The 57,148-nt window shown below is 71.5% G+C and carries 50 protein-coding genes (1 of these 50 cut by a window edge); 19 read left to right on the forward strand and 31 right to left on the reverse strand.

Going from position 1 to position 57,148, the window contains the following annotated elements; genetic code table 11:
* Window positions 1-379 precede the first annotated feature (379 nt).
* Window positions 380-745: a DUF3499 domain-containing protein gene (locus ACH442_RS12065; protein WP_396337967.1), complete on the reverse strand. Its 366-nt coding sequence runs from the start codon at window positions 743-745 to the stop codon at window positions 380-382.
* 298 nt (window positions 746-1,043) lie between these two features.
* Here ACH442_RS12065 and ACH442_RS12070 point away from each other — a divergent pair, with 298 nt between their 5' ends.
* Complete coding sequence (locus ACH442_RS12070) at window positions 1,044-1,409, forward strand: metallopeptidase family protein (RefSeq protein WP_183223054.1); 366 nt, start codon at window positions 1,044-1,046, stop codon at window positions 1,407-1,409.
* 114 nt (window positions 1,410-1,523) lie between these two features.
* Here the strand turns inward: ACH442_RS12070 and ACH442_RS12075 are convergent, their stop codons facing one another.
* The 3 genes from ACH442_RS12075 to ACH442_RS12085 all read right to left on the reverse strand — a co-directional run bounded on the left by ACH442_RS12075 (window position 1,524) and on the right by ACH442_RS12085 (window position 6,175).
* Window positions 1,524-1,781, reverse strand: coding sequence for a WhiB family transcriptional regulator (locus ACH442_RS12075; RefSeq protein ID WP_014688021.1), 258 nt, complete (start codon window positions 1,779-1,781; stop codon window positions 1,524-1,526).
* An 876-nt stretch (window positions 1,782-2,657) separates the two neighbouring features.
* On the reverse strand, window positions 2,658-5,159 hold the full coding sequence (locus ACH442_RS12080; protein WP_396337968.1) for a bifunctional FO biosynthesis protein CofGH: 2,502 nt from the start codon (window positions 5,157-5,159) through the stop codon (window positions 2,658-2,660).
* A gap of 95 nt (window positions 5,160-5,254) precedes the next feature.
* The gene (locus ACH442_RS12085; protein ID WP_396337969.1) at window positions 5,255-6,175 is read right to left on the reverse strand and encodes a hypothetical protein; all 921 of its coding nucleotides are present in this window, start codon (window positions 6,173-6,175) and stop codon (window positions 5,255-5,257) included.
* Window positions 6,176-6,270: 95 nt separating this feature from the next.
* On the opposite strand from ACH442_RS12085, the gene cofD reads away from it, so the two are divergent.
* From cofD to ACH442_RS12105, 4 genes are all read left to right on the forward strand, one after another.
* The gene (gene cofD, locus ACH442_RS12090) at window positions 6,271-7,221 is read left to right on the forward strand and encodes a 2-phospho-L-lactate transferase (RefSeq protein WP_396337970.1); all 951 of its coding nucleotides are present in this window, start codon (window positions 6,271-6,273) and stop codon (window positions 7,219-7,221) included.
* Window positions 7,218-8,180 carry a coenzyme F420-0:L-glutamate ligase gene (locus ACH442_RS12095; RefSeq protein ID WP_396337971.1) on the forward strand — a complete coding sequence of 321 codons (963 nt, stop codon included), beginning with the start codon at window positions 7,218-7,220 and terminating at the stop codon, window positions 8,178-8,180. The genes cofD and ACH442_RS12095 overlap by 4 nt, the downstream gene beginning before the upstream one ends.
* Window positions 8,177-8,731, forward strand: a complete 555-nt coding sequence (locus ACH442_RS12100) for an NUDIX hydrolase (protein ID WP_396337972.1) — start codon at window positions 8,177-8,179, stop codon at window positions 8,729-8,731. The genes ACH442_RS12095 and ACH442_RS12100 overlap by 4 nt, the downstream gene beginning before the upstream one ends.
* Before the next feature lie 98 nt (window positions 8,732-8,829).
* Complete coding sequence (locus ACH442_RS12105; protein ID WP_396337973.1) at window positions 8,830-9,486, forward strand: DUF4232 domain-containing protein; 657 nt, start codon at window positions 8,830-8,832, stop codon at window positions 9,484-9,486.
* Window positions 9,487-9,528: 42 nt separating this feature from the next.
* Here the strand turns inward: ACH442_RS12105 and ACH442_RS12110 are convergent, their stop codons facing one another.
* Both ACH442_RS12110 and ACH442_RS12115 read right to left on the reverse strand, forming a co-directional pair.
* Entirely contained in the window at window positions 9,529-10,647 is a 1,119-nt protein-coding gene (locus ACH442_RS12110; protein WP_396337974.1) for a mannose-1-phosphate guanylyltransferase, read from the reverse strand.
* A gap of 20 nt (window positions 10,648-10,667) precedes the next feature.
* Window positions 10,668-11,813 (reverse strand): glycosyltransferase family 4 protein, encoded by a 1,146-nt coding sequence (locus ACH442_RS12115; protein WP_396337975.1) that lies wholly within the window; start codon window positions 11,811-11,813, stop codon window positions 10,668-10,670.
* Between the two features lie 203 nt (window positions 11,814-12,016).
* Here ACH442_RS12115 and ACH442_RS12120 point away from each other — a divergent pair, with 203 nt between their 5' ends.
* Window positions 12,017-12,754, forward strand: a complete 738-nt coding sequence (locus ACH442_RS12120) for a TIGR03089 family protein (protein WP_396337976.1) — start codon at window positions 12,017-12,019, stop codon at window positions 12,752-12,754.
* On the opposite strand, the gene ACH442_RS12125 is transcribed toward ACH442_RS12120, so the two are convergent.
* Complete coding sequence (locus ACH442_RS12125; protein WP_396337977.1) at window positions 12,732-14,669, reverse strand: acetoacetate--CoA ligase; 1,938 nt, start codon at window positions 14,667-14,669, stop codon at window positions 12,732-12,734. The two genes, ACH442_RS12120 and ACH442_RS12125, sit on opposite strands and share 23 nt — an antisense overlap.
* A gap of 16 nt (window positions 14,670-14,685) precedes the next feature.
* Window positions 14,686-15,186, reverse strand: a complete 501-nt coding sequence (locus tag ACH442_RS12130) for an acyl-CoA thioesterase (RefSeq protein WP_396337978.1) — start codon at window positions 15,184-15,186, stop codon at window positions 14,686-14,688.
* Window positions 15,187-15,257: 71 nt separating this feature from the next.
* Between ACH442_RS12130 and ACH442_RS12135 the strand changes: the two genes are divergently transcribed.
* Window positions 15,258-16,145, forward strand: a complete 888-nt coding sequence (locus ACH442_RS12135; RefSeq protein WP_396337979.1) for a hypothetical protein — start codon at window positions 15,258-15,260, stop codon at window positions 16,143-16,145.
* A gap of 1 nt (window position 16,146) precedes the next feature.
* Here ACH442_RS12135 and ACH442_RS12140 read toward each other — a convergent pair whose 3' ends face one another.
* Window positions 16,147-17,580 (reverse strand): PLP-dependent aminotransferase family protein, encoded by a 1,434-nt coding sequence (locus ACH442_RS12140; RefSeq protein WP_396337980.1) that lies wholly within the window; start codon window positions 17,578-17,580, stop codon window positions 16,147-16,149.
* A gap of 64 nt (window positions 17,581-17,644) precedes the next feature.
* Between ACH442_RS12140 and ACH442_RS12145 the strand changes: the two genes are divergently transcribed.
* Entirely contained in the window at window positions 17,645-18,799 is a 1,155-nt protein-coding gene (locus ACH442_RS12145; RefSeq protein ID WP_396337981.1) for a trans-sulfuration enzyme family protein, read from the forward strand.
* A gap of 153 nt (window positions 18,800-18,952) precedes the next feature.
* On the forward strand, window positions 18,953-19,588 hold the full coding sequence (locus ACH442_RS12150) for a SnoaL-like polyketide cyclase (RefSeq protein WP_396337982.1): 636 nt from the start codon (window positions 18,953-18,955) through the stop codon (window positions 19,586-19,588).
* A gap of 413 nt (window positions 19,589-20,001) precedes the next feature.
* Here the strand turns inward: ACH442_RS12150 and ACH442_RS12155 are convergent, their stop codons facing one another.
* From ACH442_RS12155 to ACH442_RS12165, 3 genes are all read right to left on the reverse strand, one after another.
* Window positions 20,002-22,158, reverse strand: coding sequence for a carbohydrate-binding protein (locus tag ACH442_RS12155; protein WP_396337983.1), 2,157 nt, complete (start codon window positions 22,156-22,158; stop codon window positions 20,002-20,004).
* Window positions 22,158-24,011 carry a ricin-type beta-trefoil lectin domain protein gene (locus ACH442_RS12160; RefSeq protein ID WP_396337984.1) on the reverse strand — a complete coding sequence of 618 codons (1,854 nt, stop codon included), beginning with the start codon at window positions 24,009-24,011 and terminating at the stop codon, window positions 22,158-22,160. Before ACH442_RS12160 ends, ACH442_RS12155 begins: the two co-directional genes overlap by 1 nt.
* Window positions 24,012-24,131: 120 nt before the next feature.
* Window positions 24,132-25,154 (reverse strand): LacI family DNA-binding transcriptional regulator, encoded by a 1,023-nt coding sequence (locus ACH442_RS12165; RefSeq protein WP_396337985.1) that lies wholly within the window; start codon window positions 25,152-25,154, stop codon window positions 24,132-24,134.
* A 160-nt stretch (window positions 25,155-25,314) separates the two neighbouring features.
* Here ACH442_RS12165 and ACH442_RS12170 point away from each other — a divergent pair, with 160 nt between their 5' ends.
* Window positions 25,315-26,328, forward strand: a complete 1,014-nt coding sequence (locus ACH442_RS12170) for an alpha/beta fold hydrolase (RefSeq protein WP_396337986.1) — start codon at window positions 25,315-25,317, stop codon at window positions 26,326-26,328.
* 86 nt (window positions 26,329-26,414) lie between these two features.
* On the opposite strand, the gene ACH442_RS12175 is transcribed toward ACH442_RS12170, so the two are convergent.
* Entirely contained in the window at window positions 26,415-27,236 is an 822-nt protein-coding gene (locus tag ACH442_RS12175; protein ID WP_396337987.1) for a TrmH family RNA methyltransferase, read from the reverse strand.
* A 181-nt stretch (window positions 27,237-27,417) separates the two neighbouring features.
* Here ACH442_RS12175 and ACH442_RS12180 point away from each other — a divergent pair, with 181 nt between their 5' ends.
* From ACH442_RS12180 to ACH442_RS12195, 4 genes are all read left to right on the forward strand, one after another.
* Window positions 27,418-28,983, forward strand: coding sequence for a 2-isopropylmalate synthase (locus ACH442_RS12180; RefSeq protein WP_396337988.1), 1,566 nt, complete (start codon window positions 27,418-27,420; stop codon window positions 28,981-28,983).
* Window positions 28,984-29,038: 55 nt separating this feature from the next.
* Window positions 29,039-30,196, forward strand: a complete 1,158-nt coding sequence (locus ACH442_RS12185; RefSeq protein ID WP_396337989.1) for an FxsB family cyclophane-forming radical SAM/SPASM peptide maturase — start codon at window positions 29,039-29,041, stop codon at window positions 30,194-30,196.
* Window positions 30,197-30,293: 97 nt separating this feature from the next.
* Window positions 30,294-30,893, forward strand: a complete 600-nt coding sequence (locus tag ACH442_RS12190; RefSeq protein WP_396337990.1) for a DUF4157 domain-containing protein — start codon at window positions 30,294-30,296, stop codon at window positions 30,891-30,893.
* 307 nt (window positions 30,894-31,200) lie between these two features.
* Entirely contained in the window at window positions 31,201-31,932 is a 732-nt protein-coding gene (locus ACH442_RS12195; RefSeq protein ID WP_396337991.1) for a BTAD domain-containing putative transcriptional regulator, read from the forward strand.
* On the opposite strand, the gene ACH442_RS12200 is transcribed toward ACH442_RS12195, so the two are convergent.
* The 13 genes from ACH442_RS12200 to ACH442_RS12260 form a co-directional block, all read right to left on the reverse strand.
* Window positions 31,919-32,788, reverse strand: coding sequence for an NADase-type glycan-binding domain-containing protein (locus ACH442_RS12200; protein WP_396337992.1), 870 nt, complete (start codon window positions 32,786-32,788; stop codon window positions 31,919-31,921). The two genes, ACH442_RS12195 and ACH442_RS12200, sit on opposite strands and share 14 nt — an antisense overlap.
* Before the next feature lie 605 nt (window positions 32,789-33,393).
* Window positions 33,394-33,975 carry a phage tail protein gene (locus tag ACH442_RS12205; protein ID WP_396337993.1) on the reverse strand — a complete coding sequence of 194 codons (582 nt, stop codon included), beginning with the start codon at window positions 33,973-33,975 and terminating at the stop codon, window positions 33,394-33,396.
* A gap of 73 nt (window positions 33,976-34,048) precedes the next feature.
* The gene (locus ACH442_RS12210; protein ID WP_396337994.1) at window positions 34,049-35,998 is read right to left on the reverse strand and encodes a putative baseplate assembly protein; all 1,950 of its coding nucleotides are present in this window, start codon (window positions 35,996-35,998) and stop codon (window positions 34,049-34,051) included.
* Window positions 35,998-36,420: a GPW/gp25 family protein gene (locus tag ACH442_RS12215; protein ID WP_396337995.1), complete on the reverse strand. Its 423-nt coding sequence runs from the start codon at window positions 36,418-36,420 to the stop codon at window positions 35,998-36,000. Before ACH442_RS12215 ends, ACH442_RS12210 begins: the two co-directional genes overlap by 1 nt.
* Window positions 36,421-36,466: 46 nt before the next feature.
* On the reverse strand, window positions 36,467-36,811 hold the full coding sequence (locus ACH442_RS12220; protein ID WP_396337996.1) for a PaaR repeat-containing protein: 345 nt from the start codon (window positions 36,809-36,811) through the stop codon (window positions 36,467-36,469).
* 15 nt (window positions 36,812-36,826) lie between these two features.
* A complete protein-coding gene (locus ACH442_RS12225) occupies window positions 36,827-38,575 on the reverse strand; it encodes a VgrG-related protein (protein WP_396337997.1) in 1,749 nt (582 codons plus the stop codon).
* Between the two features lie 3 nt (window positions 38,576-38,578).
* Window positions 38,579-39,274, reverse strand: coding sequence for a LysM peptidoglycan-binding domain-containing protein (locus ACH442_RS12230; RefSeq protein ID WP_396337998.1), 696 nt, complete (start codon window positions 39,272-39,274; stop codon window positions 38,579-38,581).
* Entirely contained in the window at window positions 39,274-39,699 is a 426-nt protein-coding gene (locus tag ACH442_RS12235) for a phage tail protein (protein ID WP_396337999.1), read from the reverse strand. The genes ACH442_RS12230 and ACH442_RS12235 overlap by 1 nt, the downstream gene beginning before the upstream one ends.
* Window positions 39,700-39,883: 184 nt before the next feature.
* Window positions 39,884-40,495 carry a hypothetical protein gene (locus ACH442_RS12240; RefSeq protein ID WP_396338000.1) on the reverse strand — a complete coding sequence of 204 codons (612 nt, stop codon included), beginning with the start codon at window positions 40,493-40,495 and terminating at the stop codon, window positions 39,884-39,886.
* A gap of 2,581 nt (window positions 40,496-43,076) precedes the next feature.
* A complete protein-coding gene (locus ACH442_RS12245; protein WP_396338001.1) occupies window positions 43,077-43,235 on the reverse strand; it encodes a DUF6760 family protein in 159 nt (52 codons plus the stop codon).
* Entirely contained in the window at window positions 43,232-43,669 is a 438-nt protein-coding gene (locus tag ACH442_RS12250; protein WP_396338002.1) for a hypothetical protein, read from the reverse strand. The genes ACH442_RS12245 and ACH442_RS12250 overlap by 4 nt, the downstream gene beginning before the upstream one ends.
* The gene (locus tag ACH442_RS12255) at window positions 43,666-44,106 is read right to left on the reverse strand and encodes a phage tail protein (protein WP_203682602.1); all 441 of its coding nucleotides are present in this window, start codon (window positions 44,104-44,106) and stop codon (window positions 43,666-43,668) included. Before ACH442_RS12255 ends, ACH442_RS12250 begins: the two co-directional genes overlap by 4 nt.
* An 18-nt stretch (window positions 44,107-44,124) precedes the next feature.
* A complete protein-coding gene (locus ACH442_RS12260; RefSeq protein ID WP_396338003.1) occupies window positions 44,125-45,666 on the reverse strand; it encodes a phage tail sheath family protein in 1,542 nt (513 codons plus the stop codon).
* A 149-nt stretch (window positions 45,667-45,815) separates the two neighbouring features.
* Here ACH442_RS12260 and ACH442_RS12265 point away from each other — a divergent pair, with 149 nt between their 5' ends.
* Entirely contained in the window at window positions 45,816-47,141 is a 1,326-nt protein-coding gene (locus ACH442_RS12265; RefSeq protein ID WP_396338004.1) for a hypothetical protein, read from the forward strand.
* A 3-nt stretch (window positions 47,142-47,144) separates the two neighbouring features.
* Here the strand turns inward: ACH442_RS12265 and ACH442_RS12270 are convergent, their stop codons facing one another.
* From ACH442_RS12270 to ACH442_RS12285, 4 genes are all read right to left on the reverse strand, one after another.
* Window positions 47,145-49,145: an ATP-binding protein gene (locus tag ACH442_RS12270; RefSeq protein ID WP_396338005.1), complete on the reverse strand. Its 2,001-nt coding sequence runs from the start codon at window positions 49,143-49,145 to the stop codon at window positions 47,145-47,147.
* Entirely contained in the window at window positions 49,142-49,858 is a 717-nt protein-coding gene (locus ACH442_RS12275; protein WP_396338006.1) for a DUF4255 domain-containing protein, read from the reverse strand. The genes ACH442_RS12270 and ACH442_RS12275 overlap by 4 nt, the downstream gene beginning before the upstream one ends.
* On the reverse strand, window positions 49,855-52,836 hold the full coding sequence (locus ACH442_RS12280; protein ID WP_396338007.1) for a hypothetical protein: 2,982 nt from the start codon (window positions 52,834-52,836) through the stop codon (window positions 49,855-49,857). Before ACH442_RS12280 ends, ACH442_RS12275 begins: the two co-directional genes overlap by 4 nt.
* Before the next feature lie 74 nt (window positions 52,837-52,910).
* Entirely contained in the window at window positions 52,911-53,531 is a 621-nt protein-coding gene (locus tag ACH442_RS12285) for a response regulator transcription factor (protein WP_396338008.1), read from the reverse strand.
* A 173-nt stretch (window positions 53,532-53,704) separates the two neighbouring features.
* On the opposite strand from ACH442_RS12285, the gene ACH442_RS12290 reads away from it, so the two are divergent.
* Window positions 53,705-54,997, forward strand: a complete 1,293-nt coding sequence (locus ACH442_RS12290) for a hypothetical protein (RefSeq protein ID WP_396338009.1) — start codon at window positions 53,705-53,707, stop codon at window positions 54,995-54,997.
* On the opposite strand, the gene ACH442_RS12295 is transcribed toward ACH442_RS12290, so the two are convergent.
* Complete coding sequence (locus ACH442_RS12295; RefSeq protein ID WP_396338010.1) at window positions 54,969-55,445, reverse strand: hypothetical protein; 477 nt, start codon at window positions 55,443-55,445, stop codon at window positions 54,969-54,971. The two genes, ACH442_RS12290 and ACH442_RS12295, sit on opposite strands and share 29 nt — an antisense overlap.
* A gap of 102 nt (window positions 55,446-55,547) precedes the next feature.
* Between ACH442_RS12295 and ACH442_RS12300 the strand changes: the two genes are divergently transcribed.
* The 3 genes from ACH442_RS12300 to ACH442_RS12310 form a co-directional block, all read left to right on the forward strand.
* Entirely contained in the window at window positions 55,548-55,838 is a 291-nt protein-coding gene (locus ACH442_RS12300; RefSeq protein ID WP_396338011.1) for a hypothetical protein, read from the forward strand.
* A gap of 5 nt (window positions 55,839-55,843) precedes the next feature.
* Window positions 55,844-56,440, forward strand: a complete 597-nt coding sequence (locus ACH442_RS12305) for a hypothetical protein (protein ID WP_396338012.1) — start codon at window positions 55,844-55,846, stop codon at window positions 56,438-56,440.
* A 434-nt stretch (window positions 56,441-56,874) separates the two neighbouring features.
* Window positions 56,875-57,148: the beginning of a hypothetical protein gene (locus ACH442_RS12310; RefSeq protein WP_396338013.1), read on the forward strand. 653 nt of this gene lie beyond the right edge of the window; 274 of the gene's 927 nt are visible here — the first part of the coding sequence; the start codon lies at window positions 56,875-56,877; its stop codon lies off the right edge, out of view.

The following is a 57,148-nucleotide window of genomic DNA, read 5'->3' on the forward strand; positions in this document are numbered from 1 at the left end:
CGTCCCGCCGCGTCAGCCGTGCTGCCGCCTGCGGCCCGCCGCCGGTCGCGCTTTTGACCGACCCCCCAGGGGTGTTTCGGGGTGCTTGAAACCTCCGGGGAACCAGCCGAGGCCGTGACGCGCGTAGTTGGGGTGAGAGGCGCCCCGGCCGGCGCTGTGCGGCGCGCTGGACATTGGGGGTGTGCGGTGCACTGACTCCGGCGCGGTGCGGTGCTTTTACTCCGGCACCGTGCAGTGCTCCCGCTCTGGGGCCGTGCAGTGCTCCCGCTCTGAGGCCGTGCAGTGCTCCCGCGTGACGCCGTGCGACGCTCCCGCGTGACGCCGTGCGACGCTCCCGCGTGACGCCGTGCGATGCTCTCGCGTCGGCGCGCGGGGCGGGCTAGTGGGAGGGCGGGATGACGCGGAGGTGGCCGCGGCGACCGGTCTGGTGGCCGGGCTGCTGGTTCTGGGTGTCCGGGCGCGGGGGCGGCGCCGGACGGGCCGCCTCGCGGACAGCCTCGGCCAGGGCGACGAGATCGTCGGTGGTGGGGGGCGGCGGCGCGAAGTCGCCGTCGTGGCGGACCAGCTCCCAGCCTCGCGGGGCGGTGAGGCTGCGGGCGTGCGGCTCGCAGAGGTCGTACGTATGGGGTTCGGCGAACGCCGCCAGCGGACCGACGACAGCGGTCGAATCGCTGTAGACGTAGGTCAGGGTGGCGACCGCCTGTCGGGGACAGCCGTTCCGGGAGCAGCGCCGTGGTGACCTCACGGCGGCACGTTATCTCTCCGCCGGGCCTTCTGGGGAGCGTTACCCCGCGACACGCCGACCCGTGATGCATCACGATTCGGCCATGGTCGGCCGACACGCCGTCTCGATGGGACGAATTAACCCCCGGGACACACGGTGAGGAACGGGCTGACCACGGATGTCGCCCGGGTGGGGATACGCTCAGCAGGTGACCACCAGTCCCGAACGCCGCCGCACCGATCCGAAGGCGGCGCGTCCCTCCGGCCCGGGTCATCCGGCGCGGCGTGATCGGCACGGCCGTGGCCTGCGTGGCCGGTTGGTGCCGGCGACCGTGCCCCTGGCCCGCACCAAGGCGGAGATCTTCGACGACCTGGTGCTGGACACCGTCGAGAGCTTGGAGCGCCGCTATGCGAAAGAGCTGGCCGGCGTCGAGTTCGCGGTCGAGGACGTGCCACCCGAGCTGAACGTCTACGACTCGGACGTGCTGGAGGACGGCGAGGTGCCCCTGGCCCGCCTGCTGCCCGGCCGCCCGGGGCGGCACGAGCTGCCACCGCGGATCGTGCTCTACCGGCGCCCGCTGGAGTTCCGGGCGATGGACCGGGAGGACCTCGCCGACCTCGTCCACGACGTGATCATCGAGCAGGTTGCCAACCTGCTCGGCGTCGACCCGGACGAGCTGGCCTGACGCCTGCGGCGCGATCTTCCGCGCCGCGGTGCTTGACACTCGGATGCGGCTGGTGCGTGCCCGGCTGCCGTGCCCCCTCGCTCGGTTCGCCGTGCCGCTCCACTCCGGGTCGGGTCAGGCGACCCGACGCTTCAACTTGCGACGTTCACGTTCGGACAGTCCACCCCAGATCCCGAAGCGCTCGTCGTGGCCGAGTGCATACTCCAGACATTCGGCTTTGACCTCGCAGCGGCCGCAGATGCGCTTGGCCTCGCGCGTCGATCCGCCCTTCTCCGGGAAGAAGGCTTCCGGATCGGTCTGTGAACACAGCGCCCGCTCCTGCCACTCGGGCGCGTCCCCGAGCAGGTCTACCCCTTCAACCTGCGCTTCCATCGGCGTGCCTCCAAATTTCTGCGCCGGCAGCGATGCCGGCACTGACCCCCCACGCACGCGGCGTGTTTCTGCGGGTTCGACGCAAAAGTCGCACATCGTCCCCACAACCCCACCAAAATTACACGCGTGTAAGACGTGCGTCGTCAAGCCGAACCTGATAAATGGGCCCGGTTCTCCTCGGCGCCAGGGCGCGTCGAAGTCCCGTTCCAGCCCTATCTCCCGGGGCCACCGGGAGGTAACGCGAGCCTCCGCCTACACGTCCAATTTAACCCGTTTTGTTACCTGACCAGAAGGGGGGTCACGCGACCGGTCCGAACCCTCCCCCGATTTCCGCTCCGAACAGGGCGGACTCCGGCCCGCAGGAAGGCCTGTACCCACGGGTAACGATGCTGGCCGAGCATGCCCGGCCACGAGGGACGGTCCGCCCGCGACCGGCGCGTTGAGACGGTCCAAACGGTTCGTTCGCGGCGGCGTATCCCCAGCCGCCCCCGAATCGAAACCTTCAACTTCCGTGTCAATCCCCACCCTCTCCGGGTCACCCGGCACGCCGAGCCTCACGCGGAACACCCCGACGACGCGCCGCGCCCGGCGGCCCGCTGCGACCCGGCAGCACCCTGCAACCCGGCAGCACCCTGCGGCCCGGCAGCGCCCTGCGACCCGGCAGCACCCCTGCGACCCGGCAGCACCCCTGCGACCGACCCTGCGACCCGGCAGCGCACTGCGGCCCAGCGGCACCCCGCGGCCCAGCGGAGCGCTGCGCCCCGGGCCGGGCAGGCCACACGGGCGCGGGTCACGCCCGCCGGCGTGAAACCGGTCGGCGGAGACAGCGAAACGCGGCCCGCCCCGGAACAGGGACGAACCGCGTCTCGCGGATGGTCAGCGGCGGCCGTAGACCGTCGTGCGCTCGACAGCCGGGCGGCCCGCGGCGCCCGCCAGTTCCTTCAGCTCGGCCACCGTCCGCGCCGAGCCGTGCTCCGACCCCGCCATCCGCGAGATCGTCTCCTCCATCAGCGTCCCGCCGAGGTCGTTGCAGCCGCCGTTGAGCATCACCCGGGTGCCCTCGTCGCCCAGCTTCACCCACGAGCACTGGATGTTGTCGATCCGGCCGTGCAGCAGGATCCGCGCCATGGCGTGAACGACGCGGTTCTCCCGCCAGGTCGGGCCGGGGCGGGCGATCCCGGCCAGGTAGATCGGCGCGTTGGTGTGGATGAACGGCAACGCCACGAACTCGGTGAAGCCACCGGTCACGTCCTGAATCCCGGCCAGCACCCGGAAGTGGCCGAGCCACTGGCGCGGGTGGTCGACGTGCCCGTACATCATCGTGGAGCTGGAGCGGATCCCGACCTGGTGGGCCGTGGTGACGACCTCGACCCAGGTGGCGGTGGGCAGCTTGCCCTTGGTCAGCACCCAGCGCACGTCGTCGTCGAGGATCTCGGCCGCGGTGCCCGGGATCGTGCCCAGCCCCGCCCCGTGCAGCTCGGTCAGCCACTCCTTGAGCGACACGCCGGCCTTGGACGCGGCGGTGACGATCTCCATCGGTGAGTACGCGTGGACGTGCATCCCCGGCACACGCTGTTTCACCGCCCGGACCAGATCCGCGTACGCCGTGACGGGCATCTTCGGGTCGATGCCGCCCTGCATGCACACCTCGGACGCCCCGTCCCGCCACGCCTCCTCGGCCCGGTCGGCGACCTGCTCGACGGAGAGCCGGTACGCGTCAGCGTCCTTCTCCCGCTGGGCGAACGCGCAGAACCGGCAGCCCACGTAGCAGACGTTCGAGAAGTTGATGTTGCGGTTCACGACGTACGTGATGTCGTCGCCGTTGACCGATTTCCGCAGGTCGTCGGCGATCCGGGCGAGCTCGTCGAGCGCGCCGCCGTCGGCGTTGAACAACGCCATCGCCTTGTCCTCGTGCTCCGGCAGCAGCAGCGCGGCCGGGTTCGTCGAGGCGAGCTTGAGACCGGCGAGCACGTCCGCCGGCAGGGTCTCCGAACTGGCGGTCTTGACGTGGGCGGCGACCTCGTCCCAGTCCCCGTAGACGAAGTCGAAGTCGGAGCGGCGGTCGCCGGTGCGCCCCTCGGTGTCGACCGCGGTGTGCAGGTCGGTGCGGCCGGTGCCGAACGTCTCCTCCGGCTCCTGCCACGGGAGGCCGATCGGGAACGCGTCCTCCCGCGCCATGCCGTCGGCGCCGGAGAGGGCGGCCACGTGAGCCGCGAGGCGCGGGTCGAGCCAGCCCTCGTCGCTGCGGCGCACGTATTCCGGGTAGATCGTCAGGCGCTCGCGCAGGGTGAAGCCGCTCTCCGCCGACTTGGCGGCGAGCAGGTCGATCTGCGGCCAGGGCCGCTCCGGGTTGACGTGGTCGGGTGTCACCGGGGAGACCCCGCCCCAGTCGTCGATGCCGGCCCGCAGCAGCAGCGAGAACTCGGCGTCGATCAGATTCGGCGGGGCCTGGATGCGGGCCCGCGGGCCCATGATGATCCGGCCGACGGCGACCGTGGCGGCCAGCTCGCGCAGCTCGGCGTCGGGCATCCCGCGCATCGCCGTGTCTGGCTTGGCGCGGAAGTTCTGAATGATGATCTCTTGGATGTGGCCGAACTCGCGGGCCACGCGGCGCATCGCGAAGAGCGCGTCGGCGCGCTCGGCCGGAGTCTCACCGATGCCGATCAGGATGCCGGTGGTGAACGGCACGCCGACCCGGCCGGCGTCCTCCAGCACGCGGAGACGGACGGCGGGCTCCTTGTCGGGCGAGCCGTAGTGCGGGCCGCCCGGCTCGGACCAGAGCCGGGTGGCGGTGGTCTCGAGCATCATGCCCATGCTCGGCGCGACCGGCTTGAGCCGCTGCAGCTCGGGCCAGCTCATCACGCCCGGGTTGAGGTGCGGCAGCAGGCCGGTCTCCTCCAGCACCGCGATGGCGCAGGCCCGCACGTAGTCGAGGGTGGAGTCGTATCCCCGCTCGTCCAGCCACTGCCGGGCCGCCGGCCAGCGCTCCTCCGGACGGTCGCCGAGCGTGAACAGGGCCTCCTTGCAGCCCTGGGCGGCGCCCTGCCGGGCGATCTCCAGCACCTCGTCGCGCTCCAGGAACGCGGCGGGCAGGCGATGCGGCACGGTGGCGAACGTGCAGTAATGACATCGATCCTGGCAGAGGCGGGTGAGCGGGATGAAGACCTTTTTCGAGTACGTCACCACGCCCGGCCGCCCGGCCTCGCGCAGCCCTGCGTCACGGATGCCGCCGGCAATGTCCAGCAGCTCGCTGAACTGGTCGCCGGTCGCCGCGAGCAGCGCGGTCGCCTCGTCGACGTCAATCGCTTTACCGTCGGCGGCGCGGCGCAACGCGCGCCGGATGCTCGCCTCGGTCGGTGCCTGGTTGACCTCTGCCACGAAAACAACCTAGACCGGAATCGTTTCGACTGCCGCCGCCGTCCACAGGCCCGCCCAGTGTCGTAAAACACCAAGGCGACCCTGTGGACAGGGAATCAGTGCCGGGGCGGGTCGGAGTCGGCCGGGCCGAAGCCGGGACGCTCGTCCGGGAGCTTGCTGGTCCGGTCGATCGGGGCCGGCTCGTCCCGCGGCACCACCTGGGTCGGCTCGGCGAACGGCGCGGGCTGCACCGGGAACGCGGCGGGCGCGGCCGGCGCCGGCGGGGCGGACGCCGGCGGGGCGGACGCCGGCGGCGGCGTGGTCAGCGGCGGCGTCGGGATCAGCGGCTGATTCCAGCTCGGCTGCGCCGGTGGCTGGACCGGTGCGGCCGGGTGAGCCGCGGCCGGAGGCTGGCCGTAGGTGCCCGGCGCGTACGACGGCACGGGCGCGGGAACCGGCTGCCCGTACATCCCCGGCTGCGGCTGCCCCGGGAACGGCGGCTGACCGTACGCCTGGCCGTAGGGCTGCTGCCCGAACGGCGTCTGCGGCTGCCCGTACACCCCGGGCTGCGGCTTCGGCTTGGGCACCAGGTAGAGGCCGCGCCAGATCTGCACCAGCGCGTACGCCGCGAGCGCGAACACCGCCAGCCAGCCGATCCGCACGAGCAGCGTCTCGAACGCCCGGCCCGGGCTGTGCGACGCCAGCTTGATCACGGCGACGAGCAGGTCGAAGATCACGCCGAAGAAGCCCATCACCGCGTACACCCCGAGCGCGACCAGCGTGATCAGCCGGGCCTTCGGGTGGACGGGCTTCAGGCCGTGCGCCAGGAGCACGGCGGCCAGCGGCATCACGACCGTCGCGAGGCCGATGAACGGGTGCCGGCTCGCCGTGACGTCGTCGAAGAGCCGGATGACGGCGGCGAGCACGAACGCGGCTGACGCACCGGCCAGGACGTACGCGGCGAGGTCGCGCAGTGGCGTCACGTACTGACCGATCGACTTGCTCTCGGCCGGCGTGGGCGGCGGTGGACTGGTCACGGTAGAACTCCCGGTCGTGCGGTGATCGAGGCCCGCCCAGAGTAAACCGCCACCCGGCAACCGGCCCGGCGACGCGGGTGGGAGAGGATGGTCGGATGCGGATCGTGGTACTTACCGGGGGTATCGGCGGCGCCCGGTTCCTCGTCGGCGTGCGCGCGCACGCCCGTGCCATCGGCGCCGAGGTCACAGCGGTGGTCAACGTCGGCGACGACGTACGGATGCACGGGTTGCAGATCTGCCCGGATCTGGACAGCGTGATGTACACCCTGGGCGGCGCGGCCGACCCGGAACGCGGCTGGGGGCGGGTCGGCGAGAGCTGGGTCGTCAAGGAGGAGCTCGCGAAGTACGGTGTCGAGCCGTCCTGGTTCGGGCTCGGCGACAAGGACACCGCCACCCACCTGGTGCGCACCACCATGCTGACTGCGGGATTCCCGTTGTCGCAGGTCACCGCCGCGCTGTGCGAGCGCTGGCAGCCCGGGGTCACGATGCTGCCGGCCACCGACGACCGGCTGGAGACACACGTAGTGGTCGATGTCGACGGCGAGCGCAAGGCGATCCACTTCCAGGAGTGGTGGGTGCGTTACCGCGGCGACGTGCCGACGCACCGGTTCGTCTTCCGCGGCGCGGAGAGCGCGAAGCCGGCCGCCGGGGTGCTCGACGCGCTCGGGCAGGCGGACGTGGTGCTGATCGCCCCGAGCAACCCGGTCGTCAGCATCGCCCCGATCCTGGCCGTGCCGGAGATCCGGGACGCGGTGGTCAACGGTTCCGCCCCGGTCGTCGGGCTCTCCCCGATCATCGGAGGTTCACCCGTGCGGGGGATGGCCGACAAGTGCCTGGCCACGCTCGAGGTGGAGGTCAGCGCGGCCGGCGTCGGCCGGATGTACGGGCCGCGGGCCGAGGGCGGCCTGCTCGACGGCTGGCTGGTCGACACGTCCGACGCCGGCGCCGAGATCCCCGGCGTGAGGACCCGCGCGGTCCCGCTGTGGATGAAGGACGAGACGCTGACCAGCCGGATGGTCGCCGACGCGCTGGAGCTGGCCCGATGAGACTGGAGATCCTTCCGGTCGAGGGCATCGGCGACGTGACCCCCGGCGACGATCTCGCCGAGCTGATCACCGCGGCCGCGCCCTGGCTGCGGGACGGGGACGTGCTCGTGGTGACCAGCAAGATCGTGTCGAAGGCGGAGGGCCGCCTGGTCGAGGTGCCGGCCGACGGCCCGGAACGTGACGAGGCCCGGGTGCGGGTGCTGGAGTCGGAGACCGCCCGCGTGGTGGCGCGTCGCGGGCCGACCACGATCGTGCAGACCCGCCACGGGTTCGTGATGGCGGCGGCCGGCATCGACGCGTCGAACGTGGACAAGACCCACCTGGTCCTGCTGCCGGCCGACCCGGACGCGTCCGCGCGCCGGCTGCGGGCCGACCTGGCCGCGCGCGGGCTCGACGTGGCCGTCATCGTCTCGGACACGATGGGTCGCGCCTGGCGGAACGGGTTGACGGACGTGGCGCTCGGCGCGTCCGGGATCGACGCTCTCCTCGATCATCGGGGGCAGACCGATCCGTACGGGAATGAACTGAGTTTGACCCAGATGGCCGTGGTCGATGAGCTCTCCGCGGCGGCGGAACTGGTCAAGGGCAAGTGTGACCAGGTGCCGGTCGCGGTCGTGCGCGGCTATCCGATCCGGCGGGAGAACGCCGACGTGGGTGTGTCCGTGCTGATCAGAGACGGTCAGAGCGACATGTTCAGTCTGGGCACCGCCGAGGCCCGCGCCGAGGGGCTGCGCGACGCCGCCCGGATGGCCGCCGACGTGCCGCGGGAAACGCTCGCCAAGCTGGTCGACGAGGGTTCCGGCACGCTGCGGGTCGGTCCTGCCGGGTCCCGGCCGGCCGATCTGGTGCGGCTGGGCGCCGATGCTCAGGCGATCCGCGCGGCGCTCGCGGCCGAGGGAATCACCAGCACGATCGAGTACGACGACGAGGGCGCGACGATCAGATTCGGAGAAGCATGAGCCTGTACGAGGATGCTGTCCGTGTCCTGACCAGCTGGAACGCCACCTCCGACGCCGCCGAGGTGAACCGCAAACGCACTCTCGGCCTGCTCGCCGACGGCCCGGTGGCGATGACCCGAGCGCACCGCGCCGGCCACGTCACCGCCAGTTCGCTGATCATGGATGAGACCGGCCGGGTCCTGCTCTGCCTGCACGGCCGGCTCGGGCTGTGGATGCAGCTCGGCGGCCACTGCGAGGAGAGCGACGAGACGCTGGCCGCCGCCGCGCTGCGGGAGGCGACCGAGGAGTCCGGCATCGACGGGCTGATCCTCGATCCGGAGCCGATCGACATCGACATCCACGAGGTGCGCTGCGGTGCGTCGGAGGGCGCCCCGGCGACCGACTCAGTTCATTTCGACGTACGTTTTCTGCTGCGCGCCCCGGCCGGTTCGGTCGAGCGGATCAGCGCGGAGTCGGCCGAGCTGGCCTGGTTCACGACGGACGCGCTGCCCAGCCCGCTCGCGTCCGGTGTCGTGCAGCAGATCGCCCCGGCCCGCGCCCGGCTGGGCTGATCCTCCCGTCTTCGTGCCGTCGAGGCGTTTCGCCCGTCCCGGCGGCCGGTCCCGGCGGCAGGATCGTCCCCAGTTGATTCACAACTGGAGGACAGGAAATGCGTACGCGGACTCTGATGGTCGCCGTCCCGGCTCTGCTCGTGCTCGGTGTGACGGCCGGGTGTTCCGGCGCGGCGCAGCCGGCCGCCGCGCCCACCACGGCGGCGCCCACCAGCGCGGCGGCCGCCACCGCGCCGACGACCGGGTCAGCCCCGGCGAAGGCCGGCCCCGCGGCGACCAAGGCCACCACGAAGTCCGGTTCCACCAGTGCGGCCGCCTGCCGCAGCGCTGACCTGAAGACCACGGTCACCCTGCAGCCGGACGGCACCGGATCCACCCTGAAGGGCCTGGTCACCTTGACCAACGGCGGCAAGAGCGCCTGCACGCTCGACGGCTGGGTGGCGATCTCGCTGGTCGACGCGGCCGACGAGGTGGTGAAGGTGCCGACGAAGAAGGTGAACGAGCCCGGCCCGGCCGAGGCGTTCACGGTGAAGCCGGGCACCTCGGCCTTCGCCGGCATCAAGTGGACCAGCTGCGACAAGGCCGACGCGAACTGCGGAGTCGGCAACACCCTGCGCTACAACCTGGAGGCGTCGACCGACGGACCGGTCGCCACGCTGGAGGGCTTCCCGAACGCGGAGAGCAGCGGGATCACCATGAAGTCGCTGCAGATCGGCACGCTGCAGCCGAGCAACCAGGGCGTCGTCGCCTGGTGACGAACGGACTGAGGGCCGCCCGCGGGCGGCCCTCAGTGACTGTCAGATGTAGCCGTGCTGGCCCAGTTCCTTGAGCTGGTCGACCAGGCTCTTGACCTCCTGCGCGCGCTCCCGCGGGCAGATCAGCACCGCGTCGGCGGTGTCCACGATGACCAGATCGCGAACGCCCATCGCGGCGACCAGGCGGCCGGAGCCGGGCACGACGACCAGGTTTTCCGTGTCGCGCAGCAGCACGGTGGGCCGATCCACCTCGGCCTCGTGGCCGACGACCACGTTGCCGGCCGGGTCGGCGGTCAGCACCTCGCCGAGGGTGTGGAAGTCACCGACGTCGTTCCACCCGAAGTCACCCGGCACGGTGGCGACCCGGCCGACCGCGGCCGCGCCCTCCATCACCGCGTAGTCCACCGAGATGCGGGGCAGGGTCGGCCAGACCTCGCCGAGCACCTCCTCCTGCTCGGAGGTGCCCCACGCCGCCGCGATCCGGCTGACGCCGGAGGCCAGCTGCGGTTGCTGACGGGCCAGCTCGGCGAGGAACACGTCGACGCGCCAGACGAACATGCCGGCGTTCCACAGGTAGTTGCCGGACTTCACGTACGACTCGGCCACGTCGTACGACGGCTTCTCCTTGAACTCCTCGACCTGGAGCACCGGGCCCTCGTGCAGCTCGCCGCCGCACTGCAGGTAGCCGTAACCGGTCTCGGGGCGGGTCGGCGTGATGCCCAGGGTCATCAGCAGGCCGTCCTTCGCGCCCACCATCGCGCGGCGGATGACGTTCGCGAACTCGGCCTTGTCGGCGATCAGGTGGTCGGAGGCGAACGAGCCCATGATCGCTTCCGGGTCACGGCGCGCGATCACCGCCGCGGCCAGCGCGATAGCCGCGCAGGAGTCCCGCGGCGACGGCTCGACCAGCACGTTCTCGTCCGGCACGGAGGCGAGCTGCCGGGAGACCGCCGCGGCATGGGCCACGCCGGTCACCACGAACACCCGATCGGGGGTGGCGAGTGTGTCCAACCGGTCCACCGTGGCCTGCAGAAGGGAGGCCTCGGTACCGGTCAGCGGGTGCAGGAACTTGGGATGACCGGCGCGGGACAGTGGCCACAGGCGGGTTCCGGTGCCACCTGCCAGAACCACTCCGTACAGCGCACTCTGTTCGTCGCTCATGGCCGGGAGTGTAGTAGGGCTCAGTTCGCGACCCGATTCCACGTTGTTACATGTACTTCCGCGCTGGAGGCCCAGGTGAACTCCTTGGCCCGGTCGAAGCCGGCCTTGGCCAGAGTCTGCCGCCGCTGCTCGTCGTGCAGCAGGTCGGCGAGATCCTCGGCGATGCGCTCGGGAGCCTCGGTCGTGTACGCCACCGCGTCGCCGCCCACCTCCGGCAGCGAGAGCCGGGGAGTGGTGAGCACCGGTGTCCCGCAGGCCATCGCTTCCAGGATCGGCAGGCCGAAGCCCTCCCCGAACGACGGGTAGCAGGCGACGAGCGAGCCGCCGAGGAAGCCGGGCAGGTCGGCGTAGCGCAGGTAGCCCGGGCGCAGCAGCCGCAGGTGCGACGGCACCTCGGCGACCGCCCGGTCGATGTCGTCGTCGTGCCCCTGACCACCGGCGATCACCAGCGCCGGCGGGTGCGGCCAGTCGGCGACGGCGCGCGCCCAGCCGCGGATCAGGTTCGGCACGTTCTTCCGGGGCTCCTTGGCGCCGAGGAACGCCACGTAGCCCGCGTCGCCGAGGCCGAGGCGGGCGCGCACGCGGGCCTTCTCCTCCTCGGTCGGCATGTGGAAGGCGGCCTGGTCGACGCCGTGGTACGCCACGTCGATCTTGGTGGGGTCGGCGTCGAGCAGCCGGATCAGCTCGTCCCGGGTGGCCTTGCTGGGGACGATCACCCGAGCGGCGCGGCGCAGCGACGTCTTGATCGCGCTGCGGAAGAACGTCCGCTTGGTGTTGTCGTAATGCTCCGGCTCGGTGAAGAACGTCGCGTCGTGCACGGTCACCGTGACCGGGACGCTGGAGCGCAGCGGGCAGGTGTAGAACGGCGAGTGCAGCACGTCCGCCCCGACCTGCTGGACGAGCAGCGGCAGGCCGGTCTGTTCCCAGGCGAGCCGGGCCGGGCGGTGCGCGACCGCCGCCGGGCCGGGCAGCACCTCGGCATCCGGAAGCATCCGGCGGTAACGCTCCGCATCCGAACGCTGGGCGACGACGGCCAGGTCCACTCGATCCGGGCCCAGCAGCCCGAGGGCGCCGAGCAATCCGTCGACATATCTGCCGACACCACCTCTGTCCGCGGGGACACTAGTGGCGTCGACCAGCACTCGCGGGGGGCGACCGGGGGTCACGAGGCATCTCCTTGGCGTCTTCGACGTACCGATGCAGCGATGGAACACGGGCGCCGTGGATACCCGGCGTCCACCCCGAGCGTACGCCCGCAACGCTTCGGGAAAGTGTCCGCGACGCCGGTGGTTGCCTTACGTTGCCGTAATCGATGCCGTGAGGACGCACCCAACTGGTGACTCAGAGTGACCGCCTAGTCTGAGTGCTGATGACTATCACCATTCCCCAGGTCTTCGCGGCGGCGGTCCGGCACGACCCGGCCGCACCCCTGCTCACCTGGTATGACGACGCCACCGGTGACCGCGCCGAGCTCTCCGGCGCGACCCTCGACAACTGGGTGTCCAAGACCGCGAACCTGCTCGTCGACGGCGTGGGGCTGGGGCACGGCGACGCCGTCGCGCTGCTGCTGCCGCCGCACTGGCAGACCGCCGCGATCCTGCTCGGCGTGTCGGCCGCCGGGCTCGCCGCCGACCTGGCCGATCTGGGCGGTGACTCGCAGCCGGTGGAGGCGCTGTTCACCACCCCGGACAGGGTGGAGCAGGCGGCCGCCTGGGCCACCACCGACCGGTACGCGACCGGGCTGCTCCCGCTGGCCATGCCGCTGCGCGAGGTCCCGGCGGGGTACGCGGACTTCGTGACCGAGGTGCGCAACCACGGCGACCACTTCCGGGGCGAGCCGGTCGCGCCGGCCGACCGGGCGTTCGCCGGGCCGATCGAGCTCAGCCACGCCGACGCGCTGGCCGCCGCGGAGGACCGGGCCAACCAGCTCGGCTTCGGCGCCGGTGACCGGGTGCTGATCGACGTCACGATCCACCCCGACCCGGTCGACTGGCTGCTCGCGCCGCTGGTCGTGGGTGCCTCCGCGGTGCTCTGCGCCAACCTCGACGAGACCAAACTCGACGCCCGGGCCAACGCCGAAAAAGTCAGTCTCGTCCTGGCGGTGTGAGCCGCGTCCTCGCCAGCTCGGCGAAGGCGTTCAGTGACTCCGGGTTGGCCAGCGCCCCCTTGGCGGCGGCGGACTCGATCGGGGTGCCGGTGAGGATCCGCTTGACCGGCACCTCGAGCTTTTTCGCCGACAACGTGCGCGGCACCGCCCGTACCGCGTGAATCGCGTCGGGAACGTGCCTCGGGGAGAGAGCGCCGCGCAGCTCCCGGGCGATCCGCGCGCGCAGCGCGTCGTCGACCTCGGCACCCTCGGCCGGGACGATGAAGAGCAGCAGCTCGCCGTTCGGGTCGTCGGCCTTGTCGAGGTGCACGACCAGGCAGTCGGCGACCTCGGGCAGACTCTCGACGACGGAGTAGAACTCGGAGGTGCCCAGCCGCACGCCGCCCCGGTTCAGCGTGGCGTCGGAGCGGCCGGTGATCACGCAACTGCCGTCCTCGGCGATGGTGATCCAGTCGCCGTGCCGCCAGACGCCGGGGAAGACGTCGAAGTACGCCTCGCGGTAGCGCGAGCCGTCGGCGTCGTTCCAGAAACCGACCGGCATGCTCGGCATCGGCGCCGTGATCACCAGCTCGCCGAGTTCACCGACGACCGGCTTGCCCTGCGGGTCGTAGGCCTCGACCCGCGCGCCGAGACTCCGGCCGGAGATCACGCCGGCGCGGACCGGGAGCAGCGGCGAGCCGCCGACGAAGCCGGTGCAGACGTCGGTGCCGCCGGAGAGCGAGAGTAGTTGCAGGTCGCGGCCGACCGATTCGTACACCCAGGCGAAGCCCTCCGGGGGCAGCGGGGCGCCGGTCGAGCCGACGCCCTTGAGCCGCTTGCCCGGGGTCAGCCCGGCTTTGCGACAGGCCATCAGGAACGGCGCTGACGTGCCGAAATATGTGATCCCGGCCTCGTCGACCAGGTCCCACAGGGTGTTCAGCGAGGGCCAGCCCGGGTTGCCGTCGAACAGGACGATGGCCGAACCGACGGCCGGGCCGCTGACCAGGTAGTTCCACATCATCCAGCCGGTGGTGGTGAACCAGAAGAACCGGTCGGACGGGCCCAGGTCGTGATGCAGCGCGAGGATCTTCAGGTGCTCCAGCAGGATGCCGCCGTGTCCGTGAACGATCGGCTTGGGCAGGCCGGTGGTGCCGGAGCTGTAGAGCACGTAGAGCGGGTGGTCGAACGGCACGGGCTCGAAACTCAGTTCGTCCTCGCCGGTCAGATCGGAAAAGTTCCCTTTTTCCTGTAGATATCCGATAGTGACGACGTGCTCGACGGAGGGCAGCGCCGCCACGATGGCCTCGACCTCGGCGGCCCTGCTGACCGACTTGTCGCCATATTTGTAGCCGTCGACCGCCACCAGGATCTTCGGCTCGATCTGACTCCACCGGTCGATCACGCTGCGCGAACCGAACTCCGGCGCACACGACGAGAAGATCGCGCCGAGGCTCGCGGCGGCCAGCATCAACACGTACGTCTCGGGGATGTTCGGCGCGTAGGCGGCGACCCGGTCCCCCTTGCCGACGCCGCGCGCCCGCAGCCCCGCCCGCACCCGCCGCACCTGCTCACGGAGCTCGCCCGGGGGCAGCGTGATCGCTTCGCGACTCTGCGAGTACGCCACGACGACCGGCTCGTCGTCATCGGCTCCGGGCATGCGCAGCACGTTCTCCGCGTAGTTCAGCGTCGCGCCGGGGAACCATTTCGCGCCGGGCATCGCGGCACTCGCCAGCACGGCGGCCGGCGGATCGTGGGCGACGACGTCGAAGTAGTCCCAGATCGACCCCCAGAACCCGGACAGGTCGGTGACCGACCACTCCCACAGCGCCGCGTAGTCCGCGAAGATCAGGCCTCGCTCGCGCTCCAGCCAGGCCAGGTAGTCACCGATCCGCGAGGTCTGCCGGACGTCGGCCGGAGGCTCCCAGAGCACTGTCATACGCCCACCTTAACGTTCACTCAGCCCGCGCCTTCTGAATGGCGGCGCGGCGAGCCAGCCGATGGTCACGGCGGATCAATGCTTCCTTGAAACGACGGTGGTCGTCCACGTCCGACGGCAACACAGGCGGCACCGGACGCGGTGAGCCGGCCACATCGACCGCGACGAAGACCAGGTACGCGGTGCCGACCCGGATCACCGGACCGACCGCGTCCCAGCGCTCGGCGACCAGCTTCACGCCGACCTCCATCGAGCTGGTTCCGGTCCAGTTGACCTGTGCATACGCGTGAACGAGGTCCCCGACCCGGACCGGCTCCAGGAACAGGATCTCGTCGATCGCGGCGGTGACCGCGGTGCCCCCGCTGTGCCGCGCGGCGGCCGCCCCGGCCACGTCGTCGACGAACTTCATCAGTACGCCACCGTGCACCGTGCCGTAGAGGTTGACATCCACCGCGGTCATGATCTTGCTGAGCGTGACGCGGCCGTGTGCGGTGGGTCGCCCCTGCAGTTCTTCCATATCCGCACCTTAGGTCAGGCCCTGCGGCGCGCTTGGCGAGCGCTTGGCGGAGCGAGGTAGCCTCCCGGACCATGCGCCACCTCCGGTCGATCTTGTACGCCCTCGTGCTCGCCCCCGCCGTCTGGGTCCTCGCCGGCGTCGGCTTCACCCATGACCTCACCAGTCGCGGGCGGGACTTCTTCACCGCCGAGTCGCTGAGCGGCCTGCTCCTGCTGATCTTCTCCGGGATCCTGTACGCGATCATGGCGTTCTCGCCGATCTCGCCGCTCGGCCCGACGGTCGCCGGAGCGGTGTTCCTCGGGGTGACGTACTGGGCGTGGAGTGACCCGTCGTCGTACGCCGGGATCTGGTCACCGGACGTGGTGAAGGACGGCTTCGACCTGAGCCGCCCGGGCTACGGCCTGGCCGCGCTGCTCGCCGTGCCGCTGCTGTGCACCGCGCTGAGCGCCCGGCGCTGGGCGCGCTACGAGCCGCCGGTACTGCCGATCATCGGTGAGATCGGGCGGTTCCGCGGGTCGGCCAAGGTGGCGCCCGGGGCCAACGTCGCCGCGGTGGAGACGACCATGTTCCGGACCGCGCAGGCGGAGAGGACGCAGCTCCTGCGCACGACCCCGGCCGCGGATGCCACGGTGGCCCTCCCCACCGCGACCCCGGCGGCGACGCCGGCTCCGGCCGGCCCGAAGGTCACCGCCGCCGGTGACGACACCACCACCGTCTTCACCACCACGCCGGCCCCGGAAGCGCCTAAAACTAATAAATCCAGCATTACCGCTAATTCAACTATTGCCGCCGAGCCCGGAAAGACATCGGCCGACGACGACAAGACCACGGTCATCCCGGCCCAGCCGACGGCGAAGGACAAGAACGACGAGGCGACCACCGTCCTCACCGCCACGACGAAAGACGCCCCGGAGAAGAACGACGACGCCACCGAGCCGCTGAAACTCCCGGCGCCCTGATTCAGACCGCGATCGCCGGCAGGGGCGGCAGACTTCCCGCCGCCCGGCCGGCGAATCCGTGCCACGCCTCGGCCATCGACCGCACCACCGAGGTCAGCACCCCGGGCTCGGCGACGAACGGGATCCGCAGCCGGTCCGCGCTCCCGCCGGACGGGTCCAGCGAGCCCCCGGCCAGTACCGCGACCCCGTGACGCAGCGCCACCTGCGCGTAGGAGGCGGCGTCCCCGTGCGGCAGCCGCACCCACAGCGTCTGCCCGCCGTCAGCCCGCTCGAACTCCCACTCCGGCAGCTGTTCCCGCAGCTCGGCGCAGAGATGGTCGTGTCGCGCGGCGAGCAGCCGGGCCCGCTCCCCGACCAGCGTGTCCAGGTCGCCGAGCAATTCCACCGCGGCGAGCTGGTCGAGCACCCCGCTGCCCAGGTCGATCACCGCTTTGAGCCGGGCGAGCCGCCCGATCAGCGCCGGCTGCGCCCGCACCCAGCCGATCCGCAGGCCGCCCCAGACCAGCTTGCTCAGTGAACCCACGGTGATCAGCTCGTCGGCATCCGGGGCGAGGGCGGCCGTCGGCGCGGCGGGCGCGGTGAAGCTCAGGTCGGCCAGCACGTCGTCGACGACCAGCGGAACCTGCCGGCGCAGGGCGGCAGCGACGATCTCCTGTCGCTCGGCCGGCGTCATCGACTGCCCGGTCGGGTTGTGACAGAGCGCGATCAGATAGGCCAGAGCCGGACGGTGGGCGAGGCCATCGCCGTACGCGGAAATCCCGGTTTTGATCGGCAGCAGGGCCGCCGCCGATTCACGGAAGATCTCCAGCGCGCCGGGGTAGGTCGGCGCCTGCACGAGCACCTCGGCGCCCGGCGCGACCAGGGCCCGCGCCAGCAGTGCGAGCCCTTGTTGCCCGCCGGTGGTGACCAGGATCTGCGACGCTGTCGTGGGCACGCCGAGCGCGGAGTACCGCTCGGCCAGCGCAGCTCGCAGCCGCGGATGCCCGGCCGGGTGATAGCCCAGGTCAGGGCCGCCGAGCGAACCGAGCGCGGCGCGATAGGCCACGATCACCGCGGGCGGCGCCCCGGTCGGCCCCGCACACGCGAACTGCGCCACGTGGTCGGGCGGGTCGAGCAGGTTCAGGAAGACCGGATTGACCGTCGGCTCGGCGGTGTTCGGCGTCGGCGGCCCGGCCGGCGCGCCCGCGACCCACGTGCCGCTCCCCTGCCGCCGGACCAGGCGGCCCTCCTGGCGCAACAGGTCGTAGGCGGCGACCACGGTCGTCCGGCCGGCGGCCAGCCCGGCGGCGAGAGCCCGGTCGGTCGGCAGCGCCGTGCCGGGTGGCAGCTCGCCGTCGTCGATCAGGGCCCGGAGGCGACCGGCGAGCAGCAGGTAGAGCGGCCCGCGACCGGCCGACCAGCGACCGAGCCGGGCGGCGAGCTCGATTGGATTCATCAGCGAACCAATATAGCGGCATTGGCCCTGTACCCAGCCGGTCACGCCCGGCGAGCATCGAGGCATGCATCCCGACACCCGCATGGTCCACATCGAGGCGCCGGCACCGGCCACGAGCAGCCCGCTGGCGGTGCCGATCTACCAGACGTCGTCGTTCGCGTTCGACGACCCGGAGCTGATCGCCGACGGGTTGAACGGCCCGGACGGCGGCTACGCGTACTCCCGCTTCAGCAACCCGACCGTCCGCGCCCTGGAGAACGCGGTCGCCGACCTGGAGGGCGGGGCCGCCGCGATCGCCACCTCCTCCGGCATGGGCGCGATCAGCCTGCTCCTGCACAGCCTGCTCAGCGCCGGCGACCACGTGATCGCCCAGCGCGAGGTCTACGGCGGCACCCACGCACAACTGCGCGACCTGGAGAAACGCTTCGGAGTCGAGGTCACCCGGATCGACGGCCGCGACCCCGCGGAACTGCGGGCCGCCCTCACCCCGCGCACGAAACTGCTCTACCTGGAGACCGTCGCGAATCCGACCGGCCACCTCAGTGACCTGCCCGCGCTGGCTCCGATCGCGCGTGCGGCCGGCGTGCTGACCGCCGTCGACAACACGTTCGCGTCGCCGATCTTCTGCCGGCCGATCGAGCACGGCGCCGACATCGTGGTGCACTCGGCCACGAAGTTCCTGGGCGGGCACTCGGACGTCACCGGCGGGCTCGCCGTCTTCGCCGACCGGGCATGCTACGAACAGGTCTGGGAGCATGCGATCGAGTTCGGTTCGACCGCCGACCCGTTCGCCGCGTGGCTGATCATTCGCGGTCTGCACACGCTGGCGCTGCGCATGGAACGGCACGCCGCGAACGTCACCCGGGTCGCGACCTGGCTGGCCACGCATCCCGCGGTCGGCCGGGTGACCTGCCCGCAGCCGGGCGCCGCCGCGCACATCACCGGCTTCCCGGGCGCGTTCTGCTTCGACCTGACCGGCGGGTACGAGGCCGGGGCGCGGCTGATGAGCCGGCTGCGGGTGATCCGGGCCGCCGCGTCGCTGGGCAGCACGCAGTCGCTGATATTGCATCCGGCCAGCACCACACATCGGCAATTGACTCCGGAACAACTGAAAGAATCGCATTTGTCGCCTGGAACCATCCGAATCGCCATCGGCATCGAGCACCCGGACGACCTGGTGACAGACCTTGAGCAAGCGCTCGACTTTGTCGATCGTTAATACGTGTGACGAATTGAAAATAGGTGGTAACCAATAGGGACTTTCGCAATCGGTCCACGATGGATACTGTGATCATCGCTTTTGGACTACGGGGGGTAACCGAAAAGCGACTGCCTGGAGGCCCCCTGCCCCTCCTTGTGGAAGGACCACACCTTGACCGAAACCCCGTTGTGGCTGCAGGGCCGGGACGCCGTCATCGAGGCCGCCGATCCCTCCGAGTTCCGCCACGGCACCCCCGACTACCACCTGTCGCACGTCGTGATGCCCGGGCAGCGCACCACGGACCACGCGCCGGGTTCCCTCGAGGCCGTCGTCGAGTCGATCGTCCAGGTCTTCGAGATGGAGGTGTCGCACAAGAAGGATCCCGCCACCTGGGTCTCGATGGTGTCCGAGCACTTCCGCACCAACATCAACGGCGGCGGCTGGGCCTCCGCGCAGGACATCGCCGACCAGGGCAGCTACAACGTGCTGATCGGCGACAGCGCGTTCTACAAGCCGGAGTCGTTCGACGGCCAGCACGACGTCTTCCACGGCGCCTTCCCGAACGGTTTCTACTGGGAGGTCCTCGAGGTCCTCAGCCCGCCGCCGGTCGTCACGTTCAAGTGGCGCCACTGGGGCTCGTTCGACGGCGAATACCACGGCCACCAGCCGAACAACAAGACCATCGAGATGTTCGGCATGAGCGTCGCGAAGGTCAACGACGACCTGAAGCTCCTCGAGGTCGAGCACTACTACGACCCGAACGCGTTCCTCGGCAAACTCACCGGCGGCTGCCCCGTCGCCCACTGACACACCCGGATCAGCCGGCGTCACCCGAGTCAGGGTGGCGCCGGCTTCCCACATCCGACGATCACGATCTTCATGTCCCCTCTCCGCTGTGGTCGCCCTCCGCCGCTCCCGCGGGGACCCTTCCGGGCCCCGCAGGGCCGTGGCCGGCCCAGAACGCGAGGCCCGGAAGGGCGGCCTCCGTGGCGGGTCGAGGTCAGAGCAACAAACCCGTCCACGGCGCCCGCGTCGCATCCGCCCGTCGCGGGTTCGCGCCGGCCGCAGAGTCCCGCCAGTGACGGTCCGCGAAGGCGACGTGGGCAGCGCAGGCAGCGTGGACAGCGAAGGCGACGCAGGCGGCGTGGAGCGATCCGGGCTCCGACGCTGCCGAAGGCGAGCTTGTGGCGCGCCTTCGGCAGGCCGGCGGTTGACCGCCCCTACTCAGTCAGCCGTAGGTAGTCCAGATTGAACCCACCGGTTTCACAGTAAACCGCAACTGTCTGATCACCATCGGCCAGCGAGACCGGCAGTTCCACCGATTGGTAGGTGGACCATCCGCCGGTGTCCGGTGCCGAGACGGTGCCGAGCACGTTCCCGGCGGCGTCCCGGATCGAGATCGCGCCGGTCGCGACCGCCCCGGTGCCGTTGGCGACGCGCAGTTCGAGACGGTGCCGGCCGGCCGGGACGTCGAAGCGGTAGGACAGCCAGTTGCCGGGCGCGGTCCAGCCGATGTTCTTCCCGCCGCTGGCTGCGGCGTTGCTCTCGACGAAGTTCGCGCCGCCCTCGGACCAGCCGTGCTGCGCGGTGTACGCCTCGGCCTCGACGATCGCCCCGACCGGCGCGCCGTGCGGCTCCGTCGTCACGTGCACGGTCGTCTCGGCGTGTGCCTTCCCGTCGGTGACCGCGACCGTGACGTCCTGGGTACCGGGCACCACCGGGTTCAGCGTGAGCACCCCGGTGGTGGCGTCGACGCTTGCGCCGGCCGGCAGGTCGACCGCGTAGTACGACAGACGGTCGTGATCAGGATCGGTCGCGTGGAGCTGGACGCGAGTGGTGCCGTACTGGTCGGCGGTCATGTCCGGGACACCGGCCAGGCGCGGGGCGCGGTTGTGCCGCGGGTCCGGTTCGCGGGCGGTCCAGCGATAGGTGGCGTACGCCCCGGCCGGCACCGACGTCGCGAACGAGCGCCCGCCGACGATCACCCGGGTGCTGGTCGCCGTGGTGTTCGCGTTGCCGAGCACGACCACCCAGTCGTTCCCGTCACGGAACACCACGCTGCTCACGCCGTGGTCGGCCGCGCTCGACTCGACGCGCACGTGATCCGGCGTCAGGTACTTGGCGAATTGTCCGAGGGGGTAGAGCTCACGGCGTACGGAAAAGGTCCGGGTCTCGGTGTTGACCTTGACGAGCCGATCGGGCCACTTGCTGGTCCGCGCGACCTCGTCCCAGTCCACATTGTTGTTACGTTCGCCGGTCCAGTGCAGCGTGCCGCCGTCCTGGTCGGTGGTCTGCGCCCAGAGGACGTAACTGCCGGCGTCGAGCCGGAAGTAGGAGAGCACCGTGGCCGGCGAGAGATCGCTGGTCTCGGTCATGTGCACCGGCTTGCCGGTCTGCTGGTACGCGTCGCGCATCACCGTGGGATCGCCCCAGTACGGGTGGAACGCGATCGCGTCGGCGGCCGCCGCGGCCTTCGGGTCGTTCAGAATCCGGTGATAGTTCTTGGTCGTGGTGCTGTTCGGGTCGCGCCAGTCCCAGAAGTTGAAGTCGTGCACGTAGAGGTCGGTGCGCAGCCCGGCCTTGTGGAACTCCCGCTTGATCGCGACGGCGAGTTTCTGCTGCTGCTCGACGCTGATGTCCATCGCGGGGTAGACGACGTCCATGCCGGGCTCGTTGAGCAGCGTGATCGCGTCGACCCGGATGCCCTGCCGGGCGTACGCCCGCAGGTATTTGACGTAGTAGCGCGCGAAGACGTCGATGCAGTCGTCGCGCAGCTTCCCGGCCTGGTAGTAATCGGTCGTGCTGCCCGGCTTGAGGGCCACCTCGCCGAGGAACTTGTTGTTGGTCTTCATCCAGGCCGGCGCGCTCCACGCCGACGCGAAGAACGTGGCCCGCGGGTTGTACCGCTGGATCAGCTTGATCGTGTCGACGATGTGCAGGTCCAGGTCGCGCTGGATGGAGAAGTGCTCGAGGTTCCAGTCCTCGCCGGCACTGTCGTCGTAGGACCAGAACGGCAGGTGCTCGATCAGGTCAGGGCTGCCGATGGTCAGCCGGAATCGGTCGAGGCCGGCGCCGGTGCGCGGGTCGGCGAGCAGGCGGATCGCCTTCTCCCGCTCGGCCGGGGTCAGTTTCCACAGGTTGGAGACGCTGGTCTCGTCGATCGAGAAGCCGATGCCTTCGTAGTTCTGTTCGGTCCGGCTCGGGTCGACCACGACGGTCGCCGTCGCCGACTTGCTCGATCTGTCGAGATAGGTCGCGGGAAGTTCCTGCCAGTGCGCGGCACCCGCCGAGTAGGCGCCGGTGACGATCGGCGATCGTGCCGGAAGATGCGCGGGCACGATCGCCACCACAGCCGCCACGGCCAGTTTCCACAGCATCAGTTGAGCACCCACTTCTGATTGGCGCCGGCGGTGCACGTCCAGATCTGCAGCCGCGTCGCATCCGCGGACGAATTGTCCTTTACATCAAGACATTTGCCGGAATACGAGTTAACGAGACGCTGGGTCGTGCTGTCATAGGTCCACTTCTGCGACGTGCCGGTGTGGCAGTCCCAGAGATGCGCGAGGGTGCCGTCGGCGTTGCTCGGCCCGACGATGTCCAGGCACTTACCGAGCGAGCTCAGCGTGCCGTCGGCGTTCCGGGTCCACTTCTGCGCGGCCGAACCGTTGCAGGTGTAGAGCTGGACCGCGGTCCCGTTGGCGGTGTTCGCCCCGGCCACGTCGACGCATTTCCCGCCCAGCCCGGTGATCGTGCCGGCCGGGCTCGACGCCGCGGTTCCCGACCAGGTGAAGGTCGCCGTCGTCCGCGCCGGCAGGGTGTAGGTGAACGACTGGCCACCCCAGTTCACCCGCACCGACTGACTGGACGTGCCACCGTTGTGCGCGATCAGCGCCTTCGAGCCGTCCGGGTTCCTCCAGGCCACGTTCCGGACCGCGTTGCCGTCGTTGGTGCCGATCCGGACCGCGCCAGGCTTCACGAACTTCGTCAGGTGACCCATCGTGTAGTACTCGATCGTGTAGTCGACCTGGCCGGCCCGCGAGCCGCCGTTCTGCACGGTGATGAAACCGGTGCAGGTGCCGCAGCCACCGTTGTGCGGGCCCAGGTTCTGGTCCACGCCCAGGCTCCACTTCACCACTGAACTGCCCCAGTTCCGGGTGTAGTCGATGATGTTGTTCAGGTCCTCGTTGTGCTGGTCGGTGATCCAGGTGCCGCCCGAGTGCTCGGTCTCGAACTGCTTCACCGTGGGATACGTGGCGTGCACGTCCGACCCGATCGTGGGGCTGCCCGCGTAACCGTGCCAGGCGATCCCGCCGAACGCGGAGTCACCGCGGATCCCGGCGTCGCCGAGAATCCCGGAACCGAAGCTCGCATAGTCGCCGTAGTTCCAGTCGTGCACCAGCACCTTGGTGTTCAGGCCGGCCGCGTGCAACGCCGGGTACAGGTTGTTCTTGGTCAGCTCGACCAGGCCGGACGGGTTCCAGCTCATCCCCGGGTAGTTCATCGCCGTCGGGTTGCCGGCCTGGCAGCAGTTCGGCTCGTTCTGCACCGACAGGTAGTCGACCGGGACGCCGGCCGCCTGGTAGCTCTGCACGTACTTGACCAGGTACTGCGCGTACATCGGGTAGTACTCGGCCTTCAACCGGCCCATCTGGTCCATCCGGCCGTTGTCCTTCATCCAGCCCGGCGCGCTCCACGGCACGCCCATCACCCGCAGCGCCGGGTTGAGCTGCTCGGCCTGCTGGGTGAGCAGCCGGACATCGGTGTCATAGCCGTTGCTGCCGAAGTCGTTCAGGTCGCAACAGGTGTCGTCCAGCGAGACATTGCCCGGCCGCGAAAGATCAGAGGCCCCGATCGGATTGCGTACGAACGAAAGCCCGATCCCGCCCGTGGGGCTGAACAGTTTCGTCATCACGGCGTCCCGGGTCGCCGCCGTGACCACCCCACCCCGCAGCAGGTAGGCGGTCGTGTCCGTGATGGACGCGCCACCACCCTCGAACGTCTGGTAGGTCGCGCCCTCGTTGACGTCGACGGTCGTGCCGGCGCTGCCGCCGGCCGGGCCGAACGCGACGCTCGCCTGCTGCTGCAGCCCGCGCGTGACGGTGCGGCCGGCGCTGTCCGACGTGGTGGTCAGGTAGACCTGGACGGTCTCGCCGGCGGCGATCGCGGCGGCCGGGGCGATCAGCACGCTCGCGGCCAGCAGGGAAGCGGCGAATATCGCGGGGGGTCTCATGACTGGCAACTCCCTCAGGGGAAGGGATGGCGTAACAGGAAGGAAACCTTCGCCAAATACGCCAGTCAATGAGTTGGCGGTTCCGGATGCTTCGTTTCGGTTCCGGAACCGTGAAACACGTCAATCCGGGGCGGGCCCGGTCGAGTCCCGCACCACGAGCTCCGTGCCCAGCTCGATGTGCAGCGCGTCCAGCCGGTGCCCGCCGAGCATCCGCAGCAGCAGGTGAACCGCCATCCGCCCCATCTCGCCGAGGGGCTGCCGGACCGTGGTCAGCCGGGGGTCGCACGCCGAGCCCAGATCGATGTCGTCGAAGCCGGCCACTGACAGGTCCCGAGGCACCTTGAGGCCCCGCTCAGAGGCCGCGCGCAAGGCCCCGACCGCCATTTTGTCGTTGAACGCGAGCAGCGCGGTCGGCCGATCCGGCAGGTCGAGCAGGTCGGCGGCGGCCCGATAGCCCAGCTCGGTGTTCGGCTCCGCGACGAACCGGGTGAGTTCCGGCCCGGCGAGCACACCGGCGTCGGCGAGCGGCGCGAGGTAGCCGTGGAAGCGGTTGTCACTGGCCAGCCAGTCGCGCGGGCCACCGATGATGCCGATCCGCCGGTGACCCAGTTCGATCAGGTGCGAGGTCAGCGCGCGGGCGCCGGCGAAGTGCGCGGCGGAGACCGCGGCCACGTCCCGGGGCGGGGAGATCCGCGGATCGACCAGCACGAACGGGAAGCCGCGGTCGCGCAGGCGGGTGAGGTCGGCGCCCGGTTCCGGCGGCAGGATCAGCACCGCGCCGGCCACGTCGCGCCGCTCCGGCAGGGTGGGCAGGACGCGGGTCTGCTGCGCGGCGGTGCCGGCGTTCAGGATCACGTGCAGGCCGTGCGGTTCGAGGGCCTCGGCGACCGCGGAGACGATCAACCCGAAGTAGTCGGTCAGCACGTACGGACAGCGGACGAAGACGCCGGCGCCCTGGACCCGCCCGCCGCGACGGCGCGGGGCCCGCTCGCCGAGGCTGCCCATGGCGCGCAGAACCCGGTCGCGGGTGGCCGGTGCGACGTTGGCCCGATCGTTGAGGACCCGGGAGACAGTGGCGATGGAGAGGCCGGTGTGTGCGGCGAGGTCGCGCACGGTCACTCTTGTTTCATCGCCCTGTTTCACGCAGCGAAGCATAGACCAGGGTCTTTGCGTACCCTACCGCAGGGCGATGCCGTAGCACCCAGGTACTACGGCCGAGTTCCCGCCACGGACTGACGTTCACGACCATCGCGCGCTCCTACCTTCACCGCACATCGCCAGAACGGCGTGCGAGGGGGACGTGATGAATCGCTTGTGGATCGTGGCCTTGGTGCTGCTGGTGGTGCCCGCGGCGTGGCTGCTCGGGCCCACCGAGGCGGTCGCCGATCAGCTGCCGGGCGTGCAGGCGTGGCGGGCCGACGCACGGCACCTGCCGGATCCGGCGACGGCCACGCCGGCCGCGGTCGCGGCGTTCTTCGCGGGGCTCGCGCCCGGTGCCGCCACCGCCCTGGCAACCGAGTATCCGCAGGTGGTGGGCAACCTGGACGGGGCTCCGGTGGCGCTTCGGTATGCGGCCAACGGCGCGACGACGTACGCGGGAAGGCAGATCCTGGCTCTTGACCGGCGTGGCGACGGGCGCATCGTGGAGGTGCTCGGTGACCTCGAAACGGCCGATCGGGTGGTGATCGTGATCCCGGGCGTGGACAACACGCTGACCGATTTCGACACGGGTCTGGGCGGAGTCGAGCGGCGCGCCCCGTCCTGGCAGGCGAGGCAGCTGTTCCAGCAGGCCGGCGCCGGTGACGGTGTCGCGGTGATCGCGTGGCTGGGCTACGACCCGCCCGAGGGGGTACGTCGTGCCGCCCTCCGCGAGGACCGGGCCGCCAGTGGCGCGCTGGCCCTGGAACGCTTCGTGGACGGCCTGGTCGCCACCCACCCCGGCCAGCGGATCACCGTGGTCGGGCACAGTTACGGCTCGATCGTCGCCGGGTGGGCCGCGGCGCACCTTCCGGCGCAGGTCACCGACATCGTGGCGATCGGCAGCCCGGGGATGGGCGTCTCGTCGGCCGCCGATCTGCACACCGGGGCCCGGGTCTGGGCCGGCAGCGCGCCCGACGACTGGACCCGCAGGCTGCCGTCGATCCGGGTGTTCGGTCTCGGTCACGGGCGGCTGCCGATCGACGCGGCGTTCGGGGCGCTGCCGCTGCCGGCCGCGGACGTGACCGGCCACGACGGTTACTTCCTCCCGGGCACGTCGACGCTGCGGGCCATCGCCCGGATCAGCGCCGGCCGGGATCAGGTCACCGCCACGGCCTAGCCGTCCTGCCCAGCCGTTCTCCCCGACCGGCTGTGACCAGCACAGAGTCGGGACATGACAACTCCGGAGGCGCTCGGCGGGAAGGCCTAGGCGCGGCGCTGGCGGGCCGCCTCGTAGAGGACGACGGTGCCGGCCGCGGCGGCGTTGAGGGAGCTGGCAGCGCCGGTCATCGGGATACGCAGGACGTGGTCGCACGCCTCCCGCCAGGCGCTGCTCAGGCCGCGCGTCTCGTTGCCGATCGCGATCACTTTCGGACCGGTCAGGTCGTGGTCGGCGAGGTCCACGTCGCCGGCCTCGTCGCTGCCGAGGATCTCCACCGGCAGACCGTTGCGGCGCAGCGCGATCACGTCGTCGACCACCTCCCGGTGGCTCGACACCTGGACGACCGGCACGGCGAAGAGCGAGCCGGTGCTGGCCCGGACGGCCTTCGGGTCGTACGGGTCGGCGGCGTGACCGGTGATGATCAGCCCGGAAGCGCCGAACGCGTCGGCCGATCGGATCAGCGCACCGATGTTGGCCGGGGTGCTCGGCCGGTCGAAGACGAGCGTCAGCATGCCCGGCCCGGCCTCGATCCGGGACAGGTCGTCGGCCGGCATGCCGACCACGGCGAGCAGCTCGGGGGATTCCTCGTCCTTGCCGCCGAGCTCGTGCATGAGGTCGGCGTCGACCGCGAACCGGGACACCCCCGGGGTCTGTTCGAGCACGTCCCGGCTCCACTGGGAGAGCCGGCGGGTGTCGTCGAGCAGGATCGCGTGGATCGGCCAGCCGTGGTCCAGGGCGAGCGTGATCGGGCGGACGCCCTGGACCAGGAACTCGCCGGCCCGGTGCCGCTTGGTGCGGTTGGTCAGCAGCGCCTGCCACTGCTGGAAGGTCGCGTTCCGGCTGCTGATCCGCAAGGTCCTGGACATTCCCACTATCCAAGCAGTCCCTGGACGGCCTGTCGGCGTCGGGTATCGTCCCGGCCGTGACGCGTTTCGTGGCGCTGCTCCTCAGCCGCCACGGCGGGGCCTGATCCGACCGGCTCCCCGCCGTGGGGGCTGTTCGTGCTTGCCGGTCGTTTCTCCTTCCGGCAAGAAACGGAGCCCCATCATGATCAATTGGAATCCTCAGCAGCCCAGCCCGATGCCGTTCCACCGCTACCGTGCCGCGCACGAGCGGGTGGACGTCCCGATCACCGACCGCACCTGGCCCACCCGACGGCAGACCGCGGCGCCGCTGTGGGTGCCGGTCGACCTGCGCGACGGCAACCAGGCGCTGGCCGAGCCGATGGACGCCGAGCGCAAACTGCGCGCGTTCCGGCTGATGGTCGCGATGGGGTTCAAGGAGATCGAGGTCGGCTATCCCTCGGCGAGCGGCCTGGACCACGACTTCGTCCGGTTACTGGCCGACCGCGAGGATCTGGTACCCGACGACGTGACGGTGGTGGTCTTCACCGCGGCCCGGGACGACCTGATCCGCCGTACCGTCGCATCGGTCGACGGGTTGAGAAGAGCGGTCGTGCACATGTACACGGCGACCGCGCCGACCTGGCGGGACGTGGTCCTGCACGCCTCACGGCGGGAGCTGAAACAGAAGATCCTGGCCGCCGCCGACGTGATCCTGTCCGAGACTGATCGGCTGCGGGACACGTACACCCGATTCGAGTTCAGTCCCGAGGTCTTCAACCTGACCGAGCCGGAGTACGTCCTGGAGGTCTGCAACGCGGTCACCGCCCGCTGGGACGCCACCCCGGACCGTCCCGTGATCCACAACCTGCCGGCCACGGTCGAGATCGCCACCCCCAACGTGTACGCCGATCAGATCGAGTGGATGAGCCGCCACCTGGACCGCCGCGACGACGTGATCCTCTCCGTGCATCCGCACAACGACCGTGGCACCGGCGTGGCCTGCGCGGAACTGGCCGTGCTGGCCGGCGCGCAACGCGTCGAGGGCTGCCTGTTCGGCAACGGCGAGCGCACCGGCAACGTCGACCTGGTCACGCTGGCGATGAACCTGTACGCCGGTGGCATCGACCCGAAACTGGACTTCTCCGACATCGACGAGGTGCGGCGGACCGTCGAGTTCTACAACCGGCTGCCGGTGCCCGACCGCCACCCGTACGCCGGTGACCTGGTCTACACCGCGTTCTCGGGAACCCATCAGGACGCCATCGACAAGGGCATGATCTTCCACGCCAAGCGCGCCGCCGAGCTGGGCGTCGAACCTGCCGAGGCGCCGTGGGAGGTGCCTTACCTGCCGGTGGACCCGGCCGACGTGGGACGCAGTTACGAGGCCGTGATCCGGGTGAACAGCCAGTCCGGGAAGGGCGGCGTGGCGTACCTGCTGCGCACCGAGCACGGGCTGGACCTGCCGGCCGGGTTGCGGGCCGAGGTGGGCGCGCTGGCCCAGGCGGCGAGCGAGAACCGGGCCGGCGGCGGGGAGCTGAGTCCCGACCGGCTGCTGGCCCTGTTCCGGGAGGAGTACCTGGTCACGCCCGGGTTCTCAGTGAACCTGGACGGGGTCGAGGTGATCGAGGAGGTGACGCATCCGTGGCGGGACGGGCTGATCACGTACGTCCGATGCCGGATCGGCACGGACGAGCGCTGGGGTGCCGGGGTCGCCGCCACCGCGCCCGCCGCACGGGAGGCCGCGGTGACGAGCGCCGCGGTTCGTTGAGCGAGGCTCCCGCGACCTAGCATGGCGGCCGGACGCTGAGCGGCGGGAGGAACGGATGAGCGGCGCCTGGCCGGACACGGCGCTGGACATCGGCGCGCTCATCCGGGACGGCTGGCGGCCCACGCCGTTCCGCGACGTGGTGCTGAAGGTGCATCAGCGCTGCAACCTGGCCTGCGACTACTGCTACGTCTACACGATGGCCGACCAGTCCTGGCGTGATCGTCCGGTGGTCATGGACCGGGAGACGTGGCGGCTGGCCGCCCGGCGGACCGCTACGCACGCCGACGCGCACGACCTGGCCGGGATGCGGCTGGTGCTGCACGGCGGGGAACCGCTGCTGGCCGGCGCGGCGCGGCTGGACGAGCTGATCGGCGACTTCCGGGCGGCGTTCCCGGCCGGGCGGCGCCTGGAGGTGCTGATCCAGACGAACGCGACGCTGCTCGACGAGGAGATCGTCGCGGTGTTCCGGAAGCACGACGTCCGGGTGGGTGTCAGCCTCGACGGTCCGGCACCCGCCAACGACCGGCGGCGACGCCGGCACGACGGGCGGGGCAGCGCCGCGGACGTGGACCGCGGGCTGGGGCTGCTGCCGGCGGACCTCTTCGCCGGGCTGCTCTGCACGATCGACCCGGCCTCGGATCCGATCGCCTGCTACGAGGCGCTGCTGCGCTACCGTCCGCCCGCGATCGACCTGCTGCTGCCGCACGCGAACTGGGACGCTCCCCCGGCCGCGGGCTGCGCGCCGTGGCTGATCAGGGTCTTCGACCGCTGGTACGACGCGCCCCGCCAGGAGACCTCGATCCGCCTCTTCGAGGACGTGATGACGCTGCTCCTGGGCGGCCCGGGCCGGTCCGAGCAGGTCGGGCTGAGCCCGGTCGCGGTGGTCGTGGTGGAGAGCGACGGCGCGATCGAACTGGTCGACTCGCTGAAGTCGGCCTACCCCGGGGCGTGCGCCACCGGCCGCAACGTCGCCGGCGACGAGTTCGACGCGGTCCTCGGCCATCCGGGCGTGGTGGCCCGGCAGATCGGCGCCGACGCGCTCTGCGACACCTGCCGCGCCTGCCCGCTGCACCGGGTCTGCGGCGGCGGCCACTACGCGCACCGCTACCGTTCCCCCGCCGGTTTCCGCAACCCTTCCGTCTACTGCGCCGACCTTGCCGACCTGATCCGGCACGTCCGCCGCCGGATCAGCGCGGATCTCCACAGTTCTTAAGGGCAGATCATTTGCCCGTACGGGAACCAAGCCCCTCCCGGGCCCAGGATCCGCGTTAACGTCGGGCGGGGGATCAGTCGGGTGTGGAGGAGGCGTCGTGGGCAGTCACCGGGAGCCGGTCGAGAAGCGTGCGGCGATCCGGCGGGACGTCACCGCGGCCCGACCACCCGTGGCCGGCGCCATGGATCTCCCGACGCTGCAGCGCCTGGCCGGCAATCGGGCCGTCGGCGATCTGCTGGCCGCGCGCAGCCACGACGCCGGGTGCGGTGACGGCTGCGGGCACGGCGGCGGCGACGGGGCGAATTCCCTGGTGGAAGCGGCCCTGCGAGGCAGCGGGCGCCCCCTGGAGACCCCGTTCCAGCGGGAGATGGAGTCGACGTTCCAGTCGGATCTCTCCGGAGTCCGGGAGTTCCGCGGACCGGTCGCCGAGCGGGCCGCCGCGGCCGTCGACGCCAAGGCGTTCACGATCGGTAACTCCATCGTGTACGGTGCCGGCGGCCAGTCCCGGGAAACGCGGATCCACGAGCTGACACACGTCGTCAAGCCGATCACCACGGCTGGTTCCGCGGTCGGCGGGGTGAACGTGACCGACCCCGGCGGGGCCGGGGAACGCGAGGCCGAGGCGAACGCGCGCCGGATCGCGGCCGGTGGCGCCAGCGCGGTCGTCGGCCCCGGGTTGCCGGAGCTCCACGAATAAGGCCTGCGCAACTGTTCAATAGTGAGACGTCCGGCACGGCCGGATTTATGTGATTCGAGCGACATGAATATGGGCTTGCACGGCTCTGCGTCGAATTAAAACAGTTTCTTATCAGTCGCCGATCACCGCAGGCCGCGGGCCGAATCGCCATCTTTCACAAGATCACCGACACTGCGATGTTCCCGAACCGATGCCTGGGCGTCGTTACCCGCGAGTTCCGGAACCACAGCCCGATCGGCCAAACTGTCGGTCCAACCAGGTTGATCCGCATTGCCCGGACGGTCGAGGTACACCGGGAGGGGACATCATGACGCTGCGCTGGTTCTGCTTCGGCGGCTTCCGGGTCGAGGACGACGGGCGGGAGCTCGACCTCGGCGCCATCCGGCCCCGCAGCCGCACCCTGCTGCGATACCTGGCCGCGGCGGCCGGGCCGGTGCACCGCGAGCAGATCATCGACGCGCTCTGGCCGGAGATGACCACCGGCACCGCGGTCAACAGCCTGCACGTCGCGGTGTCGACGCTGCGGACGTTCCTCGAACCCGGCGTCAAACGCGGCGCCTCGCGCTACATCGTGCGCGACGGACCGACGTACCGGCTGGTCACCGGGGCGCAGTCAGACGTGACGACGTTCGCCGAGGCGTACCGGGCCGGGCGCCGGACCATGGACCGCACCGAGGCGATCCGGGCATTCCAGGTCGCGCTGCAGTGCTACACCGGCGATCTGCTCCCGGAGGACGGGCCGGCCGACTGGGTCGTCCCCGAACGTGAGCGCTATCGGACACAGGCCGCCGACGCTGCCGCGATGCTGGCCGAGCTCGAACTCGAAGCCGGGCGCCCGGTGGCGGCGGCCCGGGCCGCGCGGCGGGCACTGGACCTCGACGACCACCACGACGCCGGGTGGCGGCTGCTGATCGCGGCCCAGATCCGCGGCGGCGACCGGGCCGCGGCGGAACGCACCCGCCGGCAGTACGAATCGGTCCTGCGCACGCTCGGCGTCTCACCCGGCACCTCGCCCGGCGCCGCCCTCAGGGTCGCCTGAACACCTCGACCTCCGCGATCGCCGGCACCTTGCCCGCGGTCAGGCCGTAACCGGACACGACGGTCAGCCGCATCCGCGACACGTCGCCCACCGCCAGATCGAACGTCTGCGCGCCGGCGTGATCGACCAGGTGCAGATCCTTCTCGGTCACGGTTCCGTCGGGTGTCCACATCTCCAGGCGTACGTCCGAGGGTCGCCCCTGCCGGGCATACTCCTGTTGCTCCGGGGAGACGCCGCCGGTCACGATCACACTGAGCACCCGGATCGGCTTGCCGAACGTCAACTCGACCCACGGCTGGCTCTCGCGGCCCGGCTCCCAGAAACGGTTGTTGAGACCGTCGCTGACCAGGGACGCATCGTGACCCTTGGCCGAACTCGACGCGGTCACCCGGCTCGGAGTGATCAACTCGGGCGTGGCCAGCCGGTCACGGACGGCGTCGACCGCACGCGGGCCGTAAGTCACGCCGGCCCAGACGAGCGCCGCCACCAGCAACAGAATCGCCAGGATCGCCAGCAGGCGGCGGAGCCGGCCACGCCCCTTCGGCCAGGAGAGACGCCAGCGGCGGCGGGACTTCTCGGCGGCCTGGTCGGCGCGCAGGGAACGCCCGCACTTGCGGCAGAACGCGCGGTCCGCCGGGTTGAGGGTGCCGCAGTTCGGGCAGGCCATCTCGCCGGTGGTGTCCGGAACGTCGGTGAACTCGCGGAGGATCGGACGGGGCGCGACCGGTCGGCCCGGCTGCACGGCTCCCGGTTGATCAACACCCCCGACCTTTTCCGGTACGACGACGGGGGTGACCACGGGGCGGTCGGTGGCCTCGGCCACGGGCACGATGAGCGCCGCCGCCCGGTTCCGCACAGGCGGCGCCTCGACCCGTGGCGCTTCAGGGCTTTCGTCCATTTTGTCGCCGGTCGAGGGCGTGCCAGGCTCTGACTCGGCAACCTCCGGCGACCCGAAAGGCGGCTCGACGGCCCCCGAAGACGCGGAAGGCGGCTCGACACCCCCCGAAGACGCGGAAGGCGGCCTGCCGACCTCCGGGGACGCGGAAGGCGGCTCGGGATCGGTCGTGGCGACAGGCGCCGCGCCGGCACGGGGAGAAGCCGCACTGTCGGGAGCGGCGACGGTCGGGGAGGAACTGCCGGCCTCGGGAGCCTCGACGGCTGCGGACGGCGCGGGTGCCGCGGGCTCGGACACCGCAGACCGGGCAGCCGGTGAGATGGCGGCCGGTGAGTTGGCGGCCGGTGAGGTGGCGGCCGGTGAGGTGGCGGCCGGTGAGGTGGCGGCCGGTGAGGTGGCGGCCGCCGGTGACGGGGCGACGGTCGCAGGCGCGGGGGCCGGCGACGGTGCAGCGGGCTCCGGGCCGGCGATCGTCTTCGGACCGGCGGACCAGTCCAGGAACGCGCCGCAAACACCGCAGAAGGCGTCACCCGGAGTCACCGGGGAGCCACAGTTGTCGCAGAGAGTCATTCCGGCAGCACCTCGACCCGGCACGGCACGTGGGCCGGCCGATTGGCTTCGACGAATTCGCGCAGGCGGGCGGCGAGTGGCTCCGGCACCCGGACGCGGACGAGCAGATCCGGCTGCTGGCTGCCCGGCAGCGCCGACCCGGGGGTCGCCGACCAGGACGTCCCGCCGCTCTCGACGACCTCGGCCTCCACGCCGAACAAATCACGGATCTCGGCCCGCAACCCGGCCGCGGTCCCGCGCAGCCGGTGGGTCCCGACCGCGTTGACGACCGCGGCCCGCCGCTGGTCAGCGGGCTGATCGGGCCGGACTGTGGCCCCGACCCACCCGCCGAGCCAGGTCACGAAGTCGTCCGGCGCGAGCGACGGCGTCAGGTACGCCCACAGGTTGTCCAGCGTCGCGTGCACCGGCGCCAGTACCTGGTCGAATCCACCGGTGAGCCGCTGCGCGAGATCGTCCCCCGCGTAGACCGCCGGAAGTCGCCGCCCCAGCGGATCCGGCGACGGCAGTCCAGGAATCGCCGCCCGTTGCCCCGGGTTCGGCGCCCGCCAGCCGACGGAATCGCTGCCGAGGTCGCTCATCGAGTCACCTCCGCTGCGCTCCGGCGCCACGATGAGTTGAACACTGTGCCTACTGATTCGCTCGCGAGCTCGCTCATCGCTCCTCCACGCGGATCTGGTGCCGGTGGGAGAAGACGAGCGCGTGCCGGTCCAGTTCGATCCGGGTCACCTCGTCACCGCGCCGCCCGGTCAGCGGGTCGGCCGGGAACATCCGCACCTCTTCGACGACCTCGACGCCCGGCAACCGCTGCAGCACCCCGAACACCTCGCCGGAATGCACCGGCCGCCCGAACGGCCACCCCTGCCCGTCCGGCCCGCCGTTGATCGGGTCGAGATACTGGTAGAGGGCCTCCTCGGCGAGCGCGCGAAGACGTACCGCGGAGATGTCGGCCCGCGGCCGGAGCCGCGCCACCACGGTGACGCCCTGGTAGAACGGCGGCTCGACGACAAGCCGGGCCCCGATCGGCCGTCGCGCGTCGAGGTCGGCCGCGATGGTGGCCAGCATGGTGTCGTCGGGCACCAGGTCCTCGAACGGGAGCCGTCCGGTCTCGTCCGGCACAGCGGCCGGCACGACCAGGAGTCGCACTCCCCCGGCGTCGCTGCCGTCCCCGGCGGGCAGGCAGCGGACCCGGGCCGCGGCCGGTGCCGCCTGCCGGGCGAGCAGCTCGTAGTCGGCGGCGGTCACGGCACGGTCCTGCGCCCGCAGCTGCACCGGGCCGCGCATCCGGGCCTCACCCACGGTCTCGCCGTCGACGCCGCCGAGGGCCGGGCCGCGGTTCTCGACCGTACTGACGTAGGGAATCGAGGTTCTGAGCACGGTCAGCGCGCGCCGGGCCACGTTGCCCGGCCGGCCCCCGCCCGTGCGGTATTTCCGGATCCGGATCCGGGCGCCGACGGTCGGCACCGCGCCGAACTGCCGTAACGTCCCGTCGGCCTGCCGGACGGCCGGGCCGAAGCCGATCTCGCCGCTGGTCCGGTCCACGGTCACGTGCCGGTCGAACGGCTCCGAGCCGGCGAAGCTGTCCACCTCGGTCCAGTGTGTCCACGCGTCGCCGTCGGAGGTCTCCACCACGATCGGCTCGCCGTCCGCGACGATCGGCGGGCGCGCCACCAGGAACCGTTGCCCCGGAACACCCTCGGAGTCGCCGAGCATCTCGTCGATGATCGTCTCGGCGTGCACGGCCGCGACCGTCCCGCCGATCGTCGAGACCGCGACCGCGCGCACGGTCGGCGACTGGGCGTAGAACGGCTGGCCCGGTTCCGGTTCGACGAGCCGGCAGCGCAGCCAGGCCGCGGACTGCCCGGCCTGCACCGACGGCGTGTGCCCGGCCGGCACGTGCAGGATCACGTCGCCCGGCCGGTTGAGCCCGCCGGTCTCGTCCCGGTCGACCTCGCAGGCCGTCCAGTCGTCCCCGGTCCACGCCTCCCAGACGATCGGCGGCTGCCGCGGGTCGACGCCGACACCTTCGACCCGGCTGTCCAGTTCGAGCAGCACCGCGCAGGACGGCACCGCCGCGGAGAGCCCGACGAGCAGGCTGTCCCCGGCCGTCGGGGTCGTCTGGAAGACCGGCATGTCGCGGCCGTCGGTGACGCCGTCGAGCAGGTCGACCGGGGGACCCGCGGCCGGGTGGCGGCGCAGCCGGGTCAGCCGGCTCGGCACGATGGCCAGGTCGGTCGCGGTGGTGAAGACGACCGCTTCCTCGGTGGTGGTGCGTTCGGTGGCGACCTCGGCACCGGCCGGGATCACGACCAGCTGCTCCTGCGGGCCGGAGAGCCAGAACGTGATCCCGCCGCGGGCCGCGGCCGGCGGGAACAGCCGCACCCCGATCAGGTCGAGGAACGCCAGGTAGTTCTTGTCCGGCACCCGGTTCAGCCGGTAGAGCAGCTGGTCGACCATGTGCGCGAACGCCTCGATCAGCGTCACGCCCGGGTCGGAGACGTTGTGGTCGCTCCACTCCGGGGCGCGCTGCTGGATGAATCTCTTGGCCTCGTCGACGAGCTGCTGGAAGCGCCGGTCGTCCAGGTTCGGTGCGGGCAGCGGCATCAGGCGGCGCTCTCTTCGGCCGGGTCGTCGTGCGACGGGATGACATAGAACGGGAAGACCAGGTTGCGGGGGTCGTTGGTGCCGCGGATCGTGTAGCGCACGTCGATGTAGAGCACGCCGGCGTCCTCGTCGTCGAAGCCGACCAGCACGTCGGCGACGTCGATCCGCGGCTCCCAGCGGTCCAGCGCGCGGCGCACCTCGAAGGCGATCCGCCCGGCCGTGTTCTCGTCGGCCGGGGCGAAGACGTAGTCGTGCACGCCGCAGCCGAACTCGGGCCGCATCGGGCGTTCGCCGGGCGCGGTCGCGAGGATCAGCCGGATCGCCTCGGCGATCTCCCGCTCGCGGCTGACCAGGGCGATCCCGCCGGTCGCGTCGACACGCAGCGGGAAGGCCCAGCCGTTGCCGATGAACTGTTCCGCCACGATCAGCCTCCGATCACTGTCCGGGCGATGAGCTGTTCCGGCACGATCAGCCTCCGATCAGGACGGTCGGGGCACCGGCCACGATCCGGGCGTTGCAGACGAGCTGGTCGAACTGCCGGGCCGCGGGGAAACCGCCGATCAGCACCTGACCACCGACGCGAGGCGGTGCGGGCGGACGGACCACGTTCGTGACCAGCAGTTCGTAGTGCGGGGTGCAGACGCCGGCGGTGCCGACCACGGCGGCCGGCTTGCCGGCGATCAGCACGGTCGGCACACCGGCCAGCGGCGGCACTCCGGGCATGCCGAGAACCCCGGTGGGCGGGCCGGGCACCATCGGGGCGGCGAGGTCACTGATCGGGTCGCCGAGCCGGGCGGCGGGCAGATGCGGCATGGGTGCTGCTCCTCGTCAGTTCAGCTTCACGATGGGCGCGTGGATGTCCGCTTCGAGGGCGCCGGCCACCTCGACGCGCCGGCCCTTGAGAGTCAGGTCGCCGCGCCCGGCGTCGAGGGTGATGCCGTTACCACGTACCTCGACGGAACCTGTCGCATCGATCTCGATCTTGCCGTCGGCGTGCACCACGATCTTCTTGTTGCCGCGGTCGAGGAAGACGACCAGCTTGTCCTTCGCGGTGGCCAGCCGGATCCCCCGAGGGTTCAGCCGCGAGTCGAGCAGTTCCATCCGGTCGCCGGCCCGGTTGGCCAGGGAGCGCCGGTTGACCTTGCCGGTGGTGCCGTCGATCAGGTCCGACTGGTGCGGCGAGGGGCTGTCCTTGCCGTTGTAAAGACCGCCGATGACGTACGGCCGGTCCAGCAGCCCCTGCTCGAAACCCACGAGCACCTCGTCGTTGATGTCCGGGCTGAACACGCCGCCGCCGCCGACACCGCCGAGCTGGACCGTCCGGACCCAATCGGTCTGGTATTCCGTGTCGTCGGTCAGCCAGGGGAAACGCAGGCGCACCCAGCCCTGGTTCCGGTCCTTGGCAGTGGCCTTGGTGTCGGTGACGATGCCGATCGCCATCCCCGGCACGCGCACCGGGCGAGCGGGCGCGGCCGAGCCCCCGGCCAGGCCGAACACCGACCGGTCCTGGCGGCCGCTGACCGTCACCCAGGTCTCGTAGACCGAGCCGGGCGCGAAGACGTGCCGGCTGGCAGTGATCGTGTACTTGCCGTCGAACTCGGTGCCGATCTTCTTCAACGTCATCGGCACCCCGGCGCGCAGCTCGGGCCGGCCGCGCACCCCGACCTCGACCTCGGCGAGCGCGGCGGTGACGTCGGCCGCCACCGCTCGGGCGACCACCCGGGTCTCGGCCTCGGTCTCGTACGGCACGTCGGTCACGTTCAGCCCGGCGCCACCGCGGCCGAACGGCTGGATCGCCTTGCCCGGCGTGGTCTTGATGTCCAGCTCGGTGGAGGTGGTGACCGGCAGCTCCGTCTTGATCGACTTCTTGCGGGCCGGGTCCCAGCCGCGCACGGTCACCGACGGGATCTGCCCGACCGACGTGACCGTCGAACGCACCGAGAGCACGTTGTTGCCGGCCTCGATCACTTTCGGACTCTGCTCGGCGGTCAGCCCCGTGCCCGGCGCGGTCGACGCGCGCTCGCTCGTCCGGAAGTAGAACTTGCCGTCGATCACCGCGACCTCGGCCTCGTTGTCGACCGCGAGCATCTTCAGGAACTCCCAGTCGCTCACGTTCGGCTGGGTGATCATGTCGTAGGTGCGGGTGAAGGAGTCGACCTTGCCGATCGGCAGGCCCGCGGCACCGGCCAGCCGGCGCGCGATCACCGACGGGGTCTGCTTGACGAAGCTGCGCACCCGCTGGCCGCGCATCAACCGGTGCGACAGGTCGAGCGCGCGGATCACCGAGAACGTCCCGTGCCCGTCGTGCTGCGACTCCAGGGTCACGACCTCACCCTTGAAGAGCAGGACCGAGGCCGTACGCCCGCGGCGGACCCGCAGGGTCACCTTCGTCCCGATCTCCACGCTGTTCTCGGAGTAGAACACCCCGTGCTCGTCCCGGAACCGCAGCTCGGCGACGGCCGCCAGGTTGCTGCTGTCCTCGACGGTGGCCGAGACCAGCCGCCGCTCCCACTTGCGGCGCACCTGACCGGGCAGGCCCAGCTGCAGGTTGTTGACGTGATCGGTGCCGGCGCCCACGCGTCAGCCCTCCACGGCCGGGAGCAGCAACTGCCGCCCGGGACGCAACCGCGTCGGGTCGTCGATCTCGTTCGCCTCGGCGATCACCCGCCAGATCGTCGGATCGCCGTACTCCCGATAGGCCAGCATCTCCAGCGTGTCCCCGGCCACCAGCCGATGCACCCGCTGCGCGGTGAGCGCCCCCGACGTCGGGTTCTGCCCCGGCGTCGAGCCGCTGATCTCGGTCAGCGTGAGCGTGCAGGTGGCGCGCAACGGCGTACCGTCCGGGTCGAAGAGCTTGTAATTGGCGTCGATCTGGCTGACATACGAATAGAACGAAACCGTCTGGAACTGCCCCCAGGTGAACTTGACCCACGGCGGGGACGGCGCCTTCGCCGCGATGCTCGCCTTCGTCGGAACACAGCAGGTCAGCAGCTTCTCGACCCGCTCCTGCACGGACCGGTCGTGCTTCTCGGTGGCGTCCAGGAAGATCGTCAGGCTCAGCGTCCGCGGCCCGGAACCGCTGAACTCGGCCACGCCGACGTCCTCCGCGGCCCGCGCCACGTGCGGAATCCAGTTCGCCGATTTGGAGAGCGCCAGCTCGTTCGGGTTGAACATGAACGTGATCGGTCCACCGAGCGGCCCACCCGGCTGATCGCCACCGGCCGGCGGGGGCTGGAACAGCTGGAGGCCGGCGGCCACCTTCCCGGTCCGCGCCATCAGCCCACCTCGGTGAAGCCGTGATAGGCCAGCTCGATGCTCTCCGACGCGACCTCCGACCGGCTCGGGTCGAAACTCGGCCCTGACCAGCGCACCAGCACCACGTCGGCGAGGCCCCACTGGACCAGCATCGACCGGTCCGGCCGCAGCGCGGCGATCTCCGCCGAGCCGCGGCGCACCCGCTGCGGCAGCTTCGAGAGGTAGCGGAAGACCTTCGCGGTGTCAGCGGTCAGCGGCCGGGTCAGCGTCACGTTCGTGTAGACCAGCCGCGACGGCAGCTGCCACACGAAATCGTTGTTACCGCCCTCCTGGTGCTCCTCCAGCTCGACCTGAATGCCCAGGCCCTCGCAGGTGTTCCAGTCACCGAGGTCGATGCTGTCGATGCGCAGCCGGAAGTGGACGCTGGTACCCGGATCCCCGCTCATCCCATTCCCGCTCTCACCTTGGTCGCCCGCTTCGTCATAGCCCGCCCGATGGCTGCCCTTTCGGTGCCCGCTGTTTCGGTGGCCGCTGTTCCGGTGGCCGCTGTTCCGGTGCCCGCTGTTCCGGTGCCCGCTGTTCCGGTGCCCGCTGTTCCGGTGCCCGCTGTTTCGGTGCCCGCCTGTGTCGTCATCGCCAGCCGTCCCGCAATCGCGCCGACCGCTCACGGCTGGTGCGCATCTCGGCCCGCAGCAAACGCTGAACCGGATCGGTCAGGCGATGCGCCAACTCGTCGAGCTGCTCCCGCCGCAGCAAGCGGACGAGCTTGGTCAGCTGCTTGTCGTCGAAACGGCTCAGGATCGCATCGACGTGCCGCGGTTCCAGGCGCTTGAACAGGGCATCCAGATCTGGCGGCGGCGTCGCGGCGGGCGCAGCCGGCTTGGACCTGCCCGCAGGCTGCGGCGGGGACGAGCGCTGCGCCGGCGACGACGCCGAGGTCGCTCTCGGCTTCGGCTGGGGCGCCGGGGCACGCTGAACCACCGGCGGCGGACCCGCGGGCGCCGACCGGGCAGCACGCTGAGTCACCGGCGCCTGCGGCGGGCTGATCACTAACGGACGCTCGGCCGACGCCTGCGGCACGCTGTCGCGGTGGTCCAGCTGGTCTTCCCGCTGCGGCCGCCACTTCGGCAGAACCGAAAAACCCAATTTTGGTACGTCGGAAATACCGCGCCCGGCGCTCGGCGCCGCCCCGGCTCCGGTCGCCGGTGAACCCGGCCCCACCGGAAGAACCGCACGCTGCACGGTCTGACCGAGCGGCCGTCCTCCCCCACCCCGGTTACCCGGTTCCGCCCGAAGCGCCGCGCCGGCCCGAGACGTCGAATCAGCCCGAACCACAGCACCAGCCCGAGAGGCTGAATCAGCCCGAGACGCCGAACCAGCTCGGATCAGTGAGTCAGCCCGAGACGCCGCATCGGCCCGCAACATGGAATCGGCAGGGCGCGGCGCGGCCGGCCGGATCGGCACGACCTGTCGCAGCACCGGGGGCTCGCCCGTTGCGGCGCGGGCCCGAGGCGGCTGGTCATCGGGCGTGGACCGCTGGATGAGCCCCGGGGCAGACGGCGCGTTCGGCCCGCCCCTCGACGCCGGGCCGCTGTGGACTTCCGGCATCTGCTCAGCCGGCAAGGACGGCCGCGACAGTTGGACCACCGGACGCCGCGCCGATTCGTGAGCCGTGTCCGGAGCAGCGTCCCCGGCAGCCCGCCTGGCGAGCGGAGCGGCCGCCCCGGCGGTTGCTGAACTGCCCGGATTCGGGTTGGCCGAACTGTTGGAGACGACCGGCCCGGTCGCATCGGCCGGTGTCGGCAATGGCGGCTCAGCCGGGCTGACGGCACGCGGAGCCGGGGACGCCGGAAGGGTAGGCGTGACCGCACGCTGCACGGGTGCTGCACCCGGGCGGCTCTTCCCGGGAGCGGCCGGCGGCGTGGAAGAAATCGACGACGGCGGCTTCGACAGCGGAGCGCCGAGACCAGCCCGGCGCGCAGTTCCCGGATCGACGGCGGGCTTCGGCCGCACGACCGGAGGCCGGACGCTGTCGCCCGGCGCCGAGCCGGCGCCTGGCCGCGGGCCGGCGGTTGATGACGGCCCGGTGGCCGGTGACGGCCCCGTGGCCGGCGACGAGCCCGTGACTCCTGACGAGGTTGTGGCCGGCGACGAGGTTGTAGCCGGTGACGAGGTTGTGGCCGGTGACGAGCCGACGACCGGGATGGCAAGGTCTGCAGGCTGCGCTGGAGGGGTCACGCGGCTGGCAGGCCGGTTCGATGAGGACGGTGGAGTCGCGTCATCCGCGCCCAGCAACGGATCGCGCTGGATCGGGCGGGCAGTCACCACCGGTGGAGTAGCCGCAGGAGTCCCGGACGGGTTCACCGAGACGGCACGGGAGCGCGACGCCGGGGCACCGCTGGAAGCGGTGGACTCGCCCGGGGCGGGTTGAGCCACCACCGGAGAGGTAGGGCCTGATCGGGCGGACGACGGGCGGCGTGGAGTGCCGGACGGATCGGCGGGGCCGAAACGGGCCGTGGCCGGGGCACCCTCCATCGGTTCACCAAGGCCGAGAGGGCGGGGCCTCCGGACCGGAGGAGCGCCCGCAGCACGCTGAACCAGCGGTCCGTCCGCCCCACGCCGGACCGATGGCTTGTCGGCAGCACCCTGAACGGGCGACCTGTCGGCAGCACCCCGAACAAGCGGCCTGTCGGCAGCGCGCTGAACCGGCGACTCCTCGGCGGGCGCGGCACGCTGCACCGGCGGCATCCCGACCGCGCGCGGAACCGATGGCTCCACGACAGGAGCAGCAGCCTGCAGCAGCGGATTCTCGGCGGCGCGCGGGACAGACGGCCTCTCGACAGGCGCGGCCGGCTGGACCGGCGGCTTGCCAGGAGCACGCTGGTCCGGTGCCTTTTCTACAGCGGCTCGTACTGCCGGGGCCTGCGGGTCACCTGTCCGATTCGAACCAGTGGTGTGCTGGGCCGGGTCCGCAGAGTCGGTGTCCGCGCTCGGGTCCACCTGGCGCGCGACCGGCAGGGTCGGCGACGTGGCCCGCGGCGGGCGGGGGCGGACGGGCAGGCGCCGCGCGGGTTCGACCGGCCGCCCGGACACCAGGGAGCGACTGCGAGCGGGGGAACGCGCCGGCACGACGGCCCGCGCCCCACCGGAGGACGAGGCCTTGACCAGCGAAGACGCGGCGCCACCGGACGCGGTCGAAGATGCCGGCGTGCCGCTGGACCGAGTCGCGTCAGATGGGGCCACGCCAGGGGGAGCCCCGCCGGACCGAGTCGCGCCGGACGGCAGCACTCCAGGCAACGTCGCGCTGGACGAGGTCGCGCCAGGCGGGGTAGCGCTGGACCCGGCCACGCTGGGCGAGGTCGCGCTGGGCGGGGTAGCGCTGGACCGGGTTGCGCTCGACGAGGCCGGGCCGGGCCGGGTCGCGCTGAGAGGACTCCCGCTGGACGAGGTTGCGCTGGGCGGGATCGACGGCACGTCGTCGGACGGGATCGAGGACGTCTCGGCGCGGTGGACGAGCGGGGTGGGGTGGGGACGGGTTCGCGGGGCTCCGGCGGGACGGAGCAGGTCGCGGACGATGCCCGGGGGCGCGGCGGCGTCACGGGACGGTGCTATGGCCGTACCGAACGAGGGGTTCTGCTGGGTTGTCAGTGATGCGACGAAACGGGCGCCGTCGCTGAGCAGGTCGACGCCGCCGGAGGCCGCGGGGCGCAACGGGGGCAGCGAGGACCAGCCCGGGTCGGAGGCCGCCGGGGCGACGGGTGCAGGCTCCGGGGGCACGGCCCGTGAACCGCGGCGCCGCAGCCTGTCCCATACCGCCATGGTGTTACCGAACCTCGTTCATCCTGGTGTTGATGCGCGCTATCTCCTCGACGTGGCGGGCGCGCTCGGCGTGGGTCAGGCCGAGGATCTCGGTGCGCGGCCAGTGGAAGTGGTAGGCGACGTACGCGACCTCCTCGTGGAGCCGGTCGGTCCCGTACGTCACGATTCCCCCAGGCGGCTGCCGGCCAGGTCGACGTCGAACGACGTGTCACAGTTCGGGCAGGTCACCTCGGCGAGCGTGTGACCTTCCGCGTTGATCCGGCGGTACAGGTCCTGCAGGAACGCCAGGTCGGAGGCGAACAGTCGCTCGATCGTCTCGGTGCGGATCGTGGTGATCGTGCCGATCCGGGTCACGACGAGGCTGAGCAGGACCACCGACAGGTACGCCGGGTTCTGCTTGACCCGCACGTCGATCAGCGGCGCGAGTTCGTCCCGCGCGGTGGCCAGGCGCATCGAGCCGTCCCGGTGCACCTGCCCGTCCTCGTCGACGTACCCCCGCGGCAGTTGGAACGTGAATTCGGTCTGCAACCGCGGGGGCGGCGGCGCGACCGGCGCCACCACGGTGTCGAGATCGAGATCCCCGTTGCGCCGCCTCATGACGTGCTGATGTCCTCGTAGACCACGGTGACCTTCTCGGTCGCGGCGGTGGAGTCACCGGCCTTGAGGCTCGGACCCTCCCACTTGTTGACCCACGCGTTGGTCAGCTCGAAACGCCGGCCTTCCTGGCGCTGCGAGTCGTTGATGATGATGCTGATGTGCTTGCGGGCGTCGTCGACCGCGCCGTTCAGGAACGTCTTCTTGATCCAGTCGGTGAACGCGCTGCTCTTGTCGAGACCGCGGGTGATGGTGCACTCGCCGCCCTTGCGCGCGCCCGGGATCTTGCGGATGACCAGCTCGCCGGTCGGGGTCACCTGCTGGACCTCGATCGCGTCGAGCTCGAAGGTCAGCCCGCTGACCTCCTGCACGTATTCGACCTGGATTCCACCGAGCTCCACGGAGAAGCTGTGGACGATGAGGGTGTCGCCACCGGCCATTTTCGTCGCCTTCCTCTACTACTCGTTGACCAGGCTGGTGCTGTCGGAGAACTGCGAGAGGCGGAAGACCACGAACTCGGCCGGCTTGACCGGGCACAGGCCGATCTCGCAGACCACCTGACCGCGGTCGATGACCTCGGGCGGGTTCGTCTCGCTGTCGCACTTGACGTAGAACGACTCGGCGGCGGTTGCCCCGAACAGCGCGCCGCGCCGCCATTCCTCGGTCAGGAACGCGGTGATGTTGCGCCGGATGGTGCCCCAGAGCCGCTGGTCGTTCGGCTCGAAGACGATCCACTGGGTGCCCAGCAGGATCGATTCCTCGATGTAGTTGAAGAGGCGGCGCACGTTGATGTAGCGCCAGGCCGGGTCGGACGAGAGGGTGCGGGCGCCCCAGACCCGCACGCCGCGGCCCGGGAACGACCGGATGCAGTTCACGCCGATCGGGTTGAGCAGGTCCTGCTCGCCCTTGGTGATGTTGTTCTGCAGGTCGACGACGCCGCGCAGCACCTCGTTGGCGGGCGCCTTGTGCACGCCGCGCTCGTTGTCGGTGCGCGACCAGAGGCCGGCGACGTGGCCGCTCGGCGGCATCATCACGTTGCGGCCGCCGGCCGGGTCGAAGACCTTGACCCACGGGTAGTAGAGCGCCGCGAACTTCGAGTCGTAGCCCGCGGTCTCCTGCCGCCAGACGCGCACCTGCTGGGCGCTGAGACCGGGCGGAGTGTCCAGGATGGCCAGCCGGTCACCCATCTGCTCGCAGTGCGAGATCAGCGCGAGCTGCGCGGCCTTCACCTCTTCGAGGCTGAGAGACCCCTGCTGGTACGCCGCCATCAGGTCGGGTGCCACAACCATCGTGATCTCGTCGATCGCCTCGAGACCACCCAGCCCGGTGCGGGTGTCGAGGTCACCGGCGAACTCGTCGACCGAGACGGCGGACGGCACCACGTCGGCGCCCGGGGCGGGGGCCGGCAGCGTGACGGTCTGGTTCGCCGGGCGGGCCAGCGCGTTCGCGGCGGCCGCCTCCTCCAGCACGATCAGCTTGGAGTGCTCGCGGACCTGGGTGACCACGTTGTTGTCGCCGCGGCGGCGGAACGAGCCCTGGAACACCTCGGCCTGCTGACCGTTCTGGTGCACGATCAGGCGGAACTGGTCGTCGCCGGTGCTCTCCCCCTCGGGGTCGGCGATCTCCACGGTGACGTCACCCCCACCGGGCAGCGCGGCCGCGCGGAACGTGCCGACCTGCGCGGGCGAGCCGTTGGGCAGCGACTTCTGACCGTTCGACGAGGCGTTGCCGGTGGCCGGGGCGCCGACGCGGACGACGTAGGCGACGCCGCCACCGTTCGCGAAGTAGCCGTACACCGAGTTGGCCAGGTAGGTGCCCTCGACCATGCCGCCGAAGACCGCGACGTACTGACTCCAGTTGGTGACGAGCGTGGGCGCGTGGAACGGGCCCTTCTCGGCGAACCCCACGAACGCCGTCACGGCGGTGCCGACACCCTCGATGGGGCGCGAACCGCTCGGCGCCTCCTCCACGTAGACGCCGGGAGACAGGTACGTCGGCATGCGGAACCCCTTCAAACCCGAGATGGTGGACCATGCCAGCCTCGCCGGGCGATCAGGTCGCGCCAAGGTCCATGGGGGCGCCGTGGAGGGCAGAAAGGGTGCCCGAGCGCTTGCCGGGGGCGGGCCACGCGACCGTGTTGACTGGCGGGATGCACCAGCGAGACGTGGTCAGGCAGGCTGATCCGGCGGCGGCCCGGCGCGACCGCGGTCCGAATCGGACACATCTTGCACCGGATGCGGCGCGAGCGCATCTCCTGCAGCGCACGATCGGCAACGCCGCGGCCGGGCTGGTCCTTCAGCGCGCCCCGCTCTCACCCCAGGAGACGCAGAGGCGCGAGGGCCTGTTGCAGGATGTCATCAAGGTGACCCCGGACGGTTACGCCGCGGCGTACGGCGCTTCCGACGTGACCGCATTGAACCGGCAGCAGATGCTGGACTACCTCGTGATGGCGATCGTCGACAGCGTGCAGGCCGCGCAGGCCGAGGCGGTCGAGGAGGCCGACATCGCGGAGCTGGAGCCGCTGGCCGGACAGGTCGACGCGCTCCTGACCGCCGTGCTGGCGTTGCCGAACGGCCGGCCGGTCGGCAACCAGGCGGCGTTCCTGACCGACGTGGTGCCGGTGGTCAACCGGATCCTGCGCGGCAAGCCGAACCGGGACAGCCGCTACAACGTCCACCCGCGGCCGGGCCACGACCACAACACCAAGAACCAGCGGCTCGGAACGAAACTGATGTCGACCACCTGGGCCGATGATCCGGAGATGTGGGCGAAGTCCGGGAAGAAGCTCGGCAACCTGAAACTCGACGACGACGCACGGGGCACGCCCGCCGGCGCCGGTCAGCTACCGGTGCGGAAGCTGACCTGGAACGAGGCCCGGGGCGTCCTGCCCCGGCCGATGCTCAACCTGCTCTTCGACGTGCGGTACCAGTTGGAGAGCGGCACGCTGGTCGACGAACGCACCCCGGACGAGCGGAACCGGCGGGTGAAGAGCCCGACCGCCCCGGGCACGCTGCGCAGCTGGCACCAGGACGACGCCGGCAAGCTGCCCGGCACCGGCATCGAGCGCGGCACGCCGGCGCAGGTCACCGGCAAGGTCGAGCAGCACGGGCAGTTGCTGCACGACCACTACGAACGGGCGTCGCAGAGCGGCGCCGGCTCGTCCGTGCAGAACGCCGCGCAAGGCCCTCGTGGTCTGGCCGAGTACACCGGGACCGGCTCGAACGGCGAGCACAACACGAAGGTCGTGCTGGACTACCAGACCAAGCGGGTGTACCTGACGCTCACGCACTACCAGTTCTGGGCTCTCGCCGGGAGCGGTACGTCGGCGGAGTTCTGGCCGCTCGGCACCCAGGATCAGGCGGAGGCCGAGGGCCTGATGAACGCCCGGCTGAAGAGTGCCGGCGCGGACAAGGCGACGCTGATGAGCCCGTGGATCCAGATCGTGATGCCGACCGAGCGCGAGCGCGCCTCCTGACGGTCAGCCGATCGGGAGCAGGCGGCCGAGTTTGCGGTATTCGCGTTCGGCCGCCGCCACCAGCTGCGCCATCGTGACCGGCCCGCCGGCCGTCGCGGCGAGGTAGCCCGCGGTGACCGCGCAGGCCCGGATCGCCCCGCCGGACAGTTCGTAGAGCCGGGCGCACCGGTCCAGGTCGACGTCGTCGGCCCGCGGCAGGTCGGTGCCGAGGCAGTGGTCCCACAACGACCGCCGCAGTGCCTCGTCGGGCACCGGGAAGTCGACGATCACGTCGAGCCGGCGGATGAACGCCTCGTCGAGATTCGCCCGCAGGTTCGTGGTCAGGATCGCCACGCCGTCGAACGACTCCATGCGCTGCAGCAGGTAGGCGCTCTCCAGGTTCGCGTACCGGTCGTGCGCGTCGCTGACCTCGGAGCGCTTGCCGAAGATCGCGTCCGCCTCGTCGAAGAGCAGCACGCCGTTGACCCCGGCCGCTTCGGTGAAGATGCGTTCCAGGTTCTTCTCGGTCTGGCCGACGTACTTGTCGACGACCGTGGACAGGTCGACCACGTACAGGTCGAGGCCGAGGTCGGCGGCGATCACCTCGGCCGACATGGTCTTACCGGTGCCGGAGTCGCCGGCGAAGAGCGCGGTCACGCCCCGCCCCCGGCCGCCGCCGGGTCGCAGCCGCCAGCCGCCCAGCACCTGCTCCCGGTGGCGCACCCGGGCGGCCAGTTCGTGCAGCTGCCGGTCGGCCTCGGTGGGCACGACGAGGTCGTCCCAGCCGACCGCGGGCTCGACGCGGCGGGCGAGTCGTTCCAGGCCGGCTGCGTTCTGGCTGCGGACCCCGGCGCGGATGTGACCGGCGCCGACGTGGTCCGCGCCGTCGATCAGCGCGAGGTGGCCGGCGACGGTCGCGGCTTTCCGGGCCTGTGCTGCGTCCAGTGTGTACGGCGCCAGTTCCCGCGCCACGTCGACGCCGTCGGCCACGGGGGCGCCGAGCGCCGACCGCCACAGGTCGAGGCGTTCGGTGCCGACCGGCGGCGCGGTGACCAGCACCGGCGCCTGCTCGGCCCAGAGCGGGTCCCACCGGGTTCGCCCGGTCAGCACGACCGGTGCCGCCGCGTCGAGCAGCCCGCGCAGCGTGCCCATCCGGTCGGGTTCGACCGGGCCTGCGACCAGGCCGGAGCCGGTCAGCCGGGCTTCGCGGACCGCCGCCGCGACTACCTCGGCCGGCGCCGGGCTCGCCGCCACCGCGTCCAGGTCGAGGCGCAGCGCGGGCCGGCCGGCGAGGGTGAGCGCGGCGACGGCGAGGTCCTCGGCGGCGCCGTCGTACACGTAGGACAGGTGGTGACCGGCGCCGATCGCGGCGGCCAGCCCGTCGGCGCCGGCGGGTTTCCAGCCCGGGTCGGGTAGCGGGTGCAGCAGCCGGGTCAGGCTCGGGTCCGGCCGGTCGTCGCCGAGCAGGTGCCCGAGCACCCGGTCGGGAACGCGCAGGGTCCGGGTCAGGAACGGGCGGTCGGCGTCCTCGACGAGCAGCAGACCGCCGTCGACCAGCGGGGATCCCGCGGTCAGCCGGGCGCGGGCGGCGCCCAGAACCGGCAGGACGCCGCACAGTTCGAGCGCCAGCCCGGCGGTCGCCCGGGGGCGGGTGACGTCGTCGTTGAGGTAGCCGTAGAGCTTCTCGTACCGCCGGTCGAGGTCCGGCAGCATCGCCACCAGCAGGATCTCCGAGTCGAGGGCAGGCAGCCCGAACTCGCGGGCCAACCGGCGCAGCGGCACGATCTCCCCCGCCTGCTCGGCCCGGTCGGCGACCTGCTCGGCGGCCTCCAGCGCGTCCCGGTCGACCAGGTCCGGCAGCGGCCCGGCGGCCGGATCCTCCAGCAGGCGGCGGGCCGCGGCGGCGGAGATGTGCAGGCCACGCAGCGGGTCGCCGGGGTCCGGGTCGGTCTCCTGCCGGACGGCGACGGCCTGACGGATGCGCTGCTCGATCAGGGAGAGCCGGACCCCGAGGTATTCACTCACCGGTGCGGCCCGATCGGCCGGCTCCCGCCACGACGCCGGCGTTCGCCGGGAAGATCACGTTCCCGCGGTACGCCCATCGCCCGCACCTGCTCCTCGTCGGCGAGTTCCGGCTGGTTGAGACGTCGGGACTCGTCCACGCCGGTGTCCGCGTCCCGGGTCGTCAGCCGCAGCCCGTCGGTGACGGCGGCCGCCGCGCGCACGCTGCCACCGGCGAGCGGGGCGAGCACCACCAGGTCGAGTGACGGTTTCAGGTTGCCGCCGAGCGCGCTCCAGATGTCGGCGAGCCCACGGTCCCGCATCGGTGGGACGGCGATCGTCAGCGAGACCGGCAGGGCGAGGCCGGCCAGGGTGCCGGTGAGCCGCGTGGGCGGGACGGCGTCGTGCCGGACCAGCCCGGCCAGCAGCACGGACAGGATCCGGTGCTCGTCCTGCGGGCGGCTCGTCCACGCCGTGACCAGGTACGACAGGGAGAACCACCGCGGTGCGTCGTGTTCGGCCACCGCGGCGCCGTCCGCGTCGTACTCCAGAGCCGAGCCCTGCTGTCGCAGCGACATGTCCTCCTGGATGTCGTAGAGGAACAGGTTCACCGTCGGCGCGGTCCGCCGGGCCGTCCACTCCTTGGTCGGCGCGTCGAACGCCACCTGGAGGTCCATCCCGGCCAGCGTGTCCTCGGTGAGCAGCGCGAGCAGTGCCGCGTCCACCTCGTCGATCATTTGCGCAGCACCAGCCCGGGCGGCTGCTGGGCCGGTTGCACGACCCGGAAGTCCGTGGTCACGCGGGCGAAGCCGGTGCCGGTGGCGACGACCTGCCGCGGGCCGAGCTCGTCCTTCCAGAGGACCAGCAGCTGCGCGTCGAAGCCGCCCTTCGCGTCGGGCACGGCCGGGTTCGCCGCGACCGTCACGCCGGTGTCCCAGGCCAGCCGGACGGGCACCCCGGGCGGGAAGTCGAAACCTCGGATGATCGTGACGAAGCCGGGCGGGCCGAGCTCCGGGTTGGCCACGATGCGGGGCTGCAGCACGCGCAGCGGGGTCCCGACGGTCTGCGTCACGAGGGTGTCGGCGCCGATCACGCCCCGTACCGTCGTGGTGATCCGCTTGGGCGGAACCAGCACGAAGGTGAACTGGCGCGCGGTGCCCGGGTTCAGGTCGCCGACGCGGCAGATCGTCGTGTCGCAGGCAGCCGGGCGGGTGACGACCGGGATGCCGGCCGGCAGCTGCGGGGTGATCGTGACGCCGGTCGCGGGGCTGCCGCCGACGTTGCGCACGGTGTAACGGACCGTGGTGCGGTGGCCGACCCAGGTCGGGGTCGGCGTGATCACGACGCTGACCTGCAGCCGCGGCGGGGCCGGGGGTGCGGGCGGCGCGGCCGACTCGCTCGGCGACGGCGCCGGTGGCGCGGTGGCGGCCAGGTCCACCTCGGCGGTGTTGTCGACCGGGGCGGCGTCGGCCGACCAGCCGCCGGCCGTCCAGCTCAGCGACCCCTCGGCGGCGGTCGTGGCGGTGATCGTGACCCGGACGCCGACGGCCACGCCGATGCCCGGCGAGCCGAGTTCGCAGCTGAGCGCGGTGAGGTCGCACGTGCCGGTGTCCGCTTCCAGTTTGCTGACCTGGAAACCGGCCGGAACCGTGAGGTCGACGTGCACGCCGTGCGCGGTGACCGGGCCCTTGTCGGTCACCGAGAGCGCCACGGTGGTGGTGTTGCCGGCGCTGAACTGCTGGGGCTTGCGCACCACGGCGGTGGTGATGTCGCTGGCGCCCTGCCAGGCGGGCCAGCGCTGCCGGCCGGGGATCTCCCAGGTCAGGCCGTCGCGGACGCCGCTGGCCAGGTCGTACGTCTTGACGTAGTCCGGCTCGGTGACCGCCGCGTACCGCCGGGCCGCGTGGGCCAGCGTCGACCCGTCCGGCGACCAGACCACCTCGCGCGGGTGGTGCGGCCCGGTGTCGGGCGCGATCAGCGTGCCGCCGCAGGTGTTGTTCACCGGCACCAGCGCCCGGCAGCTCTTGCCGGCCAGGTCGATGGCGAGCATGCCGTCCGGCGCGCGGCCGAACGCGATCTGGTTGCCGTCCGGTGAGAAGCCGGCGCCGTAGTCGGCCCGCCCGGCCCCGCCGGAGGCGAGCGTGAGGTCGGTCTGCGGGCCGGTGCCGTCGGCGGCGACGAGCCAGAGGTGGCTGTTCGCGGCCGCGCCCTCGGTCTGCCCGCGGTCGAAGACGAGCGACGCACTGTCCGGCGACCAGGCCGGCTGGGTCTCGCCGACCGCGTCTCCCCCGGGTGGCATGGTGGCGGCCGGCTCGCCGGTCTCCGCCTTCACCACGACGATCCGCGCGGGCGCGCCCGGGGTGCGCAGCGAGTACGCGATCCGCGTCCCGTCCGGCGACCAGACCGCCTCGGTCTCGGAGCCGGTCGCGGTGCGGCCGGGCAGGTCGAGGCGCTTGCCGTGGCTGCCGTCGGCCCAGACCACCCAGAGCCGGGCGACCCGGTTCGCGCCCTCGGTCTCGAACCGGCTGACCAGGATGCGCTGCCCGTCCGGCGAGTACGACGGCCGGGCCGTCCACGGGTCCCCGTTCACCGGGTTCCACAGCAGGTCGGGGTTCGCGCCGGCGCCCGGGTCCTCGCGGAGCACGGTGACGCCGAGGTCGCGCGGGTCGACGGCGTCCGGCCGGACGTCGGAGAGGTCGGCGGTGAACCGGTCGGCCGCGGTGGTCCGGGTGATCAGCAGCCGGGGACCACTTCCGTCCGGGTCGTACCAGCTGGGCGGGCCGATCGAGCGGTCCTCGCTGTACTGCAGGGCGGCGATGCAGGGGCAGCCGTCGTCGCGCGGCTGGCCACTGTAGAGCAGGTCGGTGGCGCCGAGCGCGCCGTCCGGCTGGGTGCTGCGGCTGACGAACGCGACGGTCAGGCCGTCCGGGTTCCACACCGGCTCGCGGCTCTCCCACTCGGTGTGCAGCATGAGCCGGTCGTTGGTGCCGTCCAGCGCGCTGATGTGCACCTTGCGGTCGTTCGCACTGCCCGGCGCGGCGGTCCAGGCGATCAGGCCGCGGCTTGCGACCGGGTTCCACGACGGCTCGCCGGCCCCGCCCGCGACCTGGGTGACGAAGCGCGGCGCGCCACCGGTCAGCGCGATGCACCACACCTGCGGGACATCGGAATTGATCCTGCCCTCGAAGGCGAGCTCGGTGCCGTCCGGTGACCAGGACGGCCAGTAGTTGTCCCCGGTCCCGTCGGTGACCCGCCGCGGGGTGCCTCCGTTGACGCCCACGACCCACAGGTCACGGGCGCTGCCGACGCCGTCGCGGGTCATCGCGTAGGCGATCTGCGTTCCGTCCGGCGAGACCACCGGGTGGCTCGCCACCTGGGCCGTGTCGGTGGTCAGCTGCACCGGGTTGCCGCTGCCGGCCTTCGACCAGACCTGGGCGAGCCGGGACGTGCGGCGGCTGACGAACGTCACCGTCGCACCGCGGGCCGAGGCCTCGTCGTCGAAGTGCTGCACGCTCGTGGCGAAGAGCGGGTCGGAGGTGGTGGCGCCGGCGACCACGCCGATCGACCGGTGCGCGGTGCCGACGTAGGCGACCCGCAGGTCAGCGGCTTTCAGCGGCGGATCGCCGGGGGCGGCACCGGCGACCACGGCCCACACACCGGACGCCGCGACGAGCGCGGCCAGGGCAAGGGCCGGGAACGCCCGAGACTTCAGCACGGTGTCATCCTGGGTGACGGACCCTGGCGCCCGCACCGGACGCCGGGGCAACGACGAGGGCAGAGAGACTGCCCTCAGATCAGGTCGTGGCGCAACGCGTACGCCACGGCGTGCGCCCGGTTGCGCAACTGGAGCCGGGTGGTGAGCTCGTGCAGCACGTTCTTCACCGTGCGCTCCGAATAGGACAGCTTCGAGGCGATCTCGCGGGTCTCCAGCCCTTCCGCGACCAGGCGCAGCACGTCCACCTCGCGGGTGGTCAGGCCGCGCAGGGTGAGGCCGCGCGGGTGCAGCACCTCGCGCTGCAGCCGGCCCATCTGCTCCAGCAGCCGGCCGAGCAGGTCACCGGGGACGCTGCCCTCCCCCTTGGCCGCGGCGAGCAGCACCTGGATCAGACGGCCGGTCGGCACCTCGCCGCGCCGGACGACGCCGACGACGCCGCACTCGACGGCCTGGGAGAGCTGCGCGTCGTCCAGATCGGACGCGACGAGGACCAGCCGGCTCGCACCCCGGCGGAGGTCACGCAGCGTGGCGAAGGTTTCCTCGGTCACGGTGTCGGCGACGACCACGGTGACGGCGGCGGATGCCCGTTCGGCCTCGGCGACGACCCGGATCTCCGGACGGCCGGCCAGGTGGCTGTTCATCCCCAGCAACGTGATCGGATCCTCGGCCTGGACAAACACCGGCACGCGCTGCATGTTTGAACCCCCTTCGTCCGGGGCATTCTGCGCTCTCCCGCTTACCAACCACTTAGCGTGCACTTAACGGGCGGCGTGGCGCGAAACACACAGACCGGACGGGCATCAGATCTGCCCGTGCCGGTTCCCCGACGGACCTGTTCCGTCGCGGCGTAATCCTTACGCTCAGCTACATGCGTGCATCCGCGAACCTGGGGACCGACTCCGTCTCGGTGTCCCCCGGCTCCACCGTGACGGTCCCGGTGACCGTCCGCAATTCGGGCGACACCGTGGAGGCCTACCGGATCGAGGTCCTCGGCGAGCCCGCCGACTGGGCCGTGACCGAGCCCGCGGAGATCACCCTCTACCCGGCCGGCAGCGAGACCGTGACGGTCACCTTCGCGCCGCCGCGGTCCCCGCGCGTCACCGCCGGCGAGCGCCCGTTCGGCGTCCGCGTCGTGCCCTCCGAACACCCGGACGCGACCGTCGTGCAGGAGGGCGTGCTCACCATCGAGCCGTTCTCCGAGGTCACCGCCCAGTTGCAGCCCGGCTCGCAGTCCGGCCGCCGGCAGGGCCGCTACCGCATCGACACCGACAACCACGGCAACGTCGCCGAGGAGCTGGCCTTCGCCGCCGCCGACGGGACCGACCAGGTCACGTTCGCGCTGCGGCCGGCCGCGCTGCTCGCCGCGAACGGCACCCGGGCCGAGACCCGCCTGACCGTCAAGGCGCGCCGCTGGCTCTGGTGGGGGCCGTCGCGCGAGTTCCCGTTCACCGCCGAGGTGCAACCGGCCGGTGGCCGGCTCCTCGCGATGGAGGGCGTCTTCGTCCAGAAGCCGATCATCTCGGCCGGCCTGCTCAAACTCCTCGCGGCGCTGCTGGCGCTCCTGTTGGCGCTGCTCGCGCTCTGGTTCGGGCTGGTCCGGCCGGCGGTGAAGACCGCCGCCAAGGAGGCCGTCGACCAGAACACCGCGCAGCAGAAGGCCGCCCAGGAGGCCGAGTTCGCGACCACCCCGCCGGACCCGACGCCGACCCCGGCCGCCACGGGCGGCTCCGGCACCCAGGGCGGCGCGCCGGGCGCCGGCCAGCAGAGTGCCGGCGCCGGCGCCGGCCCGGGTGGGAACGGTCCGGGCGAGCAGTTCTCCGCGGCGATCACGTTCCGGACCAACAAGGCCGGCTCGGCCGAACGCAGTTACACCGTGCCGGCCAAGCAGACGTTCCTGCTCACCGACTTCCTGGTGGACAACGTGCAGGGCGACGAGGGCACGCTGCGGGTGACCGCGAACGGCGTGCCGGTGGTCACCTACGCCCTGGAGAACTTCCGCAATCAGGACTATCACTCGGTCACGCCGATCCGGGTGCCGGCCGGTGCGAAGGTGAGCATGCAGGTCGCCTGCCGCACCCCGGGCACTCCGGCCAACGCGACCGCGGCCACGCAATGCCGCGAGTCGCTCTACCTCAACGGCCTGATGCAGAAGACCAAATAAGACACCCGGGAAAGAGGAAGACCCGATTTCGCCGTACGGGAAATCGGGTCTTCCGCTTTGCCGAGGGGAAGCACCTCGGGCGGCCGGCGCCGTTACTCGGCGGCGACGACCTTCTCGCCGTCCGGGCCGGCCGCGAACCACGTGCCCCCACGCCCTGCCCGTTCAGGTCACCCGGCTTCGAGTCACCGGAGCAGCGGTAGATCGGCCACCCGCCCACGGTCAGCTGCACGGTGCCGCCGGCCCGGCGGATCGCCCCGACCTGCTTCGGGTCGACGCCGGCCAGGTAGACCGAGCCGACCACTTCCAGCTGACCGTTCCCGGCCGCCGGCGCCGAGGATGCCGCGGCCGAGGTGGTCGCGGGCGCGGCCGGCGGCTGCTTCCGGTCCGAGTCGGTGATGGTGATCGTCTTGCCGCAGCCGGACATCAGGGCGGCCGCGCAGAGCAGCACCGCGGCGGACGGGGGTCGAAGCCACGCCGCACACACGAGACCGGCGGCCCGGATGGTTCACCCCGCTTGAACCATCACCGCGGGCTGTCTCGTGTGTGCGGCATGGCCGATGACGTCAACATCCCTGGCACCGAGCTGAAGGAGGCCCAGGACATGCTCACCTTCGTCCACGACTTCATCGACATCGGGCATCACACGTTCGACTTCGACGCGGCCTTCGGCCGGGACCGGCTGCGGCACTCGGCCCAGCACTTCGAGGACCGGTGGAACGACGGCCGGTTCCAGCTCAAGCGGCAGATCGCCGGCGTCCGGGACGCGAACGGCAACATCCTCGACTCGTTCGAGAAGACCGACCAGGACGCCGCCGAGAACCTCCACGAAGGACAAGGGTGACACCGATGGCGACGACCACCGCGCGGCGGTTCCTGCTGGACGTCCCGGACCTCTGGGACCAGGTCGACCTCGGCGGCGAGGAGCTGGCGGCGGTACGCGCCCAGGCGCTGGCCACCACGACCGACCCGCGCGAACGGATGCGGATCAACGACATGTTCCGCCAGGCCCGGGAAGTCAGCCGGGCCGCCCGGCGGCAGGGGGCGCTGCTGGCCGCGGGGACGGCGACGGTCTACGACGAAGGGCTCTTCATGGCGTACGGCATGGTCTTCGCCGTCACCACCCCACCCGGTCAGGAACTGACGCTGCCGGTGCTCTCCGCGCAGGCCGGGGTGTCGGCGGCCGGCATCGCGCCGAAGGACCGGATCATCTCGTCGGTCCGGCTGCCGCACGTCGGCCCGGTCGCCCGGGTGACCGGCACCGAGACCACCCGGCTGACCGGGGACATCGACGTGAAGCTGCTCACCATGCACACGATGATGCCGGTGCCGGGCCGCGCCGAGGACTTCCTCGTGGTGACCCTCGCCAGCCCGAACCTGCCGCTGAAGAACGAGGTCTACGACCTGTTCGACGCCATCACCAGCACGTTCCGCTTCGTCGAGTAACCACGCACCAGCCGCCCGGCCGCACCGCGGCGTCCCGGGAGGGTGAGCCGCGTCGCCGGGAGGAAGCGGGGCGGCCCGTTGCGTCTTGGCCAGCTTGTCCGGCAGGTCGTCGCCGACCTTCTCACGCAGCTTGTCGACGGCCGAGCCGCGGCCTGCCGCGATCGAGCCGTCCTTCTTGAGGACGCTCAGCGCCCGCTCGGCCGCGCCGGCGATGTCGGAGTAGCGCTGGACCACGCCCTGGATCTGATCCGGATCACCGGGTGTCGGGTCCGCGCTCATCCCGACCAGGTCGAAATCCGCGGGTGTCGCGTGCTGCCGCGCCATCCTCCACCTCTCGCCGTGCGCCTGCGTCGGGGGATACCCGGGACGGGCCGCCGGAAGGGTTCGAGCGTTTTTCGTCGAACCATCCGCCGCGGGCGTTCCGTGTAGGTGGCATGTCTTCGCTCCTGCGGACCGCGCTGGTCCTGGTCATGGCGGGCTGGGTGGCGCTGCTCGGCGCCGGGCCGGCCGCGGCCGACGACGGCCTGGTCGAAGTGTTCGTCGTCACCGAGGCGTCCCAGACGCTGCCGTCGATCGCCGCGAGCACCCTCGGGGACCAGCGCCGGGCCCGCGAGACCGGCGGCCAGAATCAAAGCCAGAATCAAAATCAAGATCCGGTTTCCCGTACGGCGGTGACCTTCCCGCTCGCCGCCGCCCTCGCCGTCGTCG

Source organism: Actinoplanes sp. NPDC020271 (genome assembly GCF_044388125.1).
Taxonomy (GTDB): domain Bacteria; phylum Actinomycetota; class Actinomycetes; order Mycobacteriales; family Micromonosporaceae; genus Actinoplanes.

Bases quoted from the DNA above. Each gene is read 5' to 3' on its own strand.
- ACH442_RS12145 (WP_396337981.1), top strand. From the start codon at position 17,645: ATGCATCCCGACACCCGCATGGTCCACATCGAGGCGCCGGCACCGGCC.
- ACH442_RS12255 (WP_203682602.1), bottom strand. From the start codon at position 44,106: ATGGCCGGTGGCGACACCCTCATCGTCCACAGCTTCTCCGTGGAGCTC.
- ACH442_RS12075 (WP_014688021.1), bottom strand. From the start codon at position 1,781: ATGGAAGCGCAGGTTGAAGGGGTAGACCTGCTCGGGGACGCGCCCGAG.
- ACH442_RS12220 (WP_396337996.1), bottom strand. From the start codon at position 36,811: ATGCCGCATCTGCCCGCCGCCCGGCTCGGCGACCCGATCAGTGACCTC.
- ACH442_RS12125 (WP_396337977.1), bottom strand. From the start codon at position 14,669: ATGACAGTGCTCTGGGAGCCTCCGGCCGACGTCCGGCAGACCTCGCGG.
- ACH442_RS12155 (WP_396337983.1), bottom strand. From the start codon at position 22,158: ATGCTGTGGAAACTGGCCGTGGCGGCTGTGGTGGCGATCGTGCCCGCG.
- ACH442_RS12100 (WP_396337972.1), top strand. From the start codon at position 8,177: ATGAGCCTGTACGAGGATGCTGTCCGTGTCCTGACCAGCTGGAACGCC.
- ACH442_RS12180 (WP_396337988.1), top strand. From the start codon at position 27,418: ATGATCAATTGGAATCCTCAGCAGCCCAGCCCGATGCCGTTCCACCGC.
- ACH442_RS12275 (WP_396338006.1), bottom strand. From the start codon at position 49,858: ATGATCGACGAGGTGGACGCGGCACTGCTCGCGCTGCTCACCGAGGAC.
- ACH442_RS12120 (WP_396337976.1), top strand. From the start codon at position 12,017: ATGACTATCACCATTCCCCAGGTCTTCGCGGCGGCGGTCCGGCACGAC.
- ACH442_RS12210 (WP_396337994.1), bottom strand. From the start codon at position 35,998: ATGCCGCTGCCCGCACCGAACCTGGACGACCGGCGCTTCCAGCAGCTC.
- ACH442_RS12250 (WP_396338002.1), bottom strand. From the start codon at position 43,669: ATGAGGCGGCGCAACGGGGATCTCGATCTCGACACCGTGGTGGCGCCG.
- ACH442_RS12300 (WP_396338011.1), top strand. From the start codon at position 55,548: ATGGCCGATGACGTCAACATCCCTGGCACCGAGCTGAAGGAGGCCCAG.
- ACH442_RS12290 (WP_396338009.1), top strand. From the start codon at position 53,705: ATGCGTGCATCCGCGAACCTGGGGACCGACTCCGTCTCGGTGTCCCCC.
- ACH442_RS12175 (WP_396337987.1), bottom strand. From the start codon at position 27,236: ATGTCCAGGACCTTGCGGATCAGCAGCCGGAACGCGACCTTCCAGCAG.
- ACH442_RS12285 (WP_396338008.1), bottom strand. From the start codon at position 53,531: ATGCAGCGCGTGCCGGTGTTTGTCCAGGCCGAGGATCCGATCACGTTG.
- ACH442_RS12135 (WP_396337979.1), top strand. From the start codon at position 15,258: ATGCGCCACCTCCGGTCGATCTTGTACGCCCTCGTGCTCGCCCCCGCC.
- ACH442_RS12105 (WP_396337973.1), top strand. From the start codon at position 8,830: ATGCGTACGCGGACTCTGATGGTCGCCGTCCCGGCTCTGCTCGTGCTC.
- ACH442_RS12110 (WP_396337974.1), bottom strand. From the start codon at position 10,647: ATGAGCGACGAACAGAGTGCGCTGTACGGAGTGGTTCTGGCAGGTGGC.
- ACH442_RS12140 (WP_396337980.1), bottom strand. From the start codon at position 17,580: ATGAATCCAATCGAGCTCGCCGCCCGGCTCGGTCGCTGGTCGGCCGGT.
- ACH442_RS12235 (WP_396337999.1), bottom strand. From the start codon at position 39,699: ATGAGCGGGGATCCGGGTACCAGCGTCCACTTCCGGCTGCGCATCGAC.
- ACH442_RS12205 (WP_396337993.1), bottom strand. From the start codon at position 33,975: ATGAGCGACCTCGGCAGCGATTCCGTCGGCTGGCGGGCGCCGAACCCG.
- ACH442_RS12195 (WP_396337991.1), top strand. From the start codon at position 31,201: ATGACGCTGCGCTGGTTCTGCTTCGGCGGCTTCCGGGTCGAGGACGAC.
- ACH442_RS12170 (WP_396337986.1), top strand. From the start codon at position 25,315: ATGAATCGCTTGTGGATCGTGGCCTTGGTGCTGCTGGTGGTGCCCGCG.
- ACH442_RS12160 (WP_396337984.1), bottom strand. From the start codon at position 24,011: ATGAGACCCCCCGCGATATTCGCCGCTTCCCTGCTGGCCGCGAGCGTG.
- ACH442_RS12230 (WP_396337998.1), bottom strand. From the start codon at position 39,274: ATGGCGCGGACCGGGAAGGTGGCCGCCGGCCTCCAGCTGTTCCAGCCC.
- ACH442_RS12130 (WP_396337978.1), bottom strand. From the start codon at position 15,186: ATGGAAGAACTGCAGGGGCGACCCACCGCACACGGCCGCGTCACGCTC.
- cofD (WP_396337970.1), top strand. From the start codon at position 6,271: ATGCGGATCGTGGTACTTACCGGGGGTATCGGCGGCGCCCGGTTCCTC.
- ACH442_RS12305 (WP_396338012.1), top strand. From the start codon at position 55,844: ATGGCGACGACCACCGCGCGGCGGTTCCTGCTGGACGTCCCGGACCTC.
- ACH442_RS12095 (WP_396337971.1), top strand. From the start codon at position 7,218: ATGAGACTGGAGATCCTTCCGGTCGAGGGCATCGGCGACGTGACCCCC.
- ACH442_RS12265 (WP_396338004.1), top strand. From the start codon at position 45,816: ATGCACCAGCGAGACGTGGTCAGGCAGGCTGATCCGGCGGCGGCCCGG.
- ACH442_RS12185 (WP_396337989.1), top strand. From the start codon at position 29,039: ATGAGCGGCGCCTGGCCGGACACGGCGCTGGACATCGGCGCGCTCATC.
- ACH442_RS12260 (WP_396338003.1), bottom strand. From the start codon at position 45,666: ATGCCGACGTACCTGTCTCCCGGCGTCTACGTGGAGGAGGCGCCGAGC.